Below are 56214 nucleotides of genomic sequence, written 5' to 3'. Positions count from 1 at the left end.
CGACATCGAGGCGATCGCGCTCTACACCAACAACCCGCCCTGCGGCGCCATGCGGGGCTTCGGCGCCGTCCAGGCCTGCTTCGCCTACGAGGCGCAGATGGACAAGCTCGCCAAGGCCCTCGACATGGACCCGGTGGAGCTGCGTCAGCTCAACGCCATGGAGCAGGGCACCCTGCTGCCGACCGCTCAGCCGGTCGACTCGCCGGCCCCGGTCGCCGAGCTGCTGCGCCGCGTCAAGTCCCGCCCGCTGCCGCCCGAGCGCCAGTGGGAGACCACCGAGGGCTCCGACGTCCGCGCGCTGCCCGGCGGCCTTTCCAACACCACCCACGGCGAAGGCGTCGTACGCGGCGTCGGCTACGCGGTCGGTATCAAGAACGTCGGATTCTCCGAGGGCTTCGACGACTACTCCACTGCCAAGGTGCGCATGGAGGTCATCAACGGAGAGCCCGTCGCCACCGTGCACACCGCGATGGCGGAGGTCGGCCAGGGCGGTGTCACCGTCCACGCGCAGATCGCCCGCACCGAGCTCGGCGTCTCCCAGGTGACCATCCGCCCGGCCGACACCCAGGTCGGCTCCGCCGGCTCCACGTCAGCCTCCCGCCAGACGTACGTCACCGGCGGCGCGGTCAAGAATTCCTGTGAGCTGGTCCGCGAGAAGGTCCTCGAGATCGGGCGCCGGAAGTTCGGCACGTACCACCCGGCGTGGGCCACCGCCGAGCTGCTGCTCGAAGGCGGCAAGGTCGTCACCGACGGCGGCGAGGTCCTCGCCGACCTGGTGGACGTCCTCGAGGGCGAGGCCGTGGAGATCGAGGCCGAGTGGCGCCACCGCCCGACGGAGGCGTTCGACCTCCGTACCGGACAGGGCAACGGACACGTCCAGTACTCGTTCGCCGCGCACCGCGCGGTCGTCGAGGTGGACACCGAACTCGGCCTGGTCAAGGTCATCGAGCTGGCCTGCGCCCAGGACGTCGGCAAGGCGCTCAACCCGCTGTCCGTCATCGGCCAGATCCAGGGTGGCACCACCCAGGGCCTGGGCGTGGCGGTCATGGAGGAGATCATCGTCGACCCGAAGACCGCGAAGGTCAGGAACCCGTCGTTCACGGACTACCTGATCCCCACCATCCTCGACACGCCGACCATCCCGGTCGATGTGCTCGAACTCGCCGACGACAACGCCCCCTACGGGCTGCGCGGCATCGGCGAGGCCCCCACCCTGTCGTCCACCCCAGCCGTGCTCGCGGCGATCCGGAACGCGACAGGACTGGCACTCGACCGGACACCGGTGCGCCCCGAGCACCTCACCGGTACCTGATCGGTCCCCAGAACTCTCCGGGCGGTGCGCGCCATGCCTCCAAGGAAACGTCACCTTCCTCACGCGTGCGCGCCGCCCGGAGACCGAAGTGCCGCACCGCTCGCGGCCGCTTCACCACCCCCACAGAACACCATGCTCATCCCCCACGACGCACCACCCCCGCGCAGTCCAGAAAGACCCCGCAGAGCAAGTTCGTCTCGGGCCGTCCCCCGGGTCGTGCAGCCGAAGCACCTTCCCAAATCCCGCCATCTCCACTCTCCATCGGCGGGTGCCCCTGTGAACCTTGGGAGTAGGCACCATGACCCAGCAGTCCACTGAGCCACGAACGACGGCGGAGGACGCCGGCGCAGATTCGCGCCAGCCCGCCGGCCGTTCCTGGCTCGACCGGTACTTCCACATAACCCATCGAGGCTCGACCCTCGGCCGGGAAGTGCGTGGCGGCATCACCACCTTCATGGCGATGGCGTACATCATCCTGCTCAACCCGGTGATCCTGTCGGTGCCCGACGCGGCCGGCAACAGGCTCGACGGTGATCAGCTGACCACCGCGACCGCGTTCGCCGCCGCCGCGACCACGATCGTGATGGGCTTCATCGGCAATGTGCCGCTCGCCCTGGCAGCGGGGCTCAGCGTCTCCGCCGTCATGGCCTTCCAGGTCGCGCCCGAGATGACCTGGGAAAACGCGATGGGCATGTGCGTCATCTACGGCGCCGTGATCGTCCTGCTCGTCGTGACCGGTCTCCGTGAACTGATCATGAACGCGATCCCGTTGGCGCTCAAGCACGCCATCACCATGGGCATCGGCCTGTTCGTCTGTCTCATCGGCCTGGTCCAGGCCGGTTTCGTGACCTCCATGCCCGGCGACGGCGGTATCGCCGGTGCCAAGCCGATCCAGCTCGGCACCAGCGACATGCTGACCGGCTGGCCGGTTCTCTGCTTCGCCGTCACCGTGCTTCTGATCTTCCTGCTCCAGGTCCGCAAGGTTCCCGGCGCGATTCTCATCGGCATCATCGGCGGCACGCTCTTCGCCGCCGCCGTCCACCAGTTCGCCGGCCTCGACAAGGCGGCATGGGGCGGGCTGAACGCGCCCGAGATCACCGGCTCCATCGTCTCCAGCCCCGACTTCGGACTGTTCGGCGCCGTCTCCTTCGACGGGATCGGCTCCGTCGGCAGCATCACCGTCGGCGTCATCGTCTTCACCCTGGTGCTGGCCGGCTTCTTCGACGCCATGGGCACCATCATCGGCATCGGCCAGCAGGCGAACCTCGCCGACGACAAGGGCAAGATGCCCGGCCTCAACAGGGCCCTCGCCATCGACGGCGCGGGCGGCGTGATGGGCGGTGTCGCCGGCGCGTCGGGCCAGACAGTGTTCGTCGAATCCACCGCGGGCGTCGGCGACGGCGCACGCACCGGCCTCGCCAGCGTGGTCACCGGCCTGGCCTTCACCCTCTGCCTGTTCTTCACCCCGCTCGCCCAGGTCATCCCGACCCAGGTGGCGGCCGCCGCCCTTGTCGTCATCGGCTCGATGATGATGACGAACGCCAAGCACATCGACTGGAACGACTCCGCGACCGCCATCCCGGTCTTCCTGACCACCGTGCTGATGCCCTTCACGTACTCCATCACCGCGGGCATCGCGGCCGGAGTCATCGCCCACGTCCTGATCAAGGCGGTTCAAGGCCGGGCACGGGACGTCGGCTGGCTGATGTGGGTCCTGGTCGCCGTCTTCCTCGCCTACTTCGCGCTGCACCCGATCGAGGGCTGGCTCGGAGTCAAGTAACGACCGACGCCTTCCGCACACCTTTCGTCATGAGGAGACCGACATGCTGGACATCGCCGAAGAGCTGAACCGGTGGGTCGAGCAGGGCCGTTCGTTCGCCGTCGCCACGGTCGTCGCCGTCGGCGGCAGCGCACCCCGGCAGCCCGGCGCAGCCCTCGCCGTCGACAGCGAGGGCACGGCCATCGGCTCGGTCTCCGGTGGGTGTGTGGAAGGCGCGGTGTACGACCTGTGTCAACAGGCGCTCCAGGACGGCGAGAGCGTCCTCGAGCGCTTCGGCTACAGCGACGAGGACGCCTTCGCCGTCGGCCTGACCTGCGGCGGCGTCATCGACATCCTCGTCACCCCGGTCCACGTGGACGCTCCCGCCAGGGACGTCTTCGCGGCCGCGCTGGCCACCGCCGCCCGTGGGGAGGCGGCGGCGGTCGCGCGGATCACCGACGGGCCCGCGGACCTGGCGGGCCGAGCCCTGCTGGTACGCCCCGACGGCACGTACGACGGCGGTCTCGGCGGCCATCCCGAGCTGGACCGTACGGCGGCCTCGGAGGCCGTGGCGATGCTGGACGCCGGGCGCACCGGCACCGTCGTCATCGGCGAGGACGGTTCCCGCTGCGGCCGGCCCCTGACCCTGCTCGTCGAGTCGAGCGTCCCCGCCCCCCGCATGATCGTCTTCGGAGCGATCGACTTCGCTTCGGCCCTGGTGCGCGTCGGCAAGTTCCTCGGCTACCGCGTCACCGTCTGCGACGCCCGGCCCGTCTTCGCGACGGCGACCCGCTTCCCGGACGCCGACGAGATCGTCGTCGAGTGGCCGCACCGCTACCTGGAGTCGACCGAGGTCGACGGCCGTACGGTGCTGTGCGTCCTCACCCATGACGCCAAGTTCGACGTGCCGCTGCTGAAGTTCGCCCTGAAACTCCCGGTCGCGTACATCGGCGCGATGGGGTCGCGCCGCACCCACGAGGACCGCAACAAGCGACTGCGCGACGTCGGCGTCACCGAACTCGAACTGGCCAGGCTCCGCTCGCCGATCGGCCTCGACCTCGGCGCCCGTACGCCGGAGGAGACCGCCCTGTCCATCGGCGCGGAGATCGTGGCGAACCGCCGCGGCGGCTCCGGAATCTCCCTCACCGGCGCCCACACCCCCATCCACCACGACGGTCCCGACGCTCCGGCCGGACGGATCGGGTCGGTCGCGTAGGGTGAGGCGGCGCAGGTCAGCTGTGACACTTCTGTGAGTCATGACGCTGGCCAGTAGGGGGACATGGCCACGGGACCGCCGTGCCATCAGGACGAAGAGGGGCCAGTGGGCAAGGGGCGGGGCAGCCGTCGTACGGAGACGTACGACAAGGAGCTCGGCGATGTGGTGGCGAGAGCGCAACGGGGAGACGAGACCGCCTTCTCCATGGCGTATCGGACAGTCCATCCGCCGCTCCTCGGATATCTGCGCGGTCTCGTCGGGGACGACGCGGAGGACGTCGCATCCGACGCCTGGCTGGAAATAGCCCGCGACCTCGGGCGCTTCCGCGGCGACGGCGCCGGCTTCCGGGCATGGACCGCGAGCATCGCGCGCAACCGTGCCATCGACCATCTGCGCCGGCTCAAGAGCCGCCCGCGCGGCTCGTTCCTCGAGAGCGACCTCGCTGAACTCCCCGCCCGACAGGACACGGCGGAGGAGGCCCTCGAAACCGTCACGACCCGGCAGGCCCTGGCTCTCATCGCGGAACTGCCGCGTCAGCAGGCCGAGGCGGTCCTGCTGCAGACCGTCATCGGTCTCGACGGGCCTGCCGCCGCACGCGTACTGGGCAAGCGCCCGGGAGCGGTTCGCTCGGCCACCCACCGCGGCCTCAAGCGGCTGGAGAAGCGCCTGCTGTCACTCGCGCGTGGCCGTGTGACAGATTCGGACTCCTCTCCGCTGGGAGAGTCGAGATGACCGAAAACCGACCTGGAGGTGTCATGGGCGCCGGGCCCGAGCCGCAGCCGCCGACTCTCGACGAGCTGCTCGCGGCCGCCGCGCGCCCCGCACCCGTCGCCCCGGACGCCGCGGACAACGCCTTGGCCGCCTTCCGCACGGCCCGCGACGAGGGAGCCCTCGACCTTCCCACCCGCCCGGCGGACGACTGGCGGTCCGCCGAGCCGCGCAAACGCACCCGGTGGCGCAAGGCCGGGCTCGGCACCCTCGTAGCCGGGGTCATGCTGGGTGGGGTGGCGATGGCAGCCGGAGCCATCCCGGCCCCGTTCGGCGAAACCCCGTCCTCGGGACCGCACCCCGCCCCCAGCACCGCGCCGTCCGATCCCGCGCAACGCAGCGCAACGCCGACACCGCCGGCCGGTGCGACCGCCGGCACGCCGTCGCCGGGAGCGGAGGACGGCCGCCCGCCGACGGCCAAGGACAACAGGGCCCACTGCCGCGCGTACAAAGCGGCGAACGGAAACGGAAACGGGAACGCGACCGGAAACGCGACCGGAAAGGCGACCGGAAACGGGAACGCGACCGGGAACGCGGAGAAGCAGCACGGGCAGGGGAACGGCGCCGCGATGGACAGCGCCGTACGCCAGCGCCTGGAAGCCGCGGCGGGCGGCACGGACGCGGTGGAGGCGTACTGCGCCCGCCTTCTGGCAGGCGAGCCCCCCAAGTCGTCGCAGACCAAGCACCCGTCGAAACCGGAGAAGAGCTCCGAACCCGAGTCACCCGGCAACCGTCCGGCCGACCCGGACAAGGGCCGTCCCAAGACACACAAGCCGGCTCCCTAGTGCTGCAGACAGAACAGCTGGACGAGGGCCGGCCGCGCAGTGACACCCCACGAACTTCTGCGGAGCAGCACTGGAGCAGGCATTGGGCCGCCCGACCCGCATGCCCGGACTCGAAACGGCGCCGGCGCCGCCCGGCCCTGAGCGGGCCGGGCAGCCCCGGTTCGGCCCGCGGGCAGCCCCGGTTCGGTTCGGCGAAGTCAGCCGCGGAGACAAAGGACGAGCAGGCACACCTCTGTCGGCGAGGTGGTGGCCGTCTGCGTCGGCGTCGGCTTCTGCTCTTCCGGGCGGGAGGCGCCGGAGTCGCCCGAAGTGCCGGACGTCCCGGATGTGGGGTCGACCGTTGCGGGGGGAGTCGGTCGAACCGTCGGGGCAGTGGTCTGCGGCGCCGGTGCCTTGGATGGGAAGGACTTCGGCTCCTCGGCAGCCGTCCGTGCGGTGCGCGACGGCTGGATGGTCGCCGGGGCGGGCACCTTGACGGTCACGGTCTGCCGGCCCGGCGTGGCGGTCGCCGACGGTTTGGCCTGGGGAGCCCGCGTGGCGGGCTTGTCCGGCTGCTCCGCTCCGAGGGCGGGCAGGCTCACCCGGGCCGATTCCTGAGCCGTCGTGTCCGGTGCGGAAGCCGCGTGCGTCCGGTCCTTGGACGACGCCGTCGGCAGCGCGGCGATGGTCAGCCCGCCGCCGACGAGCGCGATGGCCGTTCCGGCCGCAGCCCTGCGCTTGCTCTTCTTCCAGCGGGCGAGCTGGCGGCGCCGCGCCGCTCGCCCTGTGCCGGGGGCGGCGGTGTGCTCGGGGCAGCCGGCCGGCGCGGACTCCGCCGCCGGCGCGGCATCGGAGTCGGCAGCGCTGCGGGACGGCTCCCATACGGAGAACTCCTCCGCGCCGTACGGCTCCGACGTCGAAGCGGTCGTCGCCGCCGCGGGCTCGCCACGCTGTGCGGGCGGGGCTATGTCCGGCGCGTACGCGCCGCACCCTGGACACACCAGGGCCCCGTTGAGGTGCCGACGACATGAGGAGCAGTAGTCCATGTGCAAACCTTCTGTGCTGACTACGCCGCCATAGACATCGGCGACCTGTTCACTTTTCGTCACGCGGTGCGAGCGGGGTCGGTGGGCCAGCAACGCTAACGGCACCGGCCGAAGGGCATGCGCAGCCCCTGTGATGCTTTTGCAAAGATTGACCGGCGGCAGGAATCAGTGCTCGGTGCGCGTGAAACGTCCGCGTGCCCACGTTGTAGGTGCGGACACGGACCGCTGCGCCCTGACGCTCCACACCGCTTAAGGGTTGTACGCAGATCGCCGATTCCCCTGTGAGAACAGCCACCTTTGCCACCCGTGACGTCCCGCGGAGCGCTTCCGCTGGTACTGGCGAGGCCATCGTGGAAAGGCGGGTGCCGTGAAAGAGAGCGCAGGGGAACTGCCGGGCGCCGGGGGGATGCGGAGCTACACCGCGCGGTTCGTCGCGGAGATGAGCGAGCGCAGCAGACTGCCGTTCGACTACACCGTGGTGAGCCTGAGACTCGTCGATCTTGTCGTCGACGGACTCAGACGCGGCAGGCCGGCGCGGGCCGGGGTCGACCACTTCCTTCAGGGGCTCGGCGCCTATGCCGGCGAGGTGATGGTCCGCCGGGCGGGAGCCTGCTGGGTGGACCTCGACGCCGCACAGCGCGAGTTGTTCGCCCAGCCGGTCGGGGTCCGGATGCCGGACGGGCGGGTATGGAATCCGCTCGGAAAGGTTGTGAAGCGTTTCGAGGACGGGCCCGTGGAGTCCGTCGAACGGTTCTACCTCCTGCTGCACGGCCGGCAGCGGCCGAGTGCGCGCCACACGACGCCGCAGCGGGCGTCCGCACGCCACGGGACGCCGCAGCGGGCGGCCTGCGGATAGCCGCAGACCCCGTCGGCGGCACACCGGACAGGACCTCCGTTCCGTTGAACACCCGACGGGCGGTGCCCGTACCTGTGGGCGGCCCGTGTGGATCCGCGCGGGCCGCCAAACGGCAGGGGAGGCACGTCTTGGCCGGCAGCAACGGCAGCAACGTCACCGCGCTCTTCCGCGCGTCCACCGCGCACAGCCCGTCGTACTTCACACTGAACCGGGCGGGCGGCGGCGCGGCCGGCGAGATCGTGGACTTCTGCATCCCCTGCAACCCGTACTTCCCGACCCCCGCCATGTTCGACCAGCTCGGCAGCAGGCTCCGCGAGATCCTCACGTACTACCCGAGCAGCGCGGACACCATCACCGCCGAACTCTGCCAGCTGCTCGGCCTCAATCCGCAGACCGTGGCCATGGGCAACGGCTCCACCGAACTGATCACCTGGATCGACCACTTGCTCGTGCGCGAGTCACTGGCCGTCCCGGTCCCCACCTTCGGACGCTGGACCGACCAGCCGATGGAGACGGGCAAACGGGTGGACATGCTGCTGCTCCCGGAGGCTCGTGGCTTCGCCCTCGACCCGGCCTCGTTCGTGCAGTTCGTCCGCACCAGAGGCTCGCGTGTCGCCGTGATCTGCAACCCGAACAACCCCGACGGCGGCCTGCTCCCCAGACAGCAGGTCCTCTCGCTGCTCGACCAGCTCCAGGACCTGGACCTGGTCGTGGTCGACGAGTCCTTCCTCGAATTCGCCGACGAAGGGGCGGAGACGAGCGTCGCGGCCGAGGCCGTGCTGCGGACGAACGTGATCGTGCTGCGCAGCCTCGGCAAGAACTTCGGTCTGCACGGTGTGCGGTTCGGCTATCTGGTCGCCAACCCCGGCCTGGCCGGCAAGGTGCGCGCCGCGCTGCCGAAGTGGAACCTCAACTCGTTCGCGGAGACGGTGGTGTTCATGCTCAAGGAGCACCGACAGGAGTACGCGGAAAGCCTCCTGCAAGTGAGCCGCGACCGCCAAGAGATGATCTGGCGCCTCACCCAGCTCCCCGGCCTCACCGTCTACCCCTCGCAGGGCAACTTCGTCTATGTGCGCCTTCCCGAGGGCGCCGACGGTGGAATCCTGCGCGACCGGCTGCTCGCGGAACACGCCGTGCTGATACGCGAATGCGGCAACAAGATCGGCAGCTCGAGCCGGTTCGTACGGCTGGTGGTGCGTCCGGTGCCGGACGTGGAGATGCTGGTCTCCGCGATGGAACAGGTGCTCTACGGGGGACGCACCCGGTCCGCGCCACCGGCGCCCCAGCCGGCACCGCCGCAGCCGATGCTCGCGCAGGTGCCGAACCAGCCCCAGCCGCAGGCCCAGCAGGCCCAGCAGGCCCTGGCCGCCCAGCCGCTGCCCCAGATACCGGCCCAGCAGGTGGCGCCTGCCCCCATGCTCGCCCAAGCCCCGGCGCAGCCACAGCCGTTGCCGCAGCAGAGCCAGCAGATCGTGCTCGCACCGGCGCAGCTCCACCAGCAGCCGCTCGCCGCTCGCGGCCTGACACCCGCCCAGGCCGCCCGCCCCGGTGTCACGGCCAGGGCGATGGCCGCCGGCTACACCTCGGGCACGGCAGCAGTGGACCGCTTGATCGCCCAGGCATAGACGTAGGCAAGGGCCTCGCGCCCCGGCGGCGACGCCGCCCACTCCATCCAACTGATGCGCTCGGCCGCCATGAGGGCGACTGGTTCCTGCAGCAGGAGTACGGAGTCCGATGCGAGTGGGCCCCTCCCGTGCCCAGCAGCCGGGACCGGCCACCGCTTGCCGACGAAGGACCCGCGGCGGGTCGGCCGAGTAGTCCCAGGAGGGCTGCCTGGGACGACGTACCGCGCCGTCTACGGCGCGTCGCCGCCTCGCCGGAGAGCGGTCCGGCCGCAGTCGACGACATACAACAAAGGCAAGAAGGGATACCCACTTCTTGCCACTCTCAAGGTATAGCGCACGGGGGGCCTTGCGGCAAGGCCCCCGTCGTGATGCAGAATCTCCGCTCGAAGCCAGTACCTGCAGAAATCAGGGATTCGCGAAGTATGTGTGCCTTGGTGGCGTGCGTGCCGCGCGGGGAAGCCGAACCGACGGGGGCCACGCCGTCCGGTTGCGGGTGCGCGCGTTGTCGGACTGCGCGGACGGCCGGCCCAGAGACAAGCTCGTCAAGTAGGGGGATTCATGATCGACGTGATCATCGCCGGCGGCGGACCGACCGGATTGATGCTGGCCTGCGAGTTGCGGCTGCACGGTGTGCACGTGCTCGTACTGGAGAAGGACGCGGCGCCGAGCTCGTATGTCCGCGCGCTCGGCCTGCACGTGCGCAGCATCGAGGTGATGGACCAGCGCGGGCTGTTGGAGCGGTTCCTCGCGGAGGGCCGGCAGTATCCGGTCGGCGGCTTCTTCGCCGCCATCGACAAGCCCGCGCCCGATCGGCTGGACTCCGCGCACGCCTACGTCCTCGGCATCCCGCAGACCGTCACCGACCGCCTGCTGGCCGAGCGCGCCACCGAACTCGGCGCCGAGATCCGGCGCGGCGGCGAGCTGGTCGGGCTGAGCCAGGACGACAACGGGGTGACCGTCGAGCTGGCCGACAGCACGCAGCTGCGCTGCCGCTACCTCGTCGGTTGCGACGGCGGCCGCAGCACGGTACGCAAGCTGCTCGGTGTCGGCTTCCCCGGTGAGCCGGCCAAGGTCGAGACACTGCTCGGCGAGATGGAGGTGACCGCGTCACCGGAGACGCTGGCCGCCGTGGTGGCCGAAGTCCGCAAGACCGAGAAGCGGTTCGGAGTCGGCCCCATCGGGGACGGTGTGTGCCGCGTCGTCGTGCCCGCCGAGGGCCTGGTCGGCGACCGCTCCGTCCCGCCGACCCTCGAGGAGGTCAAACGACAGCTGCAGGCCTACGGCGGCACCGACTTCGGAGTGCACTCGCCGCGCTGGCTGTCCCGCTTCGGCGATGCCACCCGGCAGGCCGAGCGCTACCGGACCGGCCGGGTGCTGCTGGCCGGCGACGCGGCGCACATCCACCCGCCGGTCGGCGGGCAGGGGCTCAACCTCGGTGTCCAGGACGCGTTCAACCTTGGCTGGAAGCTGGCCGCGGAGGTGGGAGGTTGGGCGCCGGAGGGGCTGCTGGACAGCTACCACGCCGAACGGCATCCGGTGGCCGCCGACGTGCTGAACAACACCCGCGCGCAGATGGAGCTGATGTCCACCGAGCCGGGCGCCCAGGCGGTGCGCCGGCTGGTGTCGGAACTGATGGACTTCGAGGAGGTGAACCGGTACCTGATCGAGAAGATCACCGCGGTCGGGGTCCGTTACGACTTCGGCGAGGGCCACGAACTGCTCGGCCGGCGGATGCGGGACGTGGCGCTGAAGAAGGGTCGTCTCTACGAGCTGATGCACGGCGGCCGGGGACTGCTGCTCGACCAGACCGGCCGGTTGTCGGTGGCGGGTTGGGCGGACCGGGTGGACCACGTCGTCGACGTCAGCGAGGAGCTGGACGTGCCCGCGGTACTGCTGCGGCCGGACGGCCACGTGGCGTGGGTCGGTGAGGACCAGCAGGATCTGCTCGGCCGGCTGCCGCAGTGGTTCGGCGCTGCGCCGGGTCAGTGACCTGTGCGACCTGGGGCAGCGGGGCAGCGGTGCGACCTACGGCAGCAGCCCCGCCGCCCGCGCCGCCACCACCGCCTCCAGGCGGGTGTGCGCGCCGAGCTTCCGCATCGCCGAGCGCAGATAGCCCTTCACCGTCTCCGGCCGCAGCCCGAGCCGCTCCGCCGTCGCGGCGTTCGTGGCGCCCGCTGCCACGCAGCTCAGAACGTCCACCTCCCGTGGCGCGAGTGACACCTGATCGCCGCCTTGGGAGCCGGCGGGCACCGACGCGGACGCCAGGCGGCCGCACACCGCCAGCAGTTCCTCCCGCAGGGCGGGGTCCTCGATCCTCGGCGCCAGCGCCCGCAGCTCCCCGTGGGCCTCGCGGACCGTTTCCCACGCCCCCGGGCCCCGGCCCCGCCGCGCTTCGGGCGTGTGCGTCTCCGTGAGGAGCCGCTGCACCTCGTCCCGTACGGCCAGGGTCTGCTCCACGTCGCGCGCCGCGGCCACCGCCGCGTCCAGGACGCGGTCGCCGAGGACCAGGGGCCGGCGCAGCGCCCCGTACAGCAGGCCCCGCACCGTGCGGCCCACCACGACCGGGACGGCGACCACCGACCGCAGTCCCTCCGCCGCGACCGCGGCGTCGTACTCGTGGCTGATGTGCCGCGCCGCCGCGTAGTCGGTCACCGCGCACGGTCGGGACAGGGCCATCGACTTTCCGCCGAGGCCGTGGCCGGCGCGGATGGCGAGCCCGCGCAGCACGCCCGTCGCGGCGCCGTTCAGCTCCCCGATGCGCAGGTGCTGCCGCCGCCCCTCCTCCAGCAGCCCGCCGAACGCGACGGGCAGCCCCGTCGTCCGCCGCAGCCGGAGCAGCGCCGCCCGCATCTCGACCGCTTCGCCGTCTGTCACGCGCGCTTCCTCCCTCCGATGCCTCCGATGCCGCCCGGGCCGGGGACGACACCCCCGAACGGGGGTAGTGGGACCTGGGGCACCGATTACACGATGGGCACGGCCGGTCCCGCAACGAGGAGGACACATGACGTCTGGCAGCGCGACGGAGAGGTTCCGGGCCGCCCGGGACTTCCTGCTGCAGCACCGGGAGGACTACGCGACCGCGTACGGGGGCTTCGCCTGGCCCCGCCTCGAGCACTTCAACTGGGCGCTCGACTGGTTCGACGTCATCGCCGCCGGCAACGACAGGACCGCGCTGCAGATCGTCGAGGAGGACGGACGCAACACCCGGTTCTCGTTCGCGGAGATGTCCGCCAGGTCCGACCAGGCCGCGAACTGGCTCCGCTCCCAGGGCGTGCGGCCCGGCGACCGGATCCTCGTCATGCTCGGCAACCAGGTCGAGCTGTGGGAGACCGCGCTCGCCGCGATGAAGCTGCGCGCGGTGATGATCCCGGCGACGCCGCTGCTGGGCCCGGCCGACCTGCGCGACCGGATCGAGCGGGGCCGGGTGCGGCACGTGGTGGTGCGCCCGGAGGACACGGACAAGTTCGACGAGGTCCCCGGCGACTACACACGGACCGTCGTCGGCGGCGAGAGCGCCGGCTGGCTGTCGTACGACGGCGTGTACGCGAGCGAGAGCACCTTCGAGCCCGACGGACCCACCGGCGCCGACGAGACGCTGATGCTCTACTTCACCTCCGGCACGACCGCCCGGCCGAAGCTCGTCGAGCACACCCATGTGTCGTATCCGGTCGGGCACCTGGCGACCATGTACTGGATCGGTCTCAAGCCCGGCGATGTGCATCTGAACATCTCCTCCCCCGGCTGGGCCAAGCACGCCTGGTCCAATCTTTTCGCGCCGTGGAACGCGGAAGCGACGGTCTTCATCCACAACTACACCCGCTTCGACGCGAGCCGGCTGATGGCCGAGATGGACCGCGAGAAGATCACCAGCTTCTGTGCGCCGCCGACGGTCTGGCGCATGCTGATCCAGGCCGACCTGAGCCGGCTTCAGCAACCCCCGCGAGAGGTCGTCGCCGCAGGCGAACCGCTCAACCCGGAAGTCATCGAGACCGTCCGCCGCGAGTGGGGAGTCACGATCCGCGACGGATTCGGCCAGACGGAGACCGCCGTGCAGGTCTCCAACAGCCCCGGTCAGCAGCTCAAGCCGGGCTCCATGGGCCGGCCGAGCCCCGGCTACAAGGTCGAACTCCTCGACCCGGCCACGGGCCGGCCGGGCGCCCCCGAGGGCGAGATCGCCATCGACCTGTCCACACAGCCGGTCGGCTTGATGACTGGCTACCACGGGGACGAGGAGCGCACCGCGGAGGCGATGGCGGGGGGCTTCTACCGCACCGGGGACATCGGCTCGCGCGACGGCAACGGGTACATCACGTACGTGGGCAGAAGCGACGACGTCTTCAAGGCCAGCGACTACAAGATCAGCCCTTTCGAGCTGGAGAGCGCCCTGCTGGAGCATGATGCGGTCGCCGAGGCCGCGGTCGTACCGGCGCCGGACCCGTTGCGGCTGGCCGTGCCCAAGGCATACGTGGTGCTCGCCGAGGGCTGGGAGCCGGGGCCGGACACGGCGAAGTTGCTGTTCGAGCACTCGCGTGCGGTCCTCGCCCCGTACAAGCGCATCCGCAGGCTGGAGTTCGCCGAACTGCCGAAGACCGTGTCCGGGAAGATCCGGCGGATCGAACTGCGCGAGCGCACGGCCGAGGGCTCCGCCGCCGAGTACGTGGAAGGTGACCTGCGATGACACTCTCGTACGCGCACGGCGTGAGCGATACTCCGCTGCTCGGCGACACGATCGGCGCCAACCTTGCGCGCACGGCCGCCGCCCACCCCGAGCGGGAGGCACTGGTCGACGTGGCAGCGGGCACCCGCTGGACGTACGCCGAGTTCGACGCGGCCGCGGACCAACTGGCGCGCGGACTCCTCGGCTCGGGCGTCGCGAAGGGCGACCGCGTCGGCATCTGGGCCGTCAACTGCGCGGAATGGGTGCTGATCCAATACGCCACCGCGCGCATCGGCGCGATCATGGTGAACATCAACCCTGCATACCGCGCCCACGAGCTCGAGTACGTGCTGAACCAGGCCGGGATCTCGCTGCTCGTCGCCTCACAGACCCACAAGACCAGCGACTACCGGGCGATGGTCGACACGGTGCGCGCCAAGTGCCCCGGGCTGCGGGCCGTCCACTACATCGGCGACGGTTCCTGGGACCTGCTCCAGGACGCGGCCGCAACGGTCACCGAGGAGCAACTGCGGGCGCGGGCAGTTGAGTTGTCCTGCGACGACCCGGTCAACATCCAGTACACCTCCGGCACCACCGGCTTCCCGAAGGGAGCCACTCTCTCCCACCACAACATCCTCAACAACGGCTACTTCGTCGGCGAAATGATCGCCTACACCGAGCGCGACCGGGTCTGCATCCCCGTGCCCTTCTACCACTGCTTCGGCATGGTCATGGGCAACCTCGCCGCCACCTCGCACGGCGCGTGCATGGTGATCCCGGCGCCGTCCTTCGACCCCGCCGCGACCCTGCGCGCCGTCGAACAGGAGCGCTGCACCTCGCTGTACGGGGTGCCGACGATGTTCATCGCGGAGCTCAACCTCCCCGACTTCGACTCCTACGACCTGAGTTCGCTGCGCACCGGCATCATGGCGGGCTCGCCGTGCCCGGTCGAGGTGATGAAACGGGTCGTCACCGAGATGAACATGGCGGAGGTGTCGATCTGCTACGGCATGACGGAGACCTCCCCGGTCTCCACCCAGACCCGGCGCGACGACGACCTGGAGCGGCGCACCGGCACGGTCGGCCGGGTCATGCCCCATGTCGAGGTCAAGGTCGTCGACCCGGTCACCGGCGTGACCCTGCCGCGTGGCGAGGCCGGTGAGCTGTGCACGCGCGGCTACAGCGTGATGCTCGGCTACTGGGACGAGCCGGAGAAGACGGCGGAATCGATCGACGCGGGCCGCTGGATGCACACGGGCGACCTGGCGGTCATGCGCGAGGACGGTTACGTCCGGATCGTCGGCCGCATCAAGGACATGATCATCCGGGGCGGCGAGAACGTGTATCCGCGGGAGATCGAAGAGTTCCTGTACGCCCACCCCAAGATCGCCGATGTGCAGGTGGTGGGCGTACCCGACGAGCGGTACGGCGAGGAGATCCTCGCGTGCGTGATCCCGCGCGACGCGGCGGACGCGCCGACGCTGGAGGAGATCACGGCGTTCTGCCGCGAGCGGCTTGCCCACTACAAGATCCCGCGCCGGATCGAGATTCTCGCGGACTTCCCGATGACTGTGAGCGGCAAGGTCCGCAAGGTGGAACTCCGCCGCCGCTTCGGCACGGCCTAGCGAGGGCGCGCTGGTGTGCGCGCGGACGGCCGGGGGCGTTGTGCCCCCCGCCACGCCGGCGCCGGCGGCGCCCGTGCCCGCCTGGTCCGCGGTGATCGGCGGGCCGCTCCTCGCCGCTCCGGCCGGCGCTGCCCGGCCCGGGCACCCGTCGGGCGCCGGGCCCGCGATGTGGGCCATCCGTCCACGCTCCGGCCTGCGGGGATGCGGGCGGCCCGTGCAGGCCTCGGGCCTGCGGTTGCCCAGCGGGGCACCCGTGTCCGTCCCGGGCCTCAGGGAGGGGCACCTGCCCTGCTACCCCACCGGACCGGCCCCGGAGCCGCCGTGATCGGCGGGGTGCTCCTCACCGCCTCGGCTCGCGCTGACGGGCCGGTGACCGGCGGACACCCGCCAGTCGCCGCGGGCCGGTGGTGACCGGCCCTCCCACCCCCGCCACCCGCCCCCGCGCCGACCGGCGGGCGCCGCTCAGAGCCCGCATGTCGCTCCCGGGTTGCCGGAGGATGCTGTGTTCTCGCTGAAGCCCGTGTCCTGGCCGCCGTCGGCGAGCAGGCCGCCGTCGCGGGCGAAGTGGGGGAGGTGGAGCAGCAGCGCCGCGTCGCCGTGGAGCGCCACCGACAGCAGGACGCGCGGTCCGGCGGTGCGGTGCGCCTCGAGGGGGTGGGCGCCGCGGAGGGCCACGAGGAGTCGCCGCCCCGCGGGCGTCTGCCGCGGAATGAACCACAGCGCCGCCGCCGCGGCGACCGGGAGCGCGGACACGGCCGGCTGGGCGGGCGTGGTCGACGCGGTCATCGGTGCGACCAGCAGCCCCGCCGCGATCGTGACGGGGACGGCGCACAGTAGGGCGCGCGCGGCTCGCCACCTGCTGTCGGGCCGCAGCAGCCCCGCCTCGGCGGACCGTTTACGCAGCGCGTCGAGGGCTCGCCGCACCCGGGGCACGGCGACCAGGGGCCGTATGCCGAGGGGGCGGCGGAGCGAGACGTGGACGGCGAGCTGCAGCGGGTCCCGTATCGCGGTGGCCCAGCCGTCGGCCCGTACGGTGCCCTTCCGGCCGTTGGTGACCACGCCGCGCTGCTGCAGCGCCACGAGGGCAACCGTCACCGCGGCACGGCGTCCGCCGCGCAGGAGGGCCACGATCTGCGGATCGACGGTGTCGTGGGGTGCGATCGTACCGGGCCGCAGGAGCAGGGCCGCGGCGGTGAGCAGTGCCCCCGCCGTGCCGATGAACCACCACATTTCGTCGGGCATCGCGCCCACCTCCCCCGAGGCCGTGTCTGCGGCTGTGCGGGGAATATGCCCGTACCAGAGGTGCGCCGAAGCCTGAAAGAAGCCGATTCAGAGCTCTATTTGAGCTTCGGTCCGGTTCGCGGCGTTACGCGTCCGTGGAGATCAGTTCGTCCGCCGGGGCGTTGACCGGTTGGGGGCAGCCGGTGAGGTCCATGACGAAGAGCGGAATGCCGAGTTGGTCCGCTCGGGCCCGGGCGTCGTCCGCGTAACCCGCGAGGGAGAAGAGGACGCTCGTCGACGAGGAGCTCAGCCCGTTCAGCCACAGGCATTCGACTGCGCGCAGCCCGGTGGGCCTGGTGGTGGGGTCGACCAGGGCGACCACGTCGGGGCCCCTGAGGTCTATGCCGGAAACGGGCCTGACCTCGGGCTGGATCACGTCCCGGAAGCCGAGCCACTTCAGATAGAGGGCGGCCGCGGTGACGGCGTCGCGTGCGGTGCGGATCGTGACGGGCCGGAACGACGGGCGGGAGACGACGGCCGTGCGCGGCAGCGGTATGTGCGAGGGGTGCCGGGAGGGGCGCGGTCGTTCCGCCGGACCGGGCGGAGCCGGCGTGCTGACCGGCCGGACCGGTATGCGCAGCACCGTGCCGCAGGGGCAGCCGAGCTCGGGCTGCGGCCACTGGTCCTTGCGCTCGCACTCGGTGCAGCGGACGGTGACCCAGTCGTCGGTCCAGGTGCGGTGCGTGATCGGCTCGGGGCGGGCGGCCCGCAGCAGCGGGGGAGCGACCGGGGCGCCGCACGCGCACGGGTACACGGGCGCCGCGTACAGATGGTCGCGCCGGCAGACCGGGCAGCGCACCGGCATGCTCTTGCTCATCGCGGCCCCCTCTTCCCTCCCCGCGGTCCTTGCTGCGGTCCATCGTCCATCAATGGCGGGGACTTGGCGAGTTACTTCGCGCACTCCGCCGCTCTGCGCCCCCGGGTGTTCCGGTGTGGTCGTCCCTTGACGCCGCACGGGCCGCGTCCTACATTGCTTCCGTATAGCAAAACTGAACTTCCACAATGCGGAATCGGTGCTCGCAGGTGGCGCGACAGAGCCCGTCCCGACCGTTCCGACCAGATCCGACAGGCCGAAGCAGGAGCACCCCATGCCTCGAATGACCGCCGCCCGCGCGGCAGTTGAGATCCTCAAGCGTGAAGGCGTCACCCACGCGTTCGGTGTGCCGGGCGCAGCGATCAACCCGTTCTACAAAGCCCTCCAGGCCGGCGGCGGGATCGACCACACCCTCGCCCGCCATGTCGAGGGCGCGTCCCACATGGCCGAGGGCTACACCCGGACCAATCCGGGCAACATCGGCCTCTGCATCGGCACCTCCGGCCCCGCCGGCACGGACATGATCACCGGCCTGTACTCGGCGATCGGCGACTCGATCCCGATCCTGTGCATCACCGGCCAGGCCCCTACCTCCGTGATCCACAAGGAGGACTTCCAGGCCGTCGACATCGCGTCGATCGCCAAGCCGGTCACCAAGGCGGCCACGACGGTCCTCGAGGCAGCCCAGGTCCCCGGCGTGTTCCAGCAGGCCTTCCACCTGATGCGCTCGGGCCGTCCCGGGCCGGTCCTCATCGACCTGCCGATCGACGTCCAGCTCACCGAGATCGACTTCGACCCGGAGACATACGAGCCGCTGCCGGTCTACAAGCCGTGCGCGACCCGCGCCCAGATCGAGAAGGCGATCTCCTTCCTTCTGGAGTCCGAGCGCCCGCTGATCGTCGCCGGCGGCGGCATCATCAACGCCGACGCCTCCGACCTGCTCGTCGAGTTCGCCGAGATCACCGGCACCCCGGTCATCCCGACCCTGATGGGCTGGGGCACCGTCCCGGACGACCACGAGCTGAACGCCGGCATGGTCGGCCTCCAGACGTCGCACCGCTACGGCAACGCGAACTTCCTCGAGTCCGACTTCGTCCTCGGCATCGGCAACCGCTGGGCCAACCGCCACACCGGCTACAAGCTGGACGTCTACACCAAGGGCCGCAAGTTCGTCCACGTCGATATCGAGCCCACCCAGATCGGCAAGATCTTCGCCCCCGACTACGGCATCGCCTCCGACGCCAAGGTCGCGCTCGAGCTCTTCGTCGAGGTGGCCAAGGAGCTCAAGGCGGCGGGCAGGTTGCCCGACCGCGGCGCGTGGGTCGCCGCCACGCAGGACCGCAAGGCGACACTCCAGCGCCGTACGCACTTCGACAACGTGCCGCTCAAGCCGCAGCGCGTGTACGAGGAGATGAACCGCGCCTTCGGCCCGGAGACCCGCTACGTCACCACGATCGGTCTGTCCCAGATCGCCGGCGCGCAGATGCTGCACGTCTACAAGCCGCGCCACTGGATCAACTGCGGCCAGGCGGGCCCCCTCGGCTGGACCATCCCGGCCGCGCTCGGTGTCGCCACCGCCGACCCCGAGGCGCAGGTCGTCGCCCTGTCCGGCGACTACGACTTCCAGTTCATGCTGGAGGAGCTGGCGGTCGGCGCGCAGCACCGCATCCCGTACGTCCACGTCCTCGTGAACAACTCCTACCTGGGCCTGATCCGCCAGGCGCAGATCGGTCTGGACATCAACTTCCAGGTCAACCTGGAGTTCGAGAACATCAACTCCCCGGAGCTGGGCGTCTACGGTGTCGACCACGTCAAGGTCGTCGAGGGCCTCGGCTGCAAGGCGATCCGGGTCACCGAGCCCGACCAGCTGCTGCCGGCGTTCGAAGAGGCGAAGAAGCTGGCCGCCGAGTACCGGGTGCCGGTCGTCGTCGAGGCGATCCTGGAGCGCGTGACCAACATCGCGATGAGCAAGACGGCGGACATCAGTGACGTGACCGAGTTCGAAGAGCTCGCCACGGAGCCGGGGCACGCCCCGACGGCGATCAAGCCGCTGAAGGTCTGACCTCCGCCGCAACGTCCGACGAAAGCCCGGTCCGCCTCGCGGACCGGGCTTTCGTATGCCTGCGGGTCACAGCCGACCGCTCACCCGGCCGGTGCCCTCAACTCCACCTCGAGCACCTGGTCCGAGCCGTCGGGCCGGCCGCCGTTGCGGTCCGTGTTCGTCGTGGACACCCACAGGGCGTTCTTGCCCGGAACCTTCTCGACGGTGCGCAGCCGTCCGTACGTGCCCTTGAAGTACGCCACCGGGGTGCCCGCCTCCGTGCCGTCGACGGGAATGCGCCACAGCCGCTTGCCGCGCATCGCGGCCATGTACAGAGCGCCGTCGGCGTAGGCGAGGCCGCTCGGGGACGCATCCGCAACCGCCCAGTGCGCCTTGGGGTTGGTCATCCCCTCGGTTTCGCAGGGCCCTTCGCACGTGGGCCAGCCGTAGTTCTTGCCGGGTTCGACGAGGTTCAGCTCGTCGCTGGTGTCCCAGCCGATCTCGGCCACCCACAGGCGGCCCTGCGCGTCCCAGGCCAGGCCCTCGGGGTTGCGGTGGCCGTAGGAGTAGACATGGGTGCCGAAGGGGTTGCCGGGCGCGGGCTCGCCCTCCGTGGTCATCCGCAGGATCTTCCCGTTGAGGGAGTTCTTGTCCTGGGCGAGGGCGCGCTGGTTGCCGTCGCCCATCGCGGCGTACAGATAGCCGTCGGGGCCGAACTTCAGCCGTCCGCCATTGTGGATCCGGTCCTTCCTGATCCCGGTGAGCAGCGTGGTGTACCCGTCCAGCGTGGAACCGTCGTACGTCATCCGCGCGACCCGGTTGTCCGTGCCGGTCGTGTGGAGGACGTAGATGTAGTGGTCCTCCTCCCAGTCCGGCGACACCGCGACACCCAGCACGCCGTCCTCGGCCCCGGTGGTCACCGAGTCGGGGACGCTGCCCACGAGTGTCTTCTCGCCGTCCTGAGTGATCTTGAAGATCTTGAACGTCTCGCGCTCGCTGATCAGTGCGGAGCCGTCCGGCAGCCAGCTCAGGCCCCACGGCGTGGTCCACTCGGTCGAAACGGTCCGAACGTCGCCCGGTTCCGTCTGCGCGTGGCTGCCGGCCATGCGTTCCCCGTGCGGTGCGGGCGGGCCGGCGACGCCGGGGCCGGCGAAGCCCACCAGCAGGCCCGCGACCATGATCCCGACGGTGCTCGTCGAGCGGAGCGACGGTCTTCTCGCAGGCTTCCGGCGAGTCGGAAGAGTCGACACGGGCATCCTCCATGCAAGCTCGGCAGCGATCACCGGGAGCGTAGGCCCGCGTTGTGTGACGGTGCGTCGGACCACTCCGGCGGGTCACTCGGCCGGCCCGCCCCCAGTTGCCCTACCTCAGGTGCCTGCCGAAGCTGCGGTGGGGGACGCCACCGTCATCCGAAAGGCAGGACAACCCATGACGGCCACACCCGAGGAAACGACGACCGGCCCTGAGCGGGCAACGCGCGGCGAAGTACCTGCGTACATCGAGGAAGCGGCCTGGCACCGGCCCGAGTACGTGGTCGTGGAGACCGCACTCGAGGTCACTGCCTACTCCCTGGCCTCCCGCTAGCGTCGCCGACGACATGCTGCTCAAGGTGCTGGGCACCGCAGCAGGCGGTGGCGTACCGCAGTGGAACTGTGCCTGCCGCGAATGCGCCGGAGCACGGACGCACCCGCGGCGACGCCGCCGCCACGCCGCACTCGCCGTGCAGGTGGCCGAGGGCCGGTGGTACCTCGTCAACGCGACCCCGGACATCGGCGAACAGATCGAGGACTGTCCCGAACTGCACCCCGGCCCCGGGCATCGCCGGACACCGGTGGCCGGAGTCGTGCTGACCGATGCCGAACTCGACCACACACTCGGCATCGCCCGGCTTCGGGAAGCCGAACAACTGGAAGTGATCGCGACCGCCGCCGTACGCGAAGCGCTGCGAGGCCGCCGGCAACTGGACTCCCTTCTCGCCCCGTACACCGAACTGAGCTGGCGCGACCTCCCGACGGAGGGCTTGGCCCAGCCGCTGGCCGCGGGCTCCGCGGTCCACATCAGCGCCGTTCCCCTCTCCGCCAAACGGCCTCGCTACGCCGCGACGGACCCGGCAGGAGCCGATGCCCCTGGCGACTGGGTGACAGCGCTGAGGCTCACCGACCGCGCCACCGGCCGGACCGCCGTCTACGCACCCGCGCTCGGCACATGGCCGCAGGCGCTGGAGGAAGCCGTGGCGGAAGCGGACTGTGTCATCGTCGACGGCACCTTCTGGGACGACGACGAGCCCCGGCGCGCGAACTTCTCGACCCGCGGCGCGACGGCCATGGGCCACCTGCCGATCGACGGGCCGAACGGCACGGCACGGCGGCTCGCCTCCCTGCCCGCGCGCCGCCTGTACACGCACCTCAACAACACGAATCCGCTGATCGACCCCGCCGCGCCACAGCACAAGACGCTGGCCCGGCTGGGCATCGAAGTGGCCGCCGACGGAATGGAGATCGTGCTGTGACCGTCGTGGAAGTGGAGACGGAACGGCCATGGAGCCGCTCGGAGTTCGAGGAGCGGCTGCGGGCGGTGGCAGAGCAGCGCTACCACGACCGCCACCCCTTCAACGTGCGTATGCACGAGGGGACGCTGAGCCCCGCCGAGGTACGGCGCTGGATCACCAACCGCTTCCACTACCAGCAGCACATCCCGGTCAAGGACGCGCTGATCACCGCGAAGCTCGAGACGCCGGAACTCCGGCGCATGTGGATCCGCCGCATAGAGGACCACGACGGACGCGAGGGCGACGAAGGCGGCATCGAGCGGTGGCTGCGGTTGGGTGAGGCGGCCGGCCTGGACCGGACGGGCCTGCTGTCCGGCAGCGGCGTGCTGCCCGGGGTACGCCTCGCGGTCGAGGGGTACGTCAACTTCTGCCGGCTGCGGCCGGCGCTGGAGGCCGTCGCCGCCTCGCTCACCGAACTGTCCGCCCCGGATCTCATGCGGCGGCGCATCGACGCCTTCGAACGGCACTACCCGTGGATCGAGGCCGAAGGGCTCGCCTACTTCCGCGCACGCGTCAGTCAGGGCCGGCGGGACAGCGGCGAGGCGATGGGCCTGGTGCTGCGCTGGGCCCGTGACCGGGCCGGACAGGAGCGCGCGGTCGCGGCACTCGCGTTCAAGTGCGACGTGCTCTGGACCCTGCTCGACGCCGTGGATCACGCCGGTGCGGAGGGGCTGCGATGACCGCGGCCCCTGCCCAGCAGGTGGACCGGCGATGGCGCCCGGTACTCGCCCCCGCTGTCGTGCTGCGGCACGACCGGGTACGCGGCGCCGACCTGCTGGTGATGCCCGAACGCGTCGTGGTGCTGCAGGGGCACGCCGGTGACATCCTGCGGCTGTGCGACCGCGGGCTCGAGGTCCGCGGGATCGTCGACGCCTTGCAAACCCGCTTCCCCGGCGCGCCGGTGGCCACCGACGTTCCCGCGTTCCTTCGGCGGCTGCGCGACGAGGGCTGGCTGCGATGACCGGTGTGCCGCCCCCCTGGGCGCTGCTCGCTGAGCTGACCCACGCCTGCCCGCTGCGCTGCCCGTACTGTTCCAATCCGCTGGAGCTGACCCGCCGGTCCCGTGAACTGTCGACGGTGCAGTGGCGGGACGTCATGCGGCAGGCGGGGGACCTGGGAGTCGTGCAGACGCATCTGTCCGGCGGGGAACCCCTGTTGCGGCCCGACCTGGAAGCGATCGTGCGCGCCGCGGAGGCGGCCGGCATCCACACCCAGCTGGTCACCAGTGGGCTGGGCCTCGACGAGGCGCGGATGGCCGCACTCGTGGAAGCGGGACTTCGCAGCGTCCAGCTGTCGGTCCAGCACGCCGACCCGTCGGCCTCCGAACGGATCGCAGGGCGCTGCTCGTTCGAGGCGAAGGAGCAGGCCGCGGGGCTGGTGCGGACGGCAGGACTGCCGCTCGGCGTCAACGTCGTGCTGCACCGCGACAACCTCGACGCCATCGACGGGATCGTGGAACTGGCGCTGTCCTGGGGCGCGGACCGTATCGAACTGGCCAACACCCAGTTCTACGGCTGGGCCCTGCTCAACCGCGCGGCACTCATGCCCAGTCGCGCCCAACTGTCGCGTGCGTCGGAGGCGGTTCGGCGGTGGCGTGAGCGACTGGCCGGGCGAACGGAGCTGGTGTGGGTCGTTCCTGATTACGTCGAGGGTGTCGCGAAGCCGTGTATGGGGGGCTGGGGCGCCGTCTCGCTCACCGTCACACCCGACGGAACCGTGCTGCCCTGCCCGGCGGCGGCGACACTGCCGGGACTCGACCCGCCGCATGTCGGTGACCGGACGCTTGCCTGGATCTGGGAACACTCCGCCGCCTTCAACCGGTACAGGGGCACCGACTGGATGGGCGAACCGTGCCGCGCCTGTCCGCGACGCGACGAGGACTTCGGCGGCTGCCGCTGCCAGGCGTACGCGATCACCGGCGACGCCGCCCGTTCCGACCCCGCATGCCGGCTGTCACCCGACCACGGCCTCATCCAGGCCGCGGCCCTGGCCGACGGGGAAGCGACTGGCCCCGTGTACCGCGGGCCGGGAGCGCTGCGCGACCGGTCGGGGCCGGAGGGGACAATGACCAGGGCCTGACCTCTGTGCGAAGGTCAGGCCCTGATCGTCGAACGCGGAGTACGGGACCGTACCGACTCCGTGCCCGGGCTGTGCAGTTGAAGCCGCCCGACGGTGCGAGGCTGGCGCGACAGGACGTTCGCGCCGCCGGGCGGGTCTTGGTGGGGTCGTCGGACGGAGTCCGGCGACGGGAAGGGGACCGCGGCGGGACGATTGGCCGTACCGGTGCCGTCCTTCAGGTCAGAACGGGTCCGGAACGCCTTCACCACCGCACTGGCATCGTACGACCGCCGCGGTCCTCACTTCCGCCCGCCCGGAGGACCACCCCTCATCCGGGCCCGCCGAGCGGGCGCACGCCCCGGGGCCGACGTTCCGTCAGCCCCCGGGCGCGGCTCTGGTGTCAGTCCTCGCGCAGAGCGCGGACCGCCTCCTCCACGCGCTTGCCGTACTCGGGGTCGGCGGCGTGGAAGTGGGCCAGGTTCTTCTCGACCACGTCGTCGCGCGTGACCTGGGACAGACCGCCCGCGATGTTCGCGATCAGACGCCCCTTCTCGTCGTCCGACATCAGGCGGTACAGCTCACCGGCCTGGAAGAAGTCGTCGTCCTTGACGTGGGCCGGCGCGGCATGGGTGCCGACCCAGCCGGTGACGGCGAGCGGAGCGGAGAGCGCGGCGTCGGTCTGGGCCGGACCCGAGTAGGAGTTGGGCTCGTAGTTCTTGTCGTGGCGCGAGCCGTTGCGGGTGGCCATCAGGCCGTCCCGGCCGTAGTTGTCTGCGGCGGCGGCCTTGGGCGCGTTCACCGGCAGCTGGGTGTGGTTGACGCCGAGGCGGTAGCGGTGGGCGTCGGCGTAGGCGAACAGCCGGCCCTGGAGCATCTTGTCCGGCGAAGGGCCGATGCCGGGAACGAAGTTGTTCGGCGAGAACGCTGCCTGCTCGACCTCCGCGAACACATTGTCCGGGTTGCGGTCGAGGACAAGGCGGCCCACCCGCTGCAGCGGGTAGTCGGCGTGCGGCCACACCTTGGTCAGGTCGAACGGGTTGAAGCGGTAGTCGGCCGCCTCTGCCGCCGGCATGATCTGCACGTACAGGGTCCAGGACGGGTTCACGCCGCGCTCGATGGCCTGCAGCAGGTCCGTCTGGTGCGAGTTGGCGTCCTTGCCGACCAGTTCCGCGGCCTGCTCGGACGACAGGGAGCGCACACCCTGGTTCGTCTTGAAGTGGTACTTCACGAAGAAGGCCTCGCCGGCCTCGTTGGTCCACTGGTAGGTGTGGGAGCCGTAGCCGTTCATGTGACGGTACGAGGCGGGGATGCCGCGGTCGCCCATCAGCCAGGTCACCTGGTGCGTCGCCTCGGGGGCGTGCGCCCAGAAGTCCCAGACGTTGTCCGGCTCCTGCTTGCCCGTGAACGGGTCACGCTTCTGGGAGTGGATGAAGTCGGGGAACTTGATGGGGTCCTTGATGAAGAACACCGGGGTGTTGTTCCCGACGAGGTCGTAGTTGCCCTCTTCGGTGTAGAACTTCACCGCGAAACCGCGGGGGTCGCGGACCGCGTCCGCGCCGCCGAGGGAGTCGGCGACGGTGGAGAAGCGCAGGAACGTCTCGGTCCGCTTGCCGACCTCGGAGAGGAAGTCGGCCTTGGTGTACCCGGTGACGTCGTCGGTCACCTCGAAGTACCCGTACGCGCCGGAGCCGCGGGCGTGCACCACGCGCTCCGGGATGCGCTCACGGTTGAAGCGCGCGAGCTTCTCCAGCAGGTGCTGGTCCTGGAGGAGGATGGGGCCACCGACGCCGGCGGTGGCGGAGTTCTGATTGTCGGCGACGGGGGCGCCGGACTCGGTCGTAAGCACGCGCTTCGACATCGTGACCTTCCGTACGGGAGCTGCACTGAGTGACGGTTCGTGGAGCGTAAGGACGAGCCGAACGAAACGTCAACAGTTTGTTGAAAACAAAGGGTGGTGTTCCGGTCGGTGCCGACGCCTGGGCGCGACAGGACAGGTGTCAGCGCCGACACCGACCGGAAGTCGGGGGCCGTGTCGGACCAGGGCAGAGGCCCTGGGCGGTTGCCCGGTGTGGTCAGACCTGCTGGCCGGAGAGGCGTTCGACGGAGCGCAGCAGCGCCGAGTGGTCCAGACCGCCGTCGCCCTGGGCGCGCAGCGAGGCGACCAGCTGGGCGACGACCGAGCCGACGGGCAGCGCGGCGCCGACGTTGCGGGCGGCGTCGGTGACGATGCCCATGTCCTTGTGGTGCAGGTCGATCCGGAAGCCGGGCTTGAAGTCCCGGTTCAGGAAGTTGTCCTTCTTGCGGGTCAGTACGGTCGAACCGGCCAGACCGCCGTTGAGGACGTCGAGCGCGGCCTGCAGGTTCACCCCGGACTTCTCCAGGAAGACCACGGCCTCCGCGCACGCCTGGATGTTGACGGCGACGATCAGCTGGTTGGCGGCCTTGACCGTCTGGCCGGAGCCGTGCGGGCCGCAGAGCACGATGGTCTTGCCGAGGGCCTCGAGGATGGGCTTCGCGGTGTCGAAGTCGGCCTGCTCGCCACCGACCATGATCGAGAGCACGGCCTCGATCGCGCCGGCCTCGCCGCCGGACACGGGAGCGTCGAGCACCCGGATGCCCTTGTCGGTGGCGTTCTTGGCCAGGTCGACGGAGGTCTGCGGGGTGATCGAGGACATGTCGATCAGCAGCGCGCCCTGCTTGGCGTTCTCGAGGATGCCGTCGGGGCCGTAGGCGATGGCCTCGACCTGCGGGGAGGCGGGGACCATGGTGATGACCACGTCGGCGTCCTTGACGGCTTCCGCGATCGAGCCGGCCGCGGTACCACCGGCGGCGGAGAGTCGGTCGAGCTTGTCCTGCTCCAGGGTGAAGCCGGTGACGGAGTAGCCCGCCTTCAACAGGTTCTCGGACATGGGGGAGCCCATGATGCCGAGACCGATCCACGCGACCTTGGGGAGAGTGCTCATGGTGAGGGTGCCTTCCTAAAAGCTTTGGTACGTCAGCTCGTCAGCTCGTCAGGGGGATCGACCGGTCAGCGGGCCGCGCGGGCCTCGGCCGGCAGCCAGCCGAAGGAGTCCGCGCTCGGGCGGTCGCCGGCCTTGTACTCCAGGCCGACCCAGCCCTCGTAACCGGCCTTCTTCAGCTCGTCGAGCAGCTGCTCCAGCGCGAGCGAGCCGGTGCCCGGCGCGCCGCGGCCCGGGTTGTCGGCGATCTGGACGTGACCGGTCTTGTCGGCGTATGCCGCGATGACCTGGGAGACGTCCTCGTCGTTCATGGACAGGTGGTAGATGTCCAGGAGGAACTTGGCGTTGCCGAGGCCGGTCGCGGCGTTGACCTTGTCGACGACCTCGATCGCGGCCGGGGCGCTCACCAGCGGATACAGCGGCGACTCCGGCTTGTTCAGGGTCTCGACCAGCAGGATCGCGCCGACGCGGTCGGCCGCACGGGCCGCGAGGACCAGGTTCTCCAGGGCGAGGGTGTCCTGGATCTGGGGGGCGACGCCGTCCACGCGGTTGCCGTACAGCGCGTTGAGCGCCTTGCAGCCCACAGCGGCGGCGAAGCCGGCCGCCACCTCGATGTTGTCGCGGAAGCGGTCGGACTCCGCGCCCGGCACGGAGAGCGCGCCGCGGTCGGGGCCGGGCAGCTGCCCGGCGTAGAAGTTGAGGCCCACCAGCTGGGTGCCGGCGTCGTCGAGCGCCTTCTCGAGGGCGTCGAGCTCCGCCTGCGGCGGGGTGGGGGTCTCGATCCACGGCCACCACAGCTCGACCGCGGTGAAGCCGGCCGCGGCGGCGGCCGCGGGGCGCTCCAGCAGCGGGAGTTCCGTGAAGAGGATCGAGAGGTTCACGTCGAAGCGGTGGTCGCTGTATCCCATGGGGTTTGCGCCCCTTCCGTATTGCGGAAGTCTCTTTCTGTCTGACGGAATAATCTCCGGGCGGGGTGAGGGCTGTCAAGAGCGACCACAAAAAAGCGCCCCCCGAGCGGGCCGTCGGAAGGCGGGTCAGGCCTTCCTCCGTCCCAGCTCGGGAGGCGTGCGGGGGGTCGGGGGCGTCCCCCCGCGTCTTGGGGGGCGGTCCTCAGAGCGCGTCGACGGCACTCACCTTCCAGCCGCCGGACGTACGCATCATCGTCATCCGGACCCGGTTCAGATCGACCCGCGAACCGGTGACCTGTGTACTGGTGGTGACCTGGTTGACGAACAGCAGCACCACGGCCCGGTCGGGGGACACGGACACCACCGAAGCGGCGGGCGCGCCGCCGCCCGGGGGCGCGACCACGCTCGCCTTGACGACCCCGCGGTACTTCTTCGCGGTGGGCCCCACCACCTTGCTCGTGGTCCTGCCGTACTCCTCCGCGAAGGCGCCGGTCAGATGGCCGCGCGCCGCGGCGAAGTCCGCCTCAAGCCTGCGGTGGTCGTACGACAGCACCACCGGCGCCGCCTTCCTCGCCGCCGCGACCGCCTGCGCCCGGGCCGCGTCGGTACGCCGCCCCTCGGCGTACTCCCACCCCAGCACGCCCGCGGCGGTCAGCCCGAGGACCAACAGGACGGCGAGCAGGCCGCACAGCCGCGCCCGTCGCCGGCGCCGGCGGCGCTCCGGAAGGAGCGCCGCGGCCTCCTCGGCCAGCACGACAGGCCCCACATGCTGGTTCTCGTCCCGGCGGGCCTGCGACGCGTCGTCGGGGGCCTCGAGCCGCCGGGGAGCCGGGCCGCGCGGCGTATCGAGCACGGCGGAACCGCCCGAGGCCGGCCGGAGGCGGTCCGACCGCTTGGCGGCCGCACGCGTGGCCGCCGACATCGTGCGACGGCCGGGAGAGGTGGAGCCACGGCCCCGGGTGGTCGGGTTCGCCACGGTCTTGCTCCTCACTGCTGGTGGTACGGGTGTGCGCTCGGGTGTGCCGCCCGCCGGGTCAGCCGACGAACTCGACATCGGACGTCAGCCAGCGGCCCTTCTCGAGCACGAGGTCGAGTTGCAGCCGGTAGGTACGGGACTGCCCTTCCGGCGCGGCCTTGTTCGTCACCTTGCTGTCGGCGACGACCAGCACCCGTGCCGAGCGCTCGTCGGCCCGCGCTATCCCCGCCTCGAGCACCTGCCCCTCGGAGACGGACCTGTTGGCGGCGACCAGCTTGGTCAACTCGCCGGTCTGCGCGGCGAACTGCTCCTTGAAGTCGCCGGTCGCGCCCTTCAGCACGTTCGCGCTGTCACGGGCGTAGTGCCGGTAGTCCAGCGACGTGAAGTTCAGCGCGGACTGGCGGGCGGCGGCCAGGATGTCCTGGTGCCGGCGGACCTCCGCCCGTTGCTCGTACACCTGGAGACACAGCCAGCCGCTGAGCGCCGTCACGGCGACGGTCGCCACGGCCAGCGTCACCGCCGTCGCCCTGCCGCGCCCCGCCGCGGTGGCGAGCCTGCCGCCGAGCCGCCGCAGCGGAATCACCGTGCGCGAGAGGACACCGCCCGCGCTCATGCCATCGGTCCCACGAGCAGCCATTGCCACGAGTCCTTTCCGAACGTGCTCTGTTCTCCGCCCGTCGAGCCGATCTCGAGGAGCGTGCCGCCCGGCCCGGCGAGGGTGCCGGTCTCCGGGTCGTAGGGGGTGACGTGTGCCGCCTGCCGTGCGCCGCCGGACCTCGAGGGGCCCGGCGCGTTCTGGGCGCCGCGCACGGACGTACCGCTGCCACGCGGCTCGGTGCAGCGCGCCTCACGGTTGGCGGGTCGCTGCGAGGTGTCCGCCGGGTCGCGCCGCTGGGTGCCGTAACCCTGACGGCACGGCGGCGGGTCGTCGGCGTTCACGACCATGCCGAAGTGGGTGGTGCCGTCGCCGGGGATCACGGTGTAGCTGCCGGCGACGATCACCGGGAACGTCACCAGCGCCTGCTCCACACCGGGCAGGCGCGCCACGGTGACCTGGCCGCCACTGATCAGGTTGGAGAGCAGCACCGGCAGATGGGTCTCGTTGGACTTCAGCAGCGAGTCGACCTCCTGCGCCGCCGGGGCGGTGTTGCCGACCAACCGCCTCAGATCGCCGTCGCGTGCCTTCAGTTCCGCGGTCAGCGCGGCCAGGTCGCGGGAGAAGGACTTGATTGCCGACCCCTTGTCGCTCTGGGTCTTCAGCACCACCCGCGAGTCCTCGATGAGCGAGGTCGTCTCCGGAAGGTTCTTCGAGGCCGACTCGACCAGCAGGTTCCCGGAGTCCACCAGCCTGCTCAGGTGCGGCCCGGTGCCGGCGAACGCCTTGCCGAGTTCGTCGACCGTGACCCGCAGATCGTCCTTGCCGACCGAGTTGACCAGCCGGTCCAGGCTGAGGACGAGCGCCGTCGTGGGCAACGGCACCCTGGTGTCTGCGCGCGGGATCTTGCTGCCCTCGCCCAGGTACGGGCCGCCGGAGCGGCGCGGCTGGAGGTCGACGTACTGCTCGCCGACCGCGGAACGGTTCGCCACCACGGCCAGCGTGTCCGCCGGTATCCGGGTCCCGTCCTCGATGTCCAGTGCCACGGAGACACCGTCCGTGCCGACGAGCCGCAGCTCACCGACCCGGCCCACCGGAATGCCCCGGTAGGTGACCTCGGCGCCCTGGAAGATGCCGCCGGAGTCGGCGAAGTCGGCCCGCACGGTGTATCCGCGGTCCAGCAGGCTGTCCACCAGGCCGGTGTAGCGGGCGCCGACGTACGAGCACCCCACCGCGGTGACCGCGGCGAAGGCGATCAACTGGGCCCTGACCGTACGTGTGATCACGGCTGCATCCCCTTCAGCATCAGTTCGGCCAGTGCCAGGTCGATCCCCGCGGGCAGCCGGCGTCCGGCGCCGTCCCCGTGGGCGACCTGGCTGCCGGTGCACACCGGCGGACACAGCGGTCCGTCGCCGCCGGGGGGCGGGGGAGCGCTCGGTGTCGGTGCGCCGGGAACCTCCGGGGGCGCGGTCGGCAGAGGCGCTTTCGGCAGGCCGGGCACCCCGGGCAGGTCGGGGGTGCCGGGAACCTCCGGCAGCTCGGGTTCCTCCGGGCCCGGCCCGGGCGGTTCCTCCGCGAGGTTGCCGTAGACACTCGCGAGGTCCAGATCCGCGGTGATCTTGAGGTTGACGTAGTCGCCCTTGATGGCGCCGGTCACGTTCCTGGGGAACGGATAGGTCGTCAGGAGCTCCAGCGAGTTGGGGAGATCGCTGCCGGCCTTGTTCAGCTGTTGCAGGATCGGTTGCAGGCTCTTGAGGTTGGCCACCGTGTCCGCGCGGGAGGTGTTGATCACCTTGGTGCCCGTCTTCCCGAGATCCGAGAGCGAGGTCAGCATCGCCGTCAGATCGCGGCGCTGGTCGGCCAGGACCTTCAGCGCGCCGGGCACCGTGTCCACGGCCTGCGCGATCGTCTTCTTCTCCGCGGCCAGCCGCTCCGCCAGCCGATCAATGCCCTTGAGCGCCCGGACGATTTCCTTGCGCTGCTTGTCGAGGCCGCCGATGAACGTGTCCAGTTCGCCGAGCAGGTCCTTGACCCGGTTCTCCCTGCCCTCCAGCGCCTTGTTCAGCTCCACGGTGATCGTCTTGAGCTGCGCCACACCGCCGCCGTTCAGCAGCGCGGAAAGGGCGGAGAGCACCTCTTCGATCTCCGGGTTGCGGCCGGTGCGCGACAGCGGGATGCGCGCGCCGTCGGTGAGCCGCCCACTGGCCTCGATGCCGACCGGTGGGGAGAGGGCCACGTACTTCTCACCGAGCATGCTCGTCTGCCGCAGCTCGGCGACGGCGTTGCCGGGCAGCTTCACATCGTCCGCGATACGCAGGCGTACCCGGGCGTGCCAGCCGACCAGTTCCACCTTCTCGACCGCGCCCACGGTGACGTTGTTGACCTTCACCGCCGATTGCGGGACCAGGTCGAGGACGTCCCTGAAGTCGGCGGTCACGTGGTAGGCGTTGCCGTCGGCGGCCGCGCCGCCGGGCAGGCTCACGTCGTACAGGCCGTTGAAGTCGCAGCCTGTGAGCAGCACGGAGCCCATGGCGGTGGCCAGGGCCACGGCCCGGTGCCTGCGGGGTGCGCTCATGCGCGTGCCTCCAGTATTCCGCCGAGCGTCCGGTCGACCTCGCCGGTGCCCGGCACCGGGCCGGCGTGCGGCACCTCTGGCAGCGAGTCGAACAGCTTCTGCAGCTCCGCGCAGTCGGGGTTCTTGCCCCCCGCGTCACCGGTGGTCTTCAGCAGCGAACACAGCAGTGCCGCCGGGTCCTGCGGATGGTCGGGGTTGTTGCGGGTGTCGAGGGTGCCGGAGGACGGGTTGTAGGCGTTCTGGAGATTGGAGAGGCCGGTGGGCGCGACCTCCAGCAGCTCCGCCAGCGCCGCCCGCTGGGTGACCAGCACCTTGGTGACCTTGCTGAGTCCCTCCACGTCCTCGGTCAGCGCCGTCTTGTTGTTCTTCACGAACCTCGAGACGTCGCCGAGCGCCACTCCCAGATGCTTGAGGGCCGCCGCGAGGTCCTTGCGCTCCCCGGCGAGTTGGTCGGCGACCGCGGCGAGACTGTCGTTGAACGACCGCACGCTCTTGTCGTCGGCGGCGAGCGCCGCGGTGAACACCTGAAGATTGCGTACGGTGCCGAACAGGTCGTCCCGGCCGTCGGACAACGTGGTGACCGCGAGGGACAGGTCTTCCACCGTCCGGTGCATCTGTTCGCCCTGGCCGTCGAGATTGGCGGCGCTCACCCCCAGCAGCCGTGCGAGCGATCCGTCCTTGTTGGCGCCCTTCGGACCGAGCGCCTCGGCCGTCGTGTGCAGGCTGTCGAAGACCCGGTCCAGCTCCACCGGCACGGCCGTGCGGCTCTGAGGGATCACCGCCCCCTCGCGCATCACGGGCCCGCCTTGGTACACCGGCAGCATCTGTACGTAACGGTCGCTCACCACCGAGGAGTTGATGATGGCGGCCTGGGCGTCCGCGGGGATCTTGCGCCCGGGCTCGTACTCGAGCTCCACGCGCACCCGGCCGCCCTCCGGGACGATCTCGGTGACCTCGCCGACGCGTACGCCGAGCACCCGCACGTCGGATCCCGGGTAGATGCCAACCGTGCGCGGGAAGTACGCGGTGACGCGGACCGGTTCCTCGCGCGGCCACAGCACGACCGCGGCGCAGACAAGCAGCGCCGCGACGGCGGCGACGGCCGTCAGCCTGGCCGTACGGCCTTTCGGATCGAAGCGGATGCGGCCCTTCATCGTGAGCCTCCTGTCCGGGGAACCACCGGAGCGGCGACCATGTTCTGGATGTAGCTGTCGAACCAGCGGCCGTTGCCGAGGGTGTTGGTGAAGACCCGCACATAGGGGGCGAGCAGCGCGACGCTGCGGTCGAGGCTCGCCTGGTTGCGCTCCAGCATCCGCACCACCTGGTTCAGCCCTCTCAGTGCCGGGCCGATCTCCTTCTCGTTGTCCTCGACCAGGCCGGAGAGCTGGATGCCGAGTGCGGCCGAGCTCTTGAGCAGCGCGTGGATCGCCGCCCGGCGCCGCGTGATCTCCTTGAACAGCGCGTCGCCGTCCTTGACCAGGGTGGTGAATTCACCGGAGCGCTCGGAGAGGATCTTGGTGACCGAGTTGGCGTGCTTCAGCAGCTCCCGGAGGTCCTCGTCACGCGAGGCCACCGTCTTCGAGATCCTCGACAGGCCCTTGATGGAGGCGCGTACCTCCTCCGGCGAGTCCTCGAAGGTCGTCGAGATGGTGTCCAACGCCTTGGCCAACTGCTCCGTGTCGACCTTTTCGCTGGTGGTCGTCAGATCGCTGAAGGCCTGGACGACGTCGTACGCCGGGGTGGTGCGCTCCAGCGGGATCTCGCTGCCGGGCCGCAGCTGTCCGGACCCCTTCGGCTGGAGGGCCAGGTACTTCGCGCCCAGGATCGTCTTGATCCGGATGGCCGCGCCGGTCCTCGTGCCGAACTTCGGCTCGCCCTTGATCTTGAAGGTGACCTTCACATGGTCGCCGTCGAGGTCGACCTCGTCGACCTTGCCGACCTTGACCCCGGCGATGCGCACCTCGTCACCCGGCTTGAGCCCGCCGGCCTCCGAGAACGCCGCGCTGTACGTCTCGCCGTTGCCGATCACCGGCAGGCTGTCCGCGTTGAACGCGGCGGTCGTCAGCAGGGCGAGCGTGGTGATGCCGACCGCCCCGATCACGACAGGGTTGCGGTCCCGGAAGGGTGTGCGGGGAAGGAGACGTATCTTCATCCGCCGCACCTCGCCCGTGCCACGTGCAGCTCCGGAGTGATCACCTCTCGGGTCTTCGGCAGCACGATCCGGCCGTCGAAGTCGCAGAGGTAGAAGTTGAACCAGGAACCGTACGAGGCGGTCCCCGTCAGCTTGTTGAGCTTGTTCGGCAGCCGCTTCAGCACGCCCTCCACGGTCTTCTCGTTGTCGTTCAGCGTCTTGGTCAGGTCCCTCAGCTCCGCGATGTCGCCCTTCAACGGCGGCCGGGCGTCTTCGAGCAGACCGGAGGTCGCCTCGGTCAGCGCGCCGATGTTCTCCAGCGAGGAGCCGATCGGCTTGCGGTCGGCGGACAGGCCGGAGATCAGCCGCTGGAGCTGTTTGAGCAGTCCGGAGAAGCGGGCGCCGCGCTTGTCGAGGGTCTGCAGCGTGGTGTTGAGGTTGTCGATCACCGACCCGATCAGCTCGTCCCGGTCGGCGAGGGTCGTGGTCAGGGACGCGGTGTGCGCGAGCAGGCTGTTGACCGTGCCGCCCTCGCCCTGCAACGTCTTGATGATCTCGGTGGCGAGCTGGTTGACGTCCTTCGGGCTGAGCGCGGCGAACAGCGGCTTGAAGCCGCCGAGCAGCGCGTTCAGGTCGAGCGCCGGCTGGGTCCGGGCCAGCGGGATCGTGGCACCGGGCTTCAGCCGGGTGCCGTCGCCCGCGCCCTCGGTCAGGGCGACGTAACGCTGACCGACCAGGCTCCGGTAGCGGATGACCGCTCCGGTGCTGGTCAGCAGCGGCCGGTCGCGGGTGACGGTGAACGTCACCTCGGCCAGCGTGCGGTCCTTGATACGGATGGCTTCGACCTCGCCGACGCGCACTCCCGCGACGCGGATGTCGTCGCCCTCCTCCAGGCTGGTGACATCGCTGAACACCGCACGGTAGGTGTGCTCCGGGGCGAAGGAGATGTTGACGATCGTCGCGGCGAGCAGTGTCGTCGCCAGGATCGTCACCGCGGCGAAGAGAAGGAACTTCACCAGCGGTGCCGCGGTCGCGGTGGCTCGGGACGCCTTCATGCCACACTCACCGCCGTCCCGCGTGCCATGGGTCCGAACAGCAGCGTCGCCACCGCGGGAACCCGGTCGGCGGGCACCCCGAGGACCGGTGCGACCAGCGAGCCCACGGCCCGCTGCTCGGCAGCCGTCGCGGAGACCGGGCCGGCTCCGGGCGGGCCGCCGGCAACGACATCCTTCGTACCGTCGTCGAGCTTGGTGTGTCCCGCCGGCACGGAAGGGCCGGGGATGCCTCTGCAGTCGGGGCCGGAGCGCTCGGCATAGCGCGGTTCCTCACCGGGTCGGTACGCGGGTCGCGGGTGGACGAATTCGAGGGTGATGCGCATCTCGCCGCCCGCGAACGCCTTCTCGGACTCCCTGCTCTGGCGCTCGAGGCCTTCCAGCAGGCAGGGGTACTCGGGCGAATAGCGGGCGAACAGGTCGAGGGTCGGGCGGGAGACACGGCCCAGGGTGATCAGCCGCTCGCCGTTGTCGTCGAAGAACTTCTCCGCCGTGCCGGCGACCTTCGCCGTTCCCGTCAGGGCGGCGGCCAGCTGCTCGCGCTTCTCCACAATGGTGCGGCTCGTGGTGACCGAGTTGCGCAGGATGTTCATCAGGTCCGGTGCCGCGTCGCCGTAGACCTCGGCGACATCGGCGAAGCGGGAGATGTCCTCCTGAAGGGAGGGCATATGGGGGTTGAGCTCACGCAGATAGCGCTCCAGCCGTACGAGGTTGTCGCCGATGCGGTCGCCACGTCCCTCCAACGCGGTGGAGAACGCGTGCAGCGTGGCGTTGAGATCGGCGGGCCGCACCGTGCGCAGCAGCGGCAGCAGGTCGTTCATCAGGTGCTGCACCTCGATGCCGGCCCGGGTGCGGTCCTGGGTGATGACGTCCCCGGCCCGTATGTGCCGGCCCGAGGAGCCGCCGGGTACCACCAGGTCGACGAACTTCTCGCCGAACAGCGTCTTCGGCAGCAGCCGGGCGTGCACATCGGCCGGGATGCGCGCCACATGCTCCGGCTTCAGTGCGATGTCGAGCGTGGCCTTCTCCCCGTCGGCCCGCACCTCGCGCACCTCGCCGACGAGCAGTCCGCGCAGCTTGACGTCGGCCCTCGGGTCGAGCTGGTTGCCCAGTGTGTCCGCCTCCAGCGTGACGCGCACGACCGACGTGAACACCTGCTGGTACGTGGCCACCGACAGCGACAGCAGCAGCGCGATGACGGCGAGGAACACCAGCCCGTACAGCCGCAGTCGGCCGGCGTGCGCCGCGGCGCTTCCGTCTCTGCTCATCGGCCCCTACCCCGCTATCCGTACGGTCGTGTTGGCGCCCCAGATCGCCAGGCTGAGGAAGAAGTCGAGAATGTTGATCGCCACGATCGAGGTGCGCACGGCACGGCCCACGGCGACCCCGACACCGGCCGGGCCGCCGCTCGCGTAGTAGCCGTAGTAGCAGTGCACCAGGATGATCACGACGGCGAAGACGATCACCTTGCCGAAGGACCACAGGACGTCGACCGGCGGCAGGTACTGCTCGAAGTAGTGGTCGTAGGTGCCGGCCGACTGCCCGTAGTAGCCGGTGGTGATCGTGCGGGCCGCGAAGTACGAGGACAGCAGGCCCACCACGTACAGCGGGATCACCGCGACGAAGCCGGCGATCATCCGTGTCGTCACCAGGAACGGCAGCGAGGGGACGCCCATCACCTCGAGCGCGTCGGTCTCCTCGCTGATCCGCATGGCGCCCAGCTGCGCGGTGAACCCGGCGCCGACCGTCGCGGACAGCGCCAGGCCCGCCACCAGCGGCGCGATCTCCCGGGTGTTGAAGTACGCGGAGAGGAACGCCACGAAGTTCGACGTACCGAGCTGGTTGAGCGCCGCGTAGCCCTGGAGGCCGACCTCGGTACCGGTGAAGAACGACAGGAACGCGATCACCCCGACGGTCCCGCCGACGACGGCGAGCGCGCCGCGCCCGAAGCTCACCTCCGCGAGCAGCCGCAGGATCTCCTTCTTGTAGCGGCGCAGCGTCCGGCCGGTCCACGCCAGTGAACGGCCGTAGAAGACCAGCTGCCTGCCCAGCTCCTCGAGCTGCGGCGGCAACAGACGATTCATCAGCGGCATCGCTCAGCCCCTCTGCGGAACGATCTGGAAGTACACGGCGGTCATCACGAAGTTCGTCACGAACAGCAACATGAAGGTGATGACCACCGACTGGTTCACCGCGTCGCCGACCCCCTTCGGGCCGCCCTTCGCGGTCAGCCCCTTGTACGAGGCGACGATTGCCGCGATCGCCCCGAACACCAGGGCTTTCAGCTCGGCCGCCCACAGGTCGGAGAGCTGGGCGAGTGTGGTGAACGAGGCCAGATAGGCGCCCGGGGTGCCGTTCTGCAGCACCACGTTGAAGAAGTAGCCGCCGGCCACCCCGACCACCGAGACGAGGCCGTTGAGCAGCACCGCCACGAGCATGGTGGCCAGCACCCTCGGTACGACCAACCGGTGGATCGGGTCGATGCCCAGAACCTGCATCGCGTCGATCTCCTCGCGGATCTTCCGCGCTCCGAGATCCGCGCAGATCGCCGTGCCGCCCGCGCCCGCGATCAGCAGCGCGGTCACGATCGGCGATGCCTCCCGCAGCACCGCGAGGACCGACGCCGCGCCCGAGAACGACTGCGCGCCCAGCTGCCTCGTCAGAGAGCCGATCTGCAACGCGATCACCGCTCCGAACGGGATCGACACCAGCGCAGTCGGCAGGATCGTCACACTCGCGACGAACCATGCCTGCTGGATGAACTCCCTGACCTGGAAGGGCCGCTTGGGGATCGTGCGCAGCACGTCCAACCCCATGGCGAACAGGCTGCCGGACTGCCGCAGCGCCCCGACGGGCGACAGGCTCATGCGTCGCCCGCCCCTCCGCGCACCGACGCGCGCAACCGTCGCAGCGCCTCGCGGTCCGCGATCTCCGCCCATCGGGGCGGCCGTTCGATGCCCTCGGTCGGCAGCAGCCGCGGCGTCAGCTCGAGGACGCCCGGTACGGCGGCGTCCGCCGACTCACCGAGTTGCGCGAGCTCCTGCTCGACCTGGGCGGCGTCCTTCTCCTCCGCCATGCCGATCGGCCCCTGCATCCGCCCGTTGAGGAACTGCCGCACCACGGGCTCTTCGCTGGTCAGCAACTGCTCCCGCGGGCCGAACATCACCAGCTCGCGGCGGAACAGCAGCCCGATGTTGTCCGGGACCTGGCGGGCGGAGGCGATGTCGTGGGTGACGATGAGGAACGTGGCGTCGATCTGCGCGTTGAGATCGACGATCAGCTGGTTGAGATACGCCACACGCACCGGATCGAGACCCGAGTCCGGCTCGTCGAACAGGATGATCTCCGGGTCGAGCACCAGGGCCCGCGCCAGTCCGGCCCGCTTGCGCATACCGCCGGATATCTCGCCGGGCAGTTTGTCCTCTGCGCCGATCAGACCGACCATGTCCATCTTCTCGAGCACGATCCGGCGGATCTCGCCCTCCGGCTTGCGGGTGTGCTCGCGCAGCGGGAAGGCGATGTTGTCGTAGAGGTTCATGGAACCGAACAGCGCGCCGTCCTGGAACAGCACGCCGAACAGCTTCCGGACCTCGTAGAGCTCGTGCTCGCGCAGCGTCGTGATGTCCTGCCCGGCGATCCGGATCGACCCGCGCTCGGGCCGCAGCAGCCCCACAAGCGTCTTCAGGAACACGGACTTGCCGGTCCCGGAGGGCCCCAGCATGACGGAGACCTCCCCGGCGGGCAGCGTCAGGGAGACGTCCTGCCAGATGACCTGGCGCCCGAAGGACTTGGTGAGTCCCTCCACGCAGATCTCGACACCCATCCGGTACACCCTTCAGCCGTGGAGCGGTCCGACACCTGCTCTACGGGGAGGCGAGGGGCGTCCGTCGCGACGAGGCGAAGTTTTTTTCGACGGGGTTTCGTGGGGGTGTCGGCGGGAGCGGGTGCGGGGGCGCCTGACGGCGGGCCGTTTCCCCTACGCTCCCCTACGGCCCGGCGGTGTGGGGGGACCCTCCACTTTCCGGAACCGGGGAGAGCCCCGGACCCCACCGGGCTCCGCCCGGACCCGGCACCGCGCTCCGCGCGTTCCGGGGGCTCTGCCCCCTACGCCTGGCGGCGTGGCGGGGGGACCCCACCGGACCCCCGCGCCCCAATTTCCCCATACGGCTTGGCGGCCGTGGGAGGTGGCCCCGGCCGGGCTGATTCCGCGGAGCGAAATCCAGCCCGCCCAACGCTTGAGGGCACCGCGCGAAGCGCGGTACGGGCCCGGGCGGAGCCCGGTTCGGGAAGTGGGGGTCCCCCACGGCCGCCGGGCCGTAGGGCCGTAGGGGAGGGTAGGGGAACAGCCCGCGCAGTGGTTACGGCTGTGTCGGGAGAGGCGGCACGGTCGGCGGGACCGGCACGGGCGGGACCGGCGCCGACGGGATCGGCACAGTCGGAACCGACGGCGCCACGGTCGGTATCGACGCCGACGGAACCGGTGGCAGCGAAGACACCAGATCCTCCGCCGCCTCCGGCACCGGCAGCCCCGACACCGGCGGCGTCGACAGGGGCAGCGCAGGCAGCGGCACGCCGGGCAGTTCCGGCAGCGGCAGGCCCCGCTCTCCGGACGGGCGGGCCCCGCCCGGCGCGTCCTGGGTGGGGGCGGCCGACGGGGCGGCGTTCCCCGGCGCACCCGTACGGCCGGGTTCCGGTGCCCCGGACCCGGCCGCCTCCGTGACCGCCGGCGCCGCGGGGCTCGGCCGGGGGGTGTCGCCGTCATGGACGTACGGCAGGACCAGGCCCGCGACCGCGAGCGTCACCGCCGTCGAGGCGAGCGCCACCGCCTGGGCGTTGCCCCCGCTGCCCGGCCTGCCCCGGCCGCACAGCCACAGCACCAGCCCGAGCGTCGCCGCCAGAGAGTTGCGCAGGGTGCGGCGGGCGCGTGCCAGCAGGGACTCGACGGTGCGGTAGCTCAGGCCCATCTTCGTGGCGACCTGCCCGACGTCCAAGTCCTCCGCCTTCAGCCAGAGGGCCTCGGCCTGCCGGGCGGGCAGTTCCGAGCTGCGTACGGCGAGCCAGTTCGCCTCCGCCCGGTCGCAGACCGCCTCCTCGACGGGGACCGGGCCCGGGGGGTGCAGCCTCGGGCTGCTGCGTACCTGATCCTCCCGGTGGACCTGGCGGTGGCGGTCCACGCACAGCCGCATGGTCACCGTCGTCAGCCAGGCGCCCAGCCGTTCGTCGTCGAGGTCCGGGCGCTCCGCGGCTCGCAGCATCGCCTCGTGCACGGCGTCCTCGGCGTCCTCGGCGCTCACCGACCGGCGGCGGGCCACCTTGAGCAGGTCCTCGCGGTGACCCCAGGCACGCTGCCAGCGTTCCTGGGACTCCCTGCCCGGCCCGTCGGGCTGGGCAGGCTGCATGTCTGTAGCCATGAGGGCCCCTTCGCTCACACCGCCGGTCGCGTCCCTGCCCCGGCGGGTGGCGACATTACCGCCCGGTATCCGGGATTGTGGAGGGGCCTGCGTCCATCGAGTCCGTTCCGTTGCTGGTCAGTCCGCCGGAGCCGCCTGGCAGCAGGCCGTCGCCGGGCGGCTGCACGTCCGGGAGCGGCAGCAACGGCTCCGCCGGTTCATGGCTGCCGGCCGGCGCGGTGCTGCTCGGGCGCGGAGAGGGCGAGGAGGAGGGCCGGGCGGTCGGCCGGGTCGCGGCCGGTGCCGCCGTGGGCGACGGGGCCGCCGCGGGGCGCGGCCCGGCGGTGCGCCGCGGCTCCGGAGCGGCCGGGACGGACCGGGCGGGCCCGGCGGACGGGCCGCCGTTGTCCGGCACCACCCGGTGGCCGCCGAGGTAGTACGCGTACCAGGCCAGCACCGTCCGCAGGTAAGCCACGGAGTGGTTGTAGCCCAGGACGGCGCGCTCCAGGCCGGCCCGCTCCGACAGGTCCCGCCCTCCGGCACACAGGTACCGCCCGGCCGCGAGCGCCGCGTCGAAGATGTTCCCCGGGTCGGCACGGCCGTCGCCGTTGCCGTCGGCTCCCCAGTGCGCCCAGGTGGAGGGGATGAACTGCATGGGCCCCACGGCACGGTCGTACACCGTGTCCCCGTCGTACGCCCCGCCGTCGCTGTCCCTGATCAGCGCGAAGCCGTTGCCGTCCAGCCGCGGGCCGAGGATCGGAGAGAGCGAGGTGCCGTCGGGCAGGACCCGTCCGCCACGCGCCTGCCCGGACTCGACCTGGCCGATCGCGGCGAGCAGTTGCAGCCGCAGGCCGCAGGCCGGAGCGCTGCGCGCGAGCGAGGCCTCGGCGGCCCGGTAGGCGGCGAACACCGTAGCCGGGAGCGCCCCGGCCGCCGGAGCGGTGAAGACCCCCGGCGCCCGGACGTCCGCCGGCCCGGGCGTCCGCAGCGGCGGCAGTTCGGTGCGGTACACGCTGTCGCCGGAGACGGTCCCTCCCGTCGGCAGCGACTGCCGCTGCCCGGCCGGGACGGCGGTCCCGGGCCCTTGCGAGGCGGTGAGCGCCGCGACCGCCATGGCGGCTGCCGCCGTCGCCTTGACACCTCTGGCTACGCGTCCTGTCATGATGCAGACCCCTCCCTGTGCCACCGGTCCGGACGGAACCGGGACCGGCGTGGCTCTCGTCGTCTGCTCTACGCGGGACCGCCGCCGGTCCGTCGCGCCGCGACGCGCGTTCTCGTCCGGCGCCGGTGGAGGGGGAGCGGGCCAAGGCCTACGGGGCAGGCCCTAACGTGGAGGCATGGTGCGACTGAGAGTGGAGTTCACGACGGAGCCGTTCGACCTGGACGAGCCACCGCCGCACGCCGTGGCGGTGCGCGAGGTCGTGCAGGGCGCGGATCTGGACGCGGTGGACGTCGGACCGTTCGGCAACACCGCGGAGGGCGGCGCGGAGCAGGTGCTCGGCGCCGTCGACGCGTTGCTGCGCAAGGCGCTGGAGAACGGCGCGACCCGGGTCTCCCTCCAGGTCAACGTGGTGGAGGGCCAGGAATGACGGCGCTCGACCACGCGCTCGCCCAAGCGGTGAAGCCCCTCGTCGACGCCATGGGAGGAGTGTTGATCGAGCCCGGCGAGGCAGCGGAGGACGACGTCGTACTCAGCTGGGAGGGCGAGGAGGTCCTCGCGGTGCGCCTTCCGCAGCTCGCGGACTCGCTCGACCACATCCTCGCGGCGCTCGAGCGGCATCACGGCCGGCCCCTCGCCGAACTGGACCGTAAGACCAAGCAGTCGATCGTCCGGACGCTGGAGTCGCGCGGTGCGTTCTCCGTGCGGCACGGCGTGGAGACGGTCGCGGGTGCCCTCGGCGTCAGCCGCTTCACCGTCTACAACTACCTGAACCGGGACAAGAGTCCGTCAGGCGGCTGACGCCCCGCCGTCCGACATCGCACAGCACAGCGCCGGCCTCGATGAGTGCCGAGGCCGGCGCTGTGCCGTATGGAGGGGTCAGGAACCGCTGTCCGCGGCTGCGAAGCCGGACAGGCTGTCCGCCGACGGCAGGTATGCGGATCCCGGGAAGTCTCTGGCCTGGGGGAGGCCGCTGACGACGGGGAGTTCCCCGGCCGTCGCCGGAGGCTGCAGCACGGGGAGTTCGTCGGCCGCGGGCTATTCCGCCGCAGGCGGTTCGGCCGCGGGAACTTCGCCGGTCGCCGGGAGGTTCGCCGCGGGGGCGTCGCCGAGGCTCGGCAGGCTGCCGACGACGCCGTCGAGGATGCCGGTCACCAGGCCCAGAGTGCCGGTGACCGTGCCGAGGAGGCCCCCGAGCAGGTCGCCGAGGGCTGTGGTGACCCTCCGAGGGGGTCGTCCGCTGCGGCTTCTGCCACCACGGGCGGGGCGTGCGCGGGGGTGGCGAGGGCCACGGCGCCCAGGCTGAGGAGAGCGCTTGCAGCCGTACAGGCGGCGAAGTGACCAACACCTTTCATGTGCTTGCTCCTGGCCAAACCCGACATCGTTGTCGGTAGTACGTGCAACCGGAGGCGATGCTCCAGTCGAATGGGGACATGTCCGACACTGAGTCGTACGGGAACGGACGTCTCCACGTGCTGCTGCAACGGTGTCGGGTGCCGCGACCCGGCCCGCGAAAGGTGCGCAGGCCTTTGAGGCGGGGCCCCCGAGCGCAGACCGGGCGCCGCTTTTGTGACCGCAAGTTTTCAACAAAGTGTTGACGTCGCGTTGCCGGAGGGCGTTAGCTATCCGCAGCCCGTCCGACGCACCACGATGAAACAAGCCACGGAGGCTCCCGTGACTGCACTTCCGAACCCGGGCCTCGCCCGGTTCAACGCCTCCGAGGACAGTGCGGCCCTGGCCGCGCTGCACGAGGTGTGTGCCAGCTCGGCGTGGGGGAGCAAACTTCTCGCCCAGCGACCGTACGCCACCACCGAGGCCCTCTTCGAGGCCAGCGACGCCGCCATGGCCGAACTGACCGCCGAGGACCTGGCCGAGGCGATGGCGGGGCACCCGCCGATCGGCCGGCCCAAGCCCGGGGACCCGACCTCCTCCCGCGAACAGAGCGGGATGGCCGGTGCCTCCGAGGCCCTCAAGGCCGAAATGCTCGAGCTGAACCTTGCCTACCAGGACAAGTTCGGCCATGTCTTCCTGATCTGCGCGACCGGGCGTACCGGTGAGCAGATGCGGGACGCCGTACGCGAGCGGATCGGCAACTCGCCCGAACAGGAGCGGGAGATCGTCCGCGCCGAACTGGGCAAGATCAACCGCATCCGTCTGACCCGTCTCGCAGAGCCCGCAGAGGAACACAGCGCATGAGCACGGAAACCACGGCCTCGGTGTCCACGCACATCCTGGACACCAGCGTCGGACGCCCCGCCGAGGGCGTCGCCATCTCACTGTCCGCCCGTAGTGGCGCCAAGGACCAGTGGACGGCGCTCGGCGGTTCGAAGACCGACGCGGACGGGCGCTGCAAGGACCTGCCGGCCCTGCCGGAAGGCACGACACACGTACGTCTCGACTTCGAGACCGAGACGTACTTCGAGAACAAGCAAGCCGATGCGCAGCAGGACGCCCCCGCGAATCGGGACAGCGGTGCATCCGGTGTGTTCTTCCCGGAAGTGGCGATCACCTTCGCCGTCGTACCGGGCGAGCACTACCACGTACCGCTGCTGCTCAACCCGTTCGGCTACTCCGTTTACCGAGGGAGCTAGCAGACATGCCCACGATTCTCGGCCAGAACCAGTACGGCAAAGCAGAGAACCGAGTCGTCAAGATCACGCGGGACGGCGACACCCACCACATCAAGGACCTGAACGTCTCCGTCGCCCTCTCCGGCGACATGGACGACGTTCACTACTCCGGCTCCAACGCCAACGTCCTGCCGACCGACACCACCAAGAACACGGTGTTCGCGTTCGCCAAGGAGTACGGCATCGAGTCCGCCGAGCAGTTCGGGATCCACCTCGCCCGCCACTTCGTGACGAGCCAGGAGCCGATCCACCGGGCGCGCATCCGCATCGAGGAGTACTCCTGGGAGCGCATCGCGACCTCGGACAACAGCTCCAAGTTCATCGGCTCCGACGAGGTCAACCACTCCTTCGCCCGCAAGGGCCAGGAGCTGCGCACCGCCCAGATCACCTTCGACGGTGAGAAGTGGCAGGTCATCTCCGGCCTCAAGGACCTCACCGTCATGAACTCCACCAACTCGGAGTTCTGGGGCTACGTCAAGGACAAGTACACGACGCTCCAGGAGGCGTACGACCGCATCCTGTGCACCGATGTCTCCGCCGCCTGGCGCTACAACTGGACCAGCGACGAAGACCGGATGCCCAACTGGGAGAAGTCGTACGCGCAGGCCAAGAAGCACATCCTGCAGGCGTTCGCCGAGACGTACTCGCTCTCGCTCCAGCAGACCCTGTACCAAATGGGTTCGCGGGTCATCAACAGCCGCAGCGAGATCGATGAGATCCGCTTCTCCCTGCCGAACAACCACCACTTCCTGGTGGACCTCGAGCCGTTCGGCCTCAAGAACGACAACGAGGTCTACTTCGCGGCCGACCGTCCGTACGGCCTCATCGAGGCCACCGTCCTCCGGGACGGCGTCGAGCCGCAGATCCCGGTCGACATGACCAACCTCTGACGCGGTACCGGCCCGCCCCCGTCCGCCCGCAGCCGGGCGGGGGCATGCCGGACCGGAGGGAAGAACCATGGCACAGCCTGCAACGGAGCCGGCGGAAGTCTCCCAAGGCCCCCGCTCCGCACCGCTCGTCGTCCACCCCGTGGACGAGCAGCTCCCCCTCGCTCGGCTCGTTCCCGCCCTCGGCGAGATCTGCGACCGCCGCGGCGACGGGCGGACCAGCACCCGCGGACTGCGCACCGACGGCATCGCCACCCTCCTCGGACCCGTCTTCGGCGGCTTCCCGACCTCCGCGTTGAACGTGGGCGTGGTGTCCCTCACCCGGGTCGGCAGCCGCTACGTCGTCGCCGTCGCAGGCGGCGCCCTGCTGATCCTCGGCGCGTTCCCGGTCATCGGAGCGGTCGTCTCCCTCGTCCCGATGCCCGTGCTCGGCGGCGCCGGTGTCGTCCTGTTCGGCTCGATCGCCGTCAGCGGCATCCGCACCCTCTCCGAGGCCGGACTCGACGACAGCTCGAACATCGTCCTGGTGGCCGTCGCGCTCGGTGCGGGGATCATCCCGCTCGCCGCTCCCTCCTTCTACGCGGACTTCCCCGCATGGGCACAGACGGTGCTCGGCTCCGGCATCAGCGCCGGAGCGCTCGCTGCGGTGTCGCTCAACCTGTTCTTCCACCATCTCGGCACCCGCAGCCGCACGGCTGTGGCACTCAAAACCACCTAGGGTCCTGCCGTGCCCACCACGCCGCATCCCGAGAGAGAAGAAGGAAGCACCATGGCATCTTCGGCAGCCCCCGAGGGCGCGACCCCGCGCATCGTCATCGAGAACTGTGCGATCGCCACCGTCGACGCCAACGACACCGAATACGCCTCGGGCCACGTCGTCGTCGCGGGCAACAGGATCGAGTCCGTCGGTGCCGGCCAGGCCCCCCAGGGACTGACGAACGTCGTGCGCCGCATCGACGGCACCGGCCACCTCGTGACGCCGGGTCTTGTCAACACGCACCACCACTTCTACCAGTGGATCACCCGCGGCCTCGCCACCGACCACAACCTCTTCAACTGGCTGGTGGCGCTCTACCCGACCTGGGCGCGCATCGACGAGCCGATGGTCCGCGCCGCGGCCCAGGGCTCGCTCGCGATGATGGCCCGCGGCGGTGTCACCACCGCCATGGACCACCACTACGTCTACCCGCAGGGCTCGGGCGATCTGTCCGGCGCGGCCATCGGCGCCGCCCGCGAGATGGGCGTACGGTTCACCCTCGCCCGCGGCTCCATGGACCGCAGCGAGAAGGACGGCGGCCTGCCGCCGGACTTCGCGGTGGAGACTCTCGAGGGCGCCCTCGCCGCCACGGAGGAGACCGTCAAGCAGCACCACGACGCCTCCTTCGACGCCATGACGCAGGTCGCCGTCGCGCCGTGCTCCCCGTTCTCCGTCTCCACCGAACTGCTCAAGCAGGGCGCCGAGTTGGCACGCCGTCTCGGGGTGCGCCTGCACACCCACGGCTCGGAGACCGTCGAGGAGGAGCAGTTCTGCAAGGAGCTCTTCGGCCTCGGCCCGACCGACTACTTCGAGTCGACCGGCTGGCTCGGCGAGGACGTGTGGATGGCGCACTGCGTCCACATGAACGACTCCGACATCGAGGCGTTCGCCCGCACGCGCACCGGCGTCGCGCACTGCCCCTCCTCCAACGCGCGACTGGCCGCCGGCATCGCCCGTGTCCCCGACATGCTCAAGGCCGGCGTGCCGGTGGGCCTCGGCGTCGACGGCACCGCGTCCAACGAGTCCGGCGAGCTGCACACCGAACTGCGCAACGCCCTGCTGATCAACCGGCTCGGCGCCCACCGCGAGGCGGCGCTCAATGCCCGCCAGGCGCTGCGGCTCGGTACGTACGGCGGCGCGCAGGTCCTCGGCCGCGCCGAGCAGATCGGCTCGCTCGAGCCGGGCAAGCTCGCCGACCTGGTGCTGTGGAAGCTGGACACACTCGCGCACTCCTCCATCGCCGACCCGGTCGTCGCGCTCGTCTTCGGCGCGGCCGCGCCGGTGACGCTCTCCCTCGTCGACGGCAAGCCCGTCGTCGAGGCGAACCACCTCACCAGGGTGGACGAGGACGCCATCGCCCGCTCCACGCGGGACGAGGCACAGCGCCTCGCGCGGATCGCCGCGCAGGGCTGACCCAAGGAAGTCCGGCCGGGGGGGACGGCCCCCGGCCGGCGGCCGTGGACCCGAGCGGGGTCCACGGCAACTGTCACCGGGGGGTGCGTACAACAGAGAGTGCGTGCTCCCCGGTGGTGGTGACTCGCGCCTCCGGGCGCGGGGCACCGACCGCACCACCGGTTCGGGCGACCCGGTACGTGCACATGCACCACCCGCACCACCTCCTTGACACCACATGTCACGCAAGACGTGTTACCCGACCGGAGGCACCGCCGTGGCCGCGCACAATCCGACCGCCGATGCAGCAGACCGGAAGCATCCGGTCGACGAGACACTGCCCCCCTTCAAGATGTTCACCAGCGGCCTGCAACATGTGGCCGCCATGTACGCGGGAGTGGTGGCCCCGCCCATGATCGTGGGGCCCGCCGTGGGCCTCGACGCCAAGGACACCGCGTTCCTGATGGGCGCGAGCCTGTTCACCGCAGGCATAGCCACCCTGCTCCAGACCCTCGGCTTCTGGCGCGTCGGCGCCCGGCTGCCGTTCGTCAACGGCGTCTCCTTCGCCGGCGTGACCCCGATGGTCGCCATCGGCAGGGACCGGGGCTACGACGGGATCGCCGTCATCTTCGGCGCGATCATCGTCGCCAGCGTGTTGGGCTTCGTGCTCACCCCGTACTTCTCCAAACTGGTCCGGTTCTTCCCGCCCGTCGTCACCGGCACGGTCATCACCCTGATCGGTGTGTCCCTGCTCCCCGTCGCCTTCAACTGGTCCCAGGGCGGCAACTCCACGGCCGACGACTACGGTTCCATGACGAACGTCGGCATGGCCGCCCTCACGTTCGTGATCGTGCTGGCGCTGCGGAAACTGCTGCGGGGCTTCCTCCAGCAGATCGCCATCCTGCTCGGCCTCGTCGTGGGCACGATTGTCGCCGTCCCGCTGGGCATGACCACCCTCGACGCGATCAAGGACGCCGGGATCGTCGGCTTCCCGACCCCGTTCCACTTCGGCGCACCGCAGTTCGAGATCGCCGCGATCGTGTCCATGTGCATCGTGATGCTGGTCTGCATGACCGAGTCCACCGCCGACATGCTCGCGCTCGGCAGGATCGTCGACCGCCCGGCCGACGAGCGCACCATCGAGGGCGGCTTGCGCGCCGACACCCTCGGCTCTGCCATCAGCCCACTGTTCAACGGGTTCATGTGCAGCGCCTTCGCCCAGAACATCGGGCTGGTCGCCATGACGAAGGTCCGCAGCCGGTTCGTCGTCGCCGCGGGCGGCGGCATCCTGATCCTGCTCGGCCTCTGCCCGGTCGCCGCCTCCGTCATCGCACTCGTGCCGCTGCCCGTCCTCGGCGGCGCCGGCATCGTGCTCTTCGGTTCGGTCGCGGCCAGCGGGATCCAGACGTTGGCCACAGCCGCGTTGGAGAAGGGCGAGAACGCGCTGATCGTCGCCGCCGCCGTCGGAATCGGCCTGATCCCGATCGCCGCGCCGGAGTTCTACCACGCCTTTCCCGAGGACGCGCTTGTCGTCCTGGACTCGGGCATCTCGACGGGGTGCATTGTGGCGATCCTGCTGAACCTCGCGTTCAACCACTTCGGCAGGAAGGGAAGCGAGCAGGAGGACTCCCTGTCCCCGCAGAGCGGAGCCGCGGCTTCCGAGCCGGCCGCCGTCCACTGACACCGTCCGCCGCTGGGTGAGGCCGCGCGGCCCCACCCAGGGGCGGGCGGCTCAGGCGGTGTTGTTCGCCAGCGCGACGAGCCGGGTGATGGAGCCGTTGAACTTGTTGCGGTCCACGTCGCCCGCGACGCCGCCGACGCGGCCGGTCGCCGTGTACTGCCAGAAGGTCCACGTGGGGAACCCGTTCGGGACGTTGGGGCTGCTGACGCCCCAGTGGGCGATCCACAGGGGCGCCTTGGCGGACATCCCGGTCCAGTTGCCGGTGCAGGTGTTCCACCAGCTCGCGGTCGTGTAGATGACGACGTCCCGGCTGGTGCGCGCTTTGTACGTGGTGTAGAAGTCGTTGATCCAGGTGCGCATCTGGGTCGTCGACAGCCCGTAGCACATGGCGCCGGACGGGTTGTGTTCGATGTCGAGGACGCCGGGCAGTGTCTTGTTGTCGCGGGACCAGGCACCGCCGTTGGAGGCGAAGTAGTTGGCCTGCGTCGCCCCGTTCGATGCGTTCGGGCGGGCGAAGTGATAGGCCCCGCGGACCAGGCCGGCGTTGTACGCGTCCGTGTAGTTCGTGCCGAAGCGGGAGTCCTTGAAACTGGTGCCCTCGGTGGCCTTGATGTAGGCGAAGTCGATCCCGGCGCCCTTCACCGAGCTCCAATTGATCGCGCCCTGCCAGTGGGAGACGTCGATTCCCTGGACGCCGCTGGTCTCCAGGGGGCCGAGCACACCGCCGCTGTCCGAGGCGTGGGGCTGCTCGAGACGGGTGCCCGCGCCCATCCACGCCTGGCCGGGCTTGACGGGCTGGTCGGCCGGGGGCGGCGCGGCGACGGCCGGACCCGTGCTCGTGAGGAGGAGGGCACCGGCTGAGACCAGGGTGCCGATGAGTGTGGCGGTCTTCGATCTTGCACGACGCGCGAATCCGGCTCGGGACACAGGCATGACTGCCTCCTGGCAGGTGGGGGACCGGCGGACGGGTGTGCGCCGACGACTTCACGGTGGGACACAAAGTCATGGACACGTCACATGAGTAGGCCAGTGTGACGCCGGGGCGTAAAGAGGTGGTGGAAAGTCCCTGTGGCCCAGACCTGTGGCGATTCGCCCGAGCTGGGACAACGCCCGGAACAGCGCGGCAAGTTTCAGCGGCCGGGGCCCGTTTTCCCTACTCGATGCGGTAACTGTCCCCGTAGACCCGCCACCGCAGAGGCAGTTCGAGGTCGAACTTTCCCTCCCGGACGAACACCCGCTGCGCCGTCTCTACCCGGCTCGTGTCGGAGTGCGACGGCTCCCGGCGGATCGCCTCCACCCGGGCGTCAAGGAACGCGTCCAGATACGCCGCCTCGTCGCCGCCCTCCGACGGCGGCTCGGCCTCGCGCAACGCCTTCTCGCGCAGCGCACGGAAGCCGACCGACCCCCGGGACGCGTCCGCGCCGTGCATCACATACGCGTCGAAGTAGATGAACTGCCCGAGCGCGCCTAGGCCGTCGCTCTCGCCCTGCCGCACCGCGGGCGTGAGGTACTGCCGGTCCCGCTCGGCGTCCTGCGCAGCGCGGAACGCCGGATCCGACGCCGCCGCCCGCGCCCACGCCTTGGTGAACGCCGGGCCGAGGCCCCGGTGCGAGTCGCTGCCGACGACGGCGCGCAGAGCCGGGAGGTAGGGCGCGAGAGCGTTGCCGGGCCGGTCCTTCGTGTAGCGCTCGATGACCGCCAACATGTCGCCGGTGCCCGAGCAGAAGCCGATGATGCCGGCGGTGTAGCCGCGGCCGTCGCCGATGTCCTCGATGTACCGGTACTGCGCCCGCCAGTCGAGGGAGGAGTTCTCCGCGCTGGAGACGAGCCGCATGGCGATGTCCCTCTTCGCCGGATCGTCGAGCCCGCCGCCGTCACGGGCGCCGTCTCGGGCGCAGGCGGTGCACGCGGCGACAGCGACCACGAGCGCGAGCAGTACGCGCAGCACGGACTTCACGGACTTCACGGCGGATCCCCCTCCCGGGGGGCATGGTCAGACCCCCGGCCACATCATCAGATTACTGAACAGCTCCGCCTGTTCGATCGCGTCGTCCAGCGCATGGTGCGTATGCCGCCGCCGCGACAGCAGCTCCCGCGGCATCGTCCCCTTCGACACCGCCCGCAGCGGCACCCCCGCCTTCGTCGCGTACAACGTCTTCATGTCCATGCATCCGGAGTGCCCGAACGGGCTCGAGCCGGTGAACCGCACCTGGTACCAGTACAGGAACATCCAGTCGTACGGCGCCGGATAGCCGCACATCACCGGCTGCGCACCCCCGTGCGCCGCGCGCATCTCCTCCACCCAGGCGCCGAACTGCGCCATGGCGACCGCCGGTTCGCAGCCCTCGGCCACGAGGCGGTCCCGGTCGAGGCCGCTCACCGCGAGCGCCTGCGGGTCGAAGTCTTCGCTGACGGGCCGAAGCTCACGGTAGAAGGTGTGCTCCTCCGGATCGGCCGGCTCGTACCCCGCGCCGTCCTGGCGGCCGGCCACCGCCGCGCCGAAGCTGAGCATCGAGAACGGGCCGGGGACCGGCCCGTCGGCCTCGACGTCGACCGAGATGTACAGGCTGGGCTTCACACTGCGTGTCATGACCGGAGCATCGCACCGACGCCCGCCCGCGATCATCCGGTTTCCCGCCCGGCGTCCGGGCCGGCTCAATCCCCCGGACGCCGGTCGGGCCGCCGCCCGCTGTCCGTGCGGGCGGGGTCGGCTCAGCCGGCCGGATGCCAGTCGGGCCGCCGCCCGCTGAACCCGACCACCCGGTCCAGCAGCGACGCGTCGTCCGGCACGGCCACCGGCGGGCCGAAGATCCCGTCGCGCAGCGAGTCGTCATCCGTCGGCCGCACGATCTCGTACGACACCGCCGCACTCGCCTCACCGGGGTCGTACGCCTGCCCCGTCGCCCGGGCCAGGTCCCAGCCGTGGATCACCAGCTCGTTCAGCGCGACGCGGCCGGCGATGTCCGCCGGCAGGTCCACGCCACCGGCCCGGGTCATGCCCTGCCAGGCCTCCGGACGCCGCCAGGCCTCCGCGAGCTCGTTCAGCCGTACCGGAATTCTGGCGCGCCAGCCGTCCTCGAGGACCGGAAGCGCCGCATCGGGGGACGTGTCGGTCGTCGGCCCGAGAGCCTTGCGTGCCGCGTCCCGGAAGGCGAGGCAGAGCCCGTCGACATGGGCCAGCAGTTCCCGCACGGCGTACTCGGGGCAGGGCGTCGGATCCCCCAGCCGCTCGTCGCCGATCGCTTCGAGCAGCCCGGTCACGGCCCGGGCGGCGGGAGTGAAGTCGGGCAGGGAAGTGGTGTCGGAAGTGTTCATACAGTGCAGACCGGTCGCCGCGGAGGAACTCATCGCCCCGCGGGTAATCCGTACTCGCTCGATCGGGCTAACCCCCGGCCCGGAAGGATCTCGGGCGCCGCCCACCCTCATACGCTCACCAGGTGACTCGTACGAACGCCCTGAACACCGGCCGCGACGACTTCCTCACCTGGGCGACCGAGGAAAGAGGTGTCGCCCTGCCCGCACGCACCACGGACGCGGTGCTGACGATGCTCGCGCTGCGCGGCGCCGACCGCCGGGCCGGTGTGCCGGAGCCGACGCCCGCGCTGCTGCGGCAGGTACTGCACGAGGACCTGCCGCAGCTGCTGTGCGCCGGCGACGACGAGCTGGACGCCGTACCGGACATCCTCACCCTCCTCGCCGACCGGGTCCGCGCCGCCGGCCGACTCAACGCCAAGCGTCACGCACGGCTGCTCGCCGCCGTCGAGGACGCCGTGCCCGGCTTCCGCCGCGCCATGGCCGACCCCGCGAACCTGACCTGGCACCGCTGGTACGCGTCGCTGCTGACCGCCGACGGAGTCGACCCGGACGACGCCGACGCGGTGGGGGCGTGGCTCGACGCCCACGAGAGCGCCCCGCACGCCGACCGGCCGGTCCTGCCCGAGCCGCTGCACCGCTCCGACCTCGCCGACCGGACATTCGCCGTACGGGCCCGGCTCGGCGAGGCGCTGCTCGCCGCGTTCGCCCGCGACACCCGCGAGACCTCCCCGGCCGGTCCGCTGCTGCCCACGCCGCCGCTGGACGCCGACCGTCCCGACGAAGCGCTCGCCGACGAACTGGAGCGCATCGCCGCCGCGGTGACCGACCGCTGGACCGCGGCAGGTCTCGCGGAGGCGTTCGCCGCCCGGCACGCGGTCCTCGCACCCGGACCGGAGACGATGCCGCACGTCGCGCTCGCCGACCGCATGCTCGACGAGCACCTCGACTACTACGGCGACTCGTCGATCCCCCTGCCACCTCCACCGGCCGTCCCCGCGCCCGACGAGATCCGGGGCCTGCTGCACGCCGCCCCGCTGCCCGCGTCCCTCGCGGCCGGGACCTTCGACGACGAGCTGCGCGAAGTCTCCGAACGCTGCGGCCTGCCCGGTACCGCCACCGCCGTGTGGACCGACGGCACCCCACAGGAACTCGTCGAACTGGCCGCCGACATTCTGGCTGCCCAGGCCGAACGGCTGCCGCTGGTCACCGGCCCGCAGGAGGCGTACTCGTTCGACGCCGCGCACATCCTCTACTCGCTGTACGAACGCGGCAGCACCCCCGACTCGGTCGCCCGAAAGGTCGCCGACGCGAAGGCCGACGGCCTGCCGCCCGAACTGGAGGACGCCCCGACGCCCGTACCGGGCCACGCCCCCGACGCCTACGAGACCCCGTCGCCCGAGGAGTTGTCCGTACTGCTCGGCATGCCCGGCCGTACGGAGGCCGACCGCGCCGAACTCGACGCACCGGCGCGGGGTCTGGCGGCGCTCATCGACCAACTGGCCGCGACGGGCTGCGTCTTCCGCACAGGCGACACCTACGGTCTCACCCCGCTCGGCGCCGCCGTCATGCGCCACGTGCTCACCGCCGGCCATGCCGCCGCCCCCGACCAGGACACCGTAGCGGGCTGGAACGCGGCCGAGACCGTCGCCGCCACCCGCCACTGGCCCCCCCGGCTCGCCGCCGCCGCGCTCGCAGCGTGGGCCGCACGCCGCGGCGGCACGGACGAGGCCTGGCGCACGCTGCTCGACGCCGTCTCCGAGGCCAAGGCCGACGACGTCGACGCCGCCCGTACGTCCGAGTACTTCGCCCGCCTCGACCTCGCCGCCGTCCCCGGCACCGTGCTGCGCGCCGCGCTCGGCGATCCGGTGATCGGCGCCGCCGCCCGCAGACTGCTCATGGCCCGAGGAGAGTCCGTGCCCGAGGACACGGTCCCGCTCACCGCGCGCGCCGCGGTGCTGGTCGAGGAGCTGGACCAGCGCTGGATCGACGACATGCTCGCCTACGTGAAGCGCCTCCACGACGCCGGCGAGCCCGGCGTCCCGGACGTGGCCGACATCCCGCCGACGAGCCTGCTCCCCGCCTTCGACGCGGCGGCAGCGACGTGGCCGGGCGGCGCCACGGCCCTTGCCGACGCCCTGGCGCAGGCCGACCCCAACACGTCGTTCCGCATTCTGAATACCCTGCACGGCCACCATCCGGACCGCACGGTGGCGGACGCGGCGGCGCACGCGAACAAGACGGCGCAGCGGTCGACGTCCCGGAGCCGCCGCTGAGGCGGCGGCGGCCGGCATTGCTGATGGGGCCGTTCCGTCGCCCGGCCGGGGTCAGCGCCGGCGGTGGTGGCCCAACAGCCGCGCCTGCTCACTCTTCAGGCGGGCGAAGCGGTCGCGGGTGTACTCCCTGAGGGCCCGGCCCGGAAAGTGGATCACGGACAGGTGCTCCTCGAAGTCGCCCTCGTCCCATCGGGCCGCCGTGATCTCGTAACCGGAGACGTGGGCGCACAGTTCCAGCAGCACGGGAGGCATCTCCTCCTCGATGAGGAGGTCCGCCTTGGTGACGACCACGTCGCGCATCGCCCGGATGTTGGGTATGAACACCGTCGTGGCCCATGTGCGCCACCGGGCAAGCTCCTGCTCGGTGGGCGGGATTTCGTGACGGAACGGATCACGCCCGTCCGGCCGGGCGTAGGTGGCGGCAAAGGTGTCGTAGACACGGCTGTTGGCCTCCATCCCTCTTCTTCGGAGGGAATCCCCGCCTTCAGGCGGGGAAGGAATCCGATCCTGAGCGCTGCGGCGCGGAGTGCCGCAGCATCGCTTCAGAGTGCTCTGCGACGATAGCCGCGCTCAGTTCGGCCGCTTCTGGTTCTCAATGTAGTCCTTGACCACCTGGAGCGGCGCGCCGCCGCAGCTTCCTGCGAAGTAGGAGCCGGACCAGAAGCGACCGTGCATGGTGGCCTGGTTGACGCGGCCGGTGAACTCGGCTCGCAGGTACCGCGAGCTGACGCCCTTGAGGCTGTTGACCAGGCTGGAGAGAGCGACTTTCGGCGGGTAGTGCACGAGCAGGTGGACGTGGTCCTCTTCGCCGTTGAACTCGGTCAGGTCCGCTCCGAAGTCGGTGCATACGTTTCGCATGATCTCTTCGCAGCGTGTCAGCATCTCGTCGTTGAAGACGTTGCGCCGGTATTTGGTGAGGAACACCAAGTGTGCGTGAAGGTTGTAGACTACGTGACGGCCGCGCCGTATGTCGGGGTTTGGTTCCCAGCGTGGTGACATGCACCAAGTTTAGTGCGGTCGGCGGAATCGACGCGGAGGGGGGCTGGATGATCCGTGCGTACACGTTCTTCATGCGGCCCACCGTCCGTCAGGAACAGGCCCTTCGCGAGATGCTGCGGGATCACTGCTCCCTCTACAACGGTGCGTTGCAGGAACGCCGGGAC

53 protein-coding genes and 1 pseudogene (1 of these 54 only partly in view) are annotated in these 56214 nt (G+C 70.8%); 26 read left to right on the top strand and 28 right to left on the bottom strand.

From position 1 onward, the window contains the following. The 5 genes from ACIQ7Q_RS31380 to ACIQ7Q_RS31360 form a co-directional block, all read left to right on the top strand. Positions 1-1312 carry the 3' portion of a xanthine dehydrogenase family protein molybdopterin-binding subunit gene (locus ACIQ7Q_RS31380; RefSeq protein WP_403869626.1) on the top strand. It extends 1064 nt beyond the left edge of the window, so the window shows 1312 of its 2376 coding nt (coding positions 1065-2376); its start codon lies off the left edge, out of view; the stop codon is at positions 1310-1312. Between the two features lie 298 nt (positions 1313-1610). After that, on the top strand, positions 1611-3092 hold the full coding sequence (locus ACIQ7Q_RS31375) for an NCS2 family permease (RefSeq protein WP_403869623.1): 1482 nt from the start codon (positions 1611-1613) through the stop codon (positions 3090-3092). A 43-nt stretch (positions 3093-3135) separates the two neighbouring features. Then, positions 3136-4287 (top strand): XdhC family protein, encoded by a 1152-nt coding sequence (locus ACIQ7Q_RS31370; protein WP_403869620.1) that lies wholly within the window; start codon positions 3136-3138, stop codon positions 4285-4287. 105 nt (positions 4288-4392) lie between these two features. After that, positions 4393-5019: an RNA polymerase sigma factor gene (locus ACIQ7Q_RS31365; RefSeq protein ID WP_403869617.1), complete on the top strand. Its 627-nt coding sequence runs from the start codon at positions 4393-4395 to the stop codon at positions 5017-5019. A 23-nt stretch (positions 5020-5042) separates the two neighbouring features. After that, a complete protein-coding gene (locus tag ACIQ7Q_RS31360; protein ID WP_403869614.1) occupies positions 5043-5840 on the top strand; it encodes a hypothetical protein in 798 nt (265 codons plus the stop codon). 197 nt (positions 5841-6037) lie between these two features. Here ACIQ7Q_RS31360 and ACIQ7Q_RS31355 read toward each other — a convergent pair whose 3' ends face one another. Next, positions 6038-6865: a hypothetical protein gene (locus ACIQ7Q_RS31355; protein ID WP_403869611.1), complete on the bottom strand. Its 828-nt coding sequence runs from the start codon at positions 6863-6865 to the stop codon at positions 6038-6040. Positions 6866-7232: 367 nt separating this feature from the next. On the opposite strand from ACIQ7Q_RS31355, the gene ACIQ7Q_RS31350 reads away from it, so the two are divergent. The 3 genes from ACIQ7Q_RS31350 to rox all read left to right on the top strand — a co-directional run bounded on the left by ACIQ7Q_RS31350 (position 7233) and on the right by rox (position 11335). Continuing rightward, positions 7233-7721, top strand: coding sequence for a hypothetical protein (locus ACIQ7Q_RS31350; RefSeq protein ID WP_403869608.1), 489 nt, complete (start codon positions 7233-7235; stop codon positions 7719-7721). Between the two features lie 128 nt (positions 7722-7849). Continuing rightward, positions 7850-9346 carry a pyridoxal phosphate-dependent aminotransferase gene (locus ACIQ7Q_RS31345; protein ID WP_403869605.1) on the top strand — a complete coding sequence of 499 codons (1497 nt, stop codon included), beginning with the start codon at positions 7850-7852 and terminating at the stop codon, positions 9344-9346. A gap of 558 nt (positions 9347-9904) precedes the next feature. Then, positions 9905-11335, top strand: a complete 1431-nt coding sequence (gene rox / locus ACIQ7Q_RS31340) for a rifampin monooxygenase (RefSeq protein ID WP_403869602.1) — start codon at positions 9905-9907, stop codon at positions 11333-11335. 36 nt (positions 11336-11371) lie between these two features. On the opposite strand, the gene ACIQ7Q_RS31335 is transcribed toward rox, so the two are convergent. After that, the gene (locus tag ACIQ7Q_RS31335) at positions 11372-12196 is read right to left on the bottom strand and encodes a response regulator transcription factor (RefSeq protein ID WP_403869807.1); all 825 of its coding nucleotides are present in this window, start codon (positions 12194-12196) and stop codon (positions 11372-11374) included. Positions 12197-12347: 151 nt separating this feature from the next. Between ACIQ7Q_RS31335 and ACIQ7Q_RS31330 the strand changes: the two genes are divergently transcribed. Beyond that, on the top strand, positions 12348-14024 hold the full coding sequence (locus ACIQ7Q_RS31330; protein WP_403869599.1) for an AMP-binding protein: 1677 nt from the start codon (positions 12348-12350) through the stop codon (positions 14022-14024). Continuing rightward, positions 14021-15628: an AMP-binding protein gene (locus ACIQ7Q_RS31325; protein ID WP_403869596.1), complete on the top strand. Its 1608-nt coding sequence runs from the start codon at positions 14021-14023 to the stop codon at positions 15626-15628. The genes ACIQ7Q_RS31330 and ACIQ7Q_RS31325 overlap by 4 nt, the downstream gene beginning before the upstream one ends. A gap of 462 nt (positions 15629-16090) precedes the next feature. On the opposite strand, the gene ACIQ7Q_RS31320 is transcribed toward ACIQ7Q_RS31325, so the two are convergent. Both ACIQ7Q_RS31320 and ACIQ7Q_RS31315 read right to left on the bottom strand, forming a co-directional pair. After that, positions 16091-16870: a TIGR04222 domain-containing membrane protein gene (locus tag ACIQ7Q_RS31320; RefSeq protein WP_403869593.1), complete on the bottom strand. Its 780-nt coding sequence runs from the start codon at positions 16868-16870 to the stop codon at positions 16091-16093. Positions 16871-16994: 124 nt separating this feature from the next. After that, entirely contained in the window at positions 16995-17726 is a 732-nt protein-coding gene (locus ACIQ7Q_RS31315) for a hypothetical protein (protein ID WP_403869590.1), read from the bottom strand. Positions 17727-17997: 271 nt separating this feature from the next. On the opposite strand from ACIQ7Q_RS31315, the gene gcl reads away from it, so the two are divergent. Further along, positions 17998-19785, top strand: a complete 1788-nt coding sequence (gcl, locus tag ACIQ7Q_RS31310) for a glyoxylate carboligase (protein WP_403869588.1) — start codon at positions 17998-18000, stop codon at positions 19783-19785. Positions 19786-19865: 80 nt separating this feature from the next. Here the strand turns inward: gcl and ACIQ7Q_RS31305 are convergent, their stop codons facing one another. After that, positions 19866-20942 carry a PQQ-dependent sugar dehydrogenase gene (locus ACIQ7Q_RS31305; RefSeq protein WP_403869585.1) on the bottom strand — a complete coding sequence of 359 codons (1077 nt, stop codon included), beginning with the start codon at positions 20940-20942 and terminating at the stop codon, positions 19866-19868. A gap of 250 nt (positions 20943-21192) precedes the next feature. On the opposite strand from ACIQ7Q_RS31305, the gene pqqA reads away from it, so the two are divergent. From pqqA to pqqE, 5 genes are read left to right on the top strand one after another with little or no spacing between them, the layout of a single operon-like run. Further along, positions 21193-21348, top strand: coding sequence for a pyrroloquinoline quinone precursor peptide PqqA (gene pqqA, locus ACIQ7Q_RS31300; RefSeq protein ID WP_403869582.1), 156 nt, complete (start codon positions 21193-21195; stop codon positions 21346-21348). 13 nt (positions 21349-21361) lie between these two features. Then, positions 21362-22273: a pyrroloquinoline quinone biosynthesis protein PqqB gene (gene pqqB, locus ACIQ7Q_RS31295; RefSeq protein ID WP_403869579.1), complete on the top strand. Its 912-nt coding sequence runs from the start codon at positions 21362-21364 to the stop codon at positions 22271-22273. Beyond that, a complete protein-coding gene (gene pqqC / locus ACIQ7Q_RS31290) occupies positions 22270-22992 on the top strand; it encodes a pyrroloquinoline-quinone synthase PqqC (protein WP_403869577.1) in 723 nt (240 codons plus the stop codon). The genes pqqB and pqqC overlap by 4 nt, the downstream gene beginning before the upstream one ends. After that, entirely contained in the window at positions 22989-23273 is a 285-nt protein-coding gene (gene pqqD / locus ACIQ7Q_RS31285; RefSeq protein WP_403869574.1) for a pyrroloquinoline quinone biosynthesis peptide chaperone PqqD, read from the top strand. Before pqqC ends, pqqD begins: the two co-directional genes overlap by 4 nt. Continuing rightward, positions 23270-24391 (top strand): pyrroloquinoline quinone biosynthesis protein PqqE, encoded by a 1122-nt coding sequence (gene pqqE, locus ACIQ7Q_RS31280; protein ID WP_403869571.1) that lies wholly within the window; start codon positions 23270-23272, stop codon positions 24389-24391. The genes pqqD and pqqE overlap by 4 nt, the downstream gene beginning before the upstream one ends. Positions 24392-24770: 379 nt before the next feature. On the opposite strand, the gene ACIQ7Q_RS31275 is transcribed toward pqqE, so the two are convergent. From ACIQ7Q_RS31275 to ACIQ7Q_RS31200, 16 genes are all read right to left on the bottom strand, one after another. Next, positions 24771-26228, bottom strand: coding sequence for a catalase (locus ACIQ7Q_RS31275; RefSeq protein ID WP_403869568.1), 1458 nt, complete (start codon positions 26226-26228; stop codon positions 24771-24773). A gap of 214 nt (positions 26229-26442) precedes the next feature. Continuing rightward, positions 26443-27333, bottom strand: a complete 891-nt coding sequence (locus tag ACIQ7Q_RS31270) for a 2-hydroxy-3-oxopropionate reductase (protein WP_403869566.1) — start codon at positions 27331-27333, stop codon at positions 26443-26445. 65 nt (positions 27334-27398) lie between these two features. Further along, positions 27399-28238, bottom strand: a complete 840-nt coding sequence (locus ACIQ7Q_RS31265) for a TIM barrel protein (RefSeq protein WP_403869562.1) — start codon at positions 28236-28238, stop codon at positions 27399-27401. Between the two features lie 202 nt (positions 28239-28440). Next, positions 28441-29214 (bottom strand): hypothetical protein, encoded by a 774-nt coding sequence (locus ACIQ7Q_RS31260; RefSeq protein ID WP_403869559.1) that lies wholly within the window; start codon positions 29212-29214, stop codon positions 28441-28443. 58 nt (positions 29215-29272) lie between these two features. Beyond that, positions 29273-29851, bottom strand: coding sequence for a hypothetical protein (locus tag ACIQ7Q_RS31255; RefSeq protein ID WP_403869556.1), 579 nt, complete (start codon positions 29849-29851; stop codon positions 29273-29275). Then, positions 29824-31095 (bottom strand): MCE family protein, encoded by a 1272-nt coding sequence (locus tag ACIQ7Q_RS31250; RefSeq protein WP_403869553.1) that lies wholly within the window; start codon positions 31093-31095, stop codon positions 29824-29826. Before ACIQ7Q_RS31250 ends, ACIQ7Q_RS31255 begins: the two co-directional genes overlap by 28 nt. Continuing rightward, on the bottom strand, positions 31092-32384 hold the full coding sequence (locus tag ACIQ7Q_RS31245) for an MCE family protein (protein WP_403869550.1): 1293 nt from the start codon (positions 32382-32384) through the stop codon (positions 31092-31094). Before ACIQ7Q_RS31245 ends, ACIQ7Q_RS31250 begins: the two co-directional genes overlap by 4 nt. Then, positions 32381-33538: an MCE family protein gene (locus tag ACIQ7Q_RS31240; RefSeq protein WP_403869548.1), complete on the bottom strand. Its 1158-nt coding sequence runs from the start codon at positions 33536-33538 to the stop codon at positions 32381-32383. Before ACIQ7Q_RS31240 ends, ACIQ7Q_RS31245 begins: the two co-directional genes overlap by 4 nt. Continuing rightward, positions 33535-34536 carry an MCE family protein gene (locus tag ACIQ7Q_RS31235; protein ID WP_403869546.1) on the bottom strand — a complete coding sequence of 334 codons (1002 nt, stop codon included), beginning with the start codon at positions 34534-34536 and terminating at the stop codon, positions 33535-33537. The genes ACIQ7Q_RS31240 and ACIQ7Q_RS31235 overlap by 4 nt, the downstream gene beginning before the upstream one ends. Next, positions 34533-35570 (bottom strand): MCE family protein, encoded by a 1038-nt coding sequence (locus ACIQ7Q_RS31230; protein WP_403869543.1) that lies wholly within the window; start codon positions 35568-35570, stop codon positions 34533-34535. Before ACIQ7Q_RS31230 ends, ACIQ7Q_RS31235 begins: the two co-directional genes overlap by 4 nt. Beyond that, positions 35567-36835 (bottom strand): MCE family protein, encoded by a 1269-nt coding sequence (locus ACIQ7Q_RS31225; protein ID WP_403869540.1) that lies wholly within the window; start codon positions 36833-36835, stop codon positions 35567-35569. The genes ACIQ7Q_RS31230 and ACIQ7Q_RS31225 overlap by 4 nt, the downstream gene beginning before the upstream one ends. A gap of 6 nt (positions 36836-36841) precedes the next feature. Further along, positions 36842-37660, bottom strand: a complete 819-nt coding sequence (locus ACIQ7Q_RS31220) for an ABC transporter permease (RefSeq protein ID WP_365939024.1) — start codon at positions 37658-37660, stop codon at positions 36842-36844. Positions 37661-37663: 3 nt separating this feature from the next. Then, on the bottom strand, positions 37664-38434 hold the full coding sequence (locus ACIQ7Q_RS31215) for an ABC transporter permease (protein WP_159685103.1): 771 nt from the start codon (positions 38432-38434) through the stop codon (positions 37664-37666). After that, a complete protein-coding gene (locus ACIQ7Q_RS31210) occupies positions 38431-39390 on the bottom strand; it encodes an ABC transporter ATP-binding protein (RefSeq protein ID WP_403869536.1) in 960 nt (319 codons plus the stop codon). Before ACIQ7Q_RS31210 ends, ACIQ7Q_RS31215 begins: the two co-directional genes overlap by 4 nt. A 535-nt stretch (positions 39391-39925) precedes the next feature. Beyond that, positions 39926-40978 (bottom strand): sigma-70 family RNA polymerase sigma factor, encoded by a 1053-nt coding sequence (locus tag ACIQ7Q_RS31205; protein ID WP_403869534.1) that lies wholly within the window; start codon positions 40976-40978, stop codon positions 39926-39928. Between the two features lie 55 nt (positions 40979-41033). Next, complete coding sequence (locus tag ACIQ7Q_RS31200) at positions 41034-42119, bottom strand: lytic transglycosylase domain-containing protein (protein WP_403869531.1); 1086 nt, start codon at positions 42117-42119, stop codon at positions 41034-41036. A gap of 178 nt (positions 42120-42297) precedes the next feature. Between ACIQ7Q_RS31200 and ACIQ7Q_RS31195 the strand changes: the two genes are divergently transcribed. Both ACIQ7Q_RS31195 and ACIQ7Q_RS31190 read left to right on the top strand, forming a co-directional pair. After that, entirely contained in the window at positions 42298-42546 is a 249-nt protein-coding gene (locus tag ACIQ7Q_RS31195; protein ID WP_189475030.1) for a hypothetical protein, read from the top strand. Next, complete coding sequence (locus ACIQ7Q_RS31190) at positions 42543-42917, top strand: helix-turn-helix domain-containing protein (protein WP_403869528.1); 375 nt, start codon at positions 42543-42545, stop codon at positions 42915-42917. Before ACIQ7Q_RS31195 ends, ACIQ7Q_RS31190 begins: the two co-directional genes overlap by 4 nt. Before the next feature lie 78 nt (positions 42918-42995). Here ACIQ7Q_RS31190 and ACIQ7Q_RS31185 read toward each other — a convergent pair whose 3' ends face one another. Continuing rightward, positions 42996-43133, bottom strand: a complete 138-nt coding sequence (locus tag ACIQ7Q_RS31185; protein ID WP_403869525.1) for a hypothetical protein — start codon at positions 43131-43133, stop codon at positions 42996-42998. A gap of 633 nt (positions 43134-43766) precedes the next feature. On the opposite strand from ACIQ7Q_RS31185, the gene uraD reads away from it, so the two are divergent. From uraD to ACIQ7Q_RS31155, 6 genes and pseudogenes are all read left to right on the top strand, one after another. Beyond that, complete coding sequence (gene uraD, locus ACIQ7Q_RS31180; protein ID WP_403869522.1) at positions 43767-44312, top strand: 2-oxo-4-hydroxy-4-carboxy-5-ureidoimidazoline decarboxylase; 546 nt, start codon at positions 43767-43769, stop codon at positions 44310-44312. After that, complete coding sequence (gene uraH / locus ACIQ7Q_RS31175; protein ID WP_403869519.1) at positions 44309-44707, top strand: hydroxyisourate hydrolase; 399 nt, start codon at positions 44309-44311, stop codon at positions 44705-44707. The genes uraD and uraH overlap by 4 nt, the downstream gene beginning before the upstream one ends. Before the next feature lie 5 nt (positions 44708-44712). After that, positions 44713-45636: a factor-independent urate hydroxylase gene (gene pucL, locus ACIQ7Q_RS31170; RefSeq protein ID WP_403869517.1), complete on the top strand. Its 924-nt coding sequence runs from the start codon at positions 44713-44715 to the stop codon at positions 45634-45636. Between the two features lie 175 nt (positions 45637-45811). Next, positions 45812-46351: pseudogene (locus ACIQ7Q_RS31165) on the top strand (solute carrier family 23 protein); the annotation flags it as partial. Between the two features lie 51 nt (positions 46352-46402). Beyond that, positions 46403-47803 carry an 8-oxoguanine deaminase gene (locus ACIQ7Q_RS31160; protein ID WP_403869515.1) on the top strand — a complete coding sequence of 467 codons (1401 nt, stop codon included), beginning with the start codon at positions 46403-46405 and terminating at the stop codon, positions 47801-47803. 217 nt (positions 47804-48020) lie between these two features. After that, positions 48021-49463, top strand: a complete 1443-nt coding sequence (locus tag ACIQ7Q_RS31155; protein WP_403869512.1) for a nucleobase:cation symporter-2 family protein — start codon at positions 48021-48023, stop codon at positions 49461-49463. A 51-nt stretch (positions 49464-49514) separates the two neighbouring features. Here ACIQ7Q_RS31155 and ACIQ7Q_RS31150 read toward each other — a convergent pair whose 3' ends face one another. The 4 genes from ACIQ7Q_RS31150 to ACIQ7Q_RS31135 all read right to left on the bottom strand — a co-directional run bounded on the left by ACIQ7Q_RS31150 (position 49515) and on the right by ACIQ7Q_RS31135 (position 52778). Next, the gene (locus ACIQ7Q_RS31150; RefSeq protein ID WP_403869509.1) at positions 49515-50396 is read right to left on the bottom strand and encodes a lysozyme; all 882 of its coding nucleotides are present in this window, start codon (positions 50394-50396) and stop codon (positions 49515-49517) included. 220 nt (positions 50397-50616) lie between these two features. Then, a complete protein-coding gene (locus ACIQ7Q_RS31145) occupies positions 50617-51420 on the bottom strand; it encodes a chitosanase (protein ID WP_403869803.1) in 804 nt (267 codons plus the stop codon). A 36-nt stretch (positions 51421-51456) separates the two neighbouring features. Next, entirely contained in the window at positions 51457-52053 is a 597-nt protein-coding gene (locus ACIQ7Q_RS31140) for an exonuclease (RefSeq protein ID WP_403869507.1), read from the bottom strand. Between the two features lie 122 nt (positions 52054-52175). Next, positions 52176-52778, bottom strand: coding sequence for a TIGR03086 family metal-binding protein (locus ACIQ7Q_RS31135; protein WP_403869504.1), 603 nt, complete (start codon positions 52776-52778; stop codon positions 52176-52178). Positions 52779-52900: 122 nt separating this feature from the next. On the opposite strand from ACIQ7Q_RS31135, the gene ACIQ7Q_RS31130 reads away from it, so the two are divergent. After that, complete coding sequence (locus ACIQ7Q_RS31130; protein WP_403869501.1) at positions 52901-55051, top strand: hypothetical protein; 2151 nt, start codon at positions 52901-52903, stop codon at positions 55049-55051. Between the two features lie 51 nt (positions 55052-55102). On the opposite strand, the gene ACIQ7Q_RS31125 is transcribed toward ACIQ7Q_RS31130, so the two are convergent. After that, positions 55103-55507 carry a hypothetical protein gene (locus tag ACIQ7Q_RS31125; protein ID WP_403869498.1) on the bottom strand — a complete coding sequence of 135 codons (405 nt, stop codon included), beginning with the start codon at positions 55505-55507 and terminating at the stop codon, positions 55103-55105. A gap of 114 nt (positions 55508-55621) precedes the next feature. Next, positions 55622-56050 (bottom strand): IS200/IS605 family transposase, encoded by a 429-nt coding sequence (gene tnpA / locus ACIQ7Q_RS31120; protein WP_403869495.1) that lies wholly within the window; start codon positions 56048-56050, stop codon positions 55622-55624. A 47-nt stretch (positions 56051-56097) separates the two neighbouring features. Between tnpA and ACIQ7Q_RS31115 the strand changes: the two genes are divergently transcribed. Then, positions 56098-56214: helix-turn-helix domain-containing protein (locus ACIQ7Q_RS31115; protein ID WP_403869800.1), on the top strand; the 117-nt coding region annotated here is incomplete at its 3' end.

Source organism: Streptomyces sp. NPDC096176 (genome assembly GCF_044763255.1).
GTDB lineage: Bacteria > Actinomycetota > Actinomycetes > Streptomycetales > Streptomycetaceae > Streptomyces.
This window is presented reverse-complemented; position numbering and strand designations above follow the sequence as displayed.

Coding starts and splice junctions, on each gene's coding strand:
- ACIQ7Q_RS31220 (WP_365939024.1), bottom strand. CDS start 37,660: ATGCCGCTGATGAATCGTCTGTTGCCGCCGCAGCTCGAGGAGCTGGGC.
- ACIQ7Q_RS31375 (WP_403869623.1), top strand. CDS start 1,611: ATGACCCAGCAGTCCACTGAGCCACGAACGACGGCGGAGGACGCCGGC.
- ACIQ7Q_RS31230 (WP_403869543.1), bottom strand. CDS start 35,570: ATGAAGGCGTCCCGAGCCACCGCGACCGCGGCACCGCTGGTGAAGTTC.
- ACIQ7Q_RS31135 (WP_403869504.1), bottom strand. CDS start 52,778: ATGAACACTTCCGACACCACTTCCCTGCCCGACTTCACTCCCGCCGCC.
- ACIQ7Q_RS31265 (WP_403869562.1), bottom strand. CDS start 28,238: ATGGGATACAGCGACCACCGCTTCGACGTGAACCTCTCGATCCTCTTC.
- pqqB (WP_403869579.1), top strand. CDS start 21,362: ATGCTGCTCAAGGTGCTGGGCACCGCAGCAGGCGGTGGCGTACCGCAG.
- ACIQ7Q_RS31150 (WP_403869509.1), bottom strand. CDS start 50,396: ATGCCTGTGTCCCGAGCCGGATTCGCGCGTCGTGCAAGATCGAAGACC.
- ACIQ7Q_RS31225 (WP_403869540.1), bottom strand. CDS start 36,835: ATGAGCAGAGACGGAAGCGCCGCGGCGCACGCCGGCCGACTGCGGCTG.
- uraD (WP_403869522.1), top strand. CDS start 43,767: ATGAAACAAGCCACGGAGGCTCCCGTGACTGCACTTCCGAACCCGGGC.
- ACIQ7Q_RS31325 (WP_403869596.1), top strand. CDS start 14,021: ATGACACTCTCGTACGCGCACGGCGTGAGCGATACTCCGCTGCTCGGC.
- ACIQ7Q_RS31200 (WP_403869531.1), bottom strand. CDS start 42,119: ATGACAGGACGCGTAGCCAGAGGTGTCAAGGCGACGGCGGCAGCCGCC.
- ACIQ7Q_RS31360 (WP_403869614.1), top strand. CDS start 5,043: ATGGGCGCCGGGCCCGAGCCGCAGCCGCCGACTCTCGACGAGCTGCTC.
- ACIQ7Q_RS31140 (WP_403869507.1), bottom strand. CDS start 52,053: ATGACACGCAGTGTGAAGCCCAGCCTGTACATCTCGGTCGACGTCGAG.
- ACIQ7Q_RS31205 (WP_403869534.1), bottom strand. CDS start 40,978: ATGGCTACAGACATGCAGCCTGCCCAGCCCGACGGGCCGGGCAGGGAG.
- ACIQ7Q_RS31235 (WP_403869546.1), bottom strand. CDS start 34,536: ATGAAGATACGTCTCCTTCCCCGCACACCCTTCCGGGACCGCAACCCT.
- uraH (WP_403869519.1), top strand. CDS start 44,309: ATGAGCACGGAAACCACGGCCTCGGTGTCCACGCACATCCTGGACACC.
- ACIQ7Q_RS31335 (WP_403869807.1), bottom strand. CDS start 12,196: ATGCGGGCGGCGCTGCTCCGGCTGCGGCGGACGACGGGGCTGCCCGTC.
- ACIQ7Q_RS31245 (WP_403869550.1), bottom strand. CDS start 32,384: ATGAGCGCACCCCGCAGGCACCGGGCCGTGGCCCTGGCCACCGCCATG.
- pqqE (WP_403869571.1), top strand. CDS start 23,270: ATGACCGGTGTGCCGCCCCCCTGGGCGCTGCTCGCTGAGCTGACCCAC.
- ACIQ7Q_RS31320 (WP_403869593.1), bottom strand. CDS start 16,870: ATGCCCGACGAAATGTGGTGGTTCATCGGCACGGCGGGGGCACTGCTC.
- pucL (WP_403869517.1), top strand. CDS start 44,713: ATGCCCACGATTCTCGGCCAGAACCAGTACGGCAAAGCAGAGAACCGA.
- ACIQ7Q_RS31125 (WP_403869498.1), bottom strand. CDS start 55,507: ATGGAGGCCAACAGCCGTGTCTACGACACCTTTGCCGCCACCTACGCC.
- ACIQ7Q_RS31370 (WP_403869620.1), top strand. CDS start 3,136: ATGCTGGACATCGCCGAAGAGCTGAACCGGTGGGTCGAGCAGGGCCGT.
- ACIQ7Q_RS31275 (WP_403869568.1), bottom strand. CDS start 26,228: ATGTCGAAGCGCGTGCTTACGACCGAGTCCGGCGCCCCCGTCGCCGAC.
- ACIQ7Q_RS31270 (WP_403869566.1), bottom strand. CDS start 27,333: ATGAGCACTCTCCCCAAGGTCGCGTGGATCGGTCTCGGCATCATGGGC.
- ACIQ7Q_RS31155 (WP_403869512.1), top strand. CDS start 48,021: ATGTCACGCAAGACGTGTTACCCGACCGGAGGCACCGCCGTGGCCGCG.
- rox (WP_403869602.1), top strand. CDS start 9,905: ATGATCGACGTGATCATCGCCGGCGGCGGACCGACCGGATTGATGCTG.
- pqqD (WP_403869574.1), top strand. CDS start 22,989: ATGACCGCGGCCCCTGCCCAGCAGGTGGACCGGCGATGGCGCCCGGTA.
- ACIQ7Q_RS31255 (WP_403869556.1), bottom strand. CDS start 29,851: ATGGCTGCTCGTGGGACCGATGGCATGAGCGCGGGCGGTGTCCTCTCG.
- ACIQ7Q_RS31210 (WP_403869536.1), bottom strand. CDS start 39,390: ATGGGTGTCGAGATCTGCGTGGAGGGACTCACCAAGTCCTTCGGGCGC.
- pqqA (WP_403869582.1), top strand. CDS start 21,193: ATGACGGCCACACCCGAGGAAACGACGACCGGCCCTGAGCGGGCAACG.
- ACIQ7Q_RS31160 (WP_403869515.1), top strand. CDS start 46,403: ATGGCATCTTCGGCAGCCCCCGAGGGCGCGACCCCGCGCATCGTCATC.
- ACIQ7Q_RS31315 (WP_403869590.1), bottom strand. CDS start 17,726: ATGAGCAAGAGCATGCCGGTGCGCTGCCCGGTCTGCCGGCGCGACCAT.
- ACIQ7Q_RS31240 (WP_403869548.1), bottom strand. CDS start 33,538: ATGAAGGGCCGCATCCGCTTCGATCCGAAAGGCCGTACGGCCAGGCTG.
- ACIQ7Q_RS31330 (WP_403869599.1), top strand. CDS start 12,348: ATGACGTCTGGCAGCGCGACGGAGAGGTTCCGGGCCGCCCGGGACTTC.
- ACIQ7Q_RS31355 (WP_403869611.1), bottom strand. CDS start 6,865: ATGGACTACTGCTCCTCATGTCGTCGGCACCTCAACGGGGCCCTGGTG.
- ACIQ7Q_RS31215 (WP_159685103.1), bottom strand. CDS start 38,434: ATGAGCCTGTCGCCCGTCGGGGCGCTGCGGCAGTCCGGCAGCCTGTTC.
- ACIQ7Q_RS31305 (WP_403869585.1), bottom strand. CDS start 20,942: ATGGTCGCGGGCCTGCTGGTGGGCTTCGCCGGCCCCGGCGTCGCCGGC.
- gcl (WP_403869588.1), top strand. CDS start 17,998: ATGCCTCGAATGACCGCCGCCCGCGCGGCAGTTGAGATCCTCAAGCGT.
- tnpA (WP_403869495.1), bottom strand. CDS start 56,050: ATGTCACCACGCTGGGAACCAAACCCCGACATACGGCGCGGCCGTCAC.
- ACIQ7Q_RS31190 (WP_403869528.1), top strand. CDS start 42,543: ATGACGGCGCTCGACCACGCGCTCGCCCAAGCGGTGAAGCCCCTCGTC.